Genomic DNA, 45,236 nt, shown 5'->3' on the forward strand with positions numbered 1-45,236 from the left:
GATCTACACCATGCGCCCCGGAGCAAAACCGGCGAAAGTCAACATTTCTCTCACCGCCGATGAATCCGAGACTCCTTACACGACCAAGTTCACTACAGGTACACGCGGAGCCGTACCCTCGCCAGACGGCAAACAGGTTGCATTCGTCCGCCACGGTGATGTATTCGTGACTTCCGTGGAATATCCCACCACAAAGCAGATCACCTCTACTCCGGCCGCCGAGAGTTCTGTATGCTGGGGTAAGGACAACCGCACGCTTTACTACTCATCGGACCGCGACGGACACTACAACATCTACCGTGCCACCATCGGCCGCGAAGATGACCTCAACTTCCCCAATGCGACCATCATTGATGAAGAACCGGTATTCAAGACCGGTGACAAGGTCGATCGCGCGGAGCCCCTCATCTCGCCCGACGGCAAAAAGATGGCATTCGTGATCGACCGACGTGACATTGCCGTCATGGATCTCGATTCGCATAAGGTGACACGCCTTACGAAAGGCAATATCCACAACTCGCGCAACGGCGGACTGAACTTCTCATGGTCGCCCGATAGCAAATGGCTCGCAGCCGAGGTGGATATGCACCGCCGCAGCCCCTACTATGACATTGCCATCATCAATGCATCGACAGGCGACATCACCAATATCACCAACTCATCTTACTCCAACTACGGTCCCCGCTGGGTGATGGGCGGTGACGCTATTCTCTTTATCAGTGACCGCTACGGTATGCGCAGTCAGGCTTCGTGGGGTTCGCAGTATGATGCTCTGCTTGTGTTCACGAATCAGGCCGCCTATGACCGCTTCCGCCTCTCGCCTGAGGATCTCGCGCTTCAGGACGAGCTGAAAGCGGCACGGAAGAAGAAGGAAGCCGGAAAGGACTCTGACAAAAAGGATACGAAGAAGGATGCGAAAAAGGATTCCGACGGCAAAAAGGATAAGGAGTCCAAGGACATCAACATCGAGCTGGACGGTATCAGCGACCGAATTGTCCGTCTGACCCCCTTCTCATCTGATCTGGCAGATCTGTACATCGATGACAAGGGTGAGACTCTTTGGTTCCTCTCATCGTTCGACAGCGGTTATGACCTCTGGAAAATGAACCTGCGCAAGGGTGATGTAAGCCTTGCAAACAAGCTCGACGCGACGGCTCTCACCATGACCCCCGATGCCGACGGTAAGAACCTCTTCCTCCTCGGATCGTCATCTCTGCGCAAGATGAGTCTGCCAGGAGGAAAGATTGACCGTATCAGCGTGAGCGGTTCTCAAAAGATCGATCCCGTGGCCGAACGTGAGTATCTATACGACTTTATCCTTAAAGAAGAGGACAAACGTTTCTTCGATCCCAAGATGCACGGCGTGGATTGGAAGAAAATGGGTGAGGCTTACCGCAAATTCCTCCCCCACATCAACCACAATGCCGAATTTGCTGAAATGACAAGTGAGCTGCTCGGCGAACTCAACGTATCGCATACAGGTACCCGTTACCACGGCGATCCCGCCAAAGAACCCACTGCATCGCTCGGCCTGCTCTATGACATGACCTACGCCGGACCGGGTCTTAAAGTAGCTGAAATCATCGAAGGAGGCCCCTTCGGTCATGCCGACAGCTCTATGAAGCCCGGTGCGATAATCACTGCAATCAACGGAAATAAAATCGATGCCGAAAGTGACTACACTCCGCTGTTCAACGGAATCGCACGCAAGAAGACCCTCGTGAGCTTCACCCTCCCCTCCGGAGAGAAGACAGAGGAAGTGGTGATCCCGGTGACAAACATCAATGACATGCTCTATAACCGTTGGGTGAAGCGAAACGCTCATCTCGTGGATTCACTCTCAGGCGGCCGTCTCGGCTACGTGCATCTGCGCGCCATGAACGATGAGAGCTACCGCACTATCTATGCGGATCTTCTCGGTAAGTACAACGAGCGTGACGGTATCGTAATCGATACCCGTTACAACGGTGGTGGCCGTCTGCATGAGGACATCGAAGTGCTCTTCAGCGGCAAGAAGTATCTCACTCAGGAGATCAAGGGTGAGGTGTCAGGCGAAATGCCCTCTCGCCGCTGGCTCAAGCCTACCATTATGCTTACAGGCGAGGCCAACTACTCGAATGCCCACGGCACTCCTTGGGTCTATCGCAAGGTGGGTCTCGGCAAGATCGTCGGTATGCCAGTCCCCGGTACTATGAGTTCGGTAAACTGGGTCAACATGCAAGATCCCTCGCTCACATTCGGTATTCCCGTCGTAGGATTCAAGACTGCTGAAGGCAACTATCTTGAAAATACCCAGCTCGAACCCGACGTCAAGGTGGCCAATGATCCGGCAAAGATCATCTACGGTATCGATGATCAGATCTCGACAGCTGTAACTACCCTTCTCAACGACATCGACAGTCAGAAGAAGAAATAATCCCGACACAGTCTGTTAAAATTGTGCCGAAACCAAAAATACACCGTCAAGTGCTCATGACTTGGCGGTGTATTTTATTATCACAACTCCCATCGGTTCTCTGTGAAGAGTAATCCCGATGGAGTTTTTTTATCGGTCAGGATGCTGTGTGATTATCTTACGATAACCTTACGGACAGTTCCGTCAGACATTTTCACAATATTGATACCCTTTACCGGAGTTGCTGACACGATTCCCGAAGGCTGCACGTACATCACGGGAACTGCATCGGCATTGCCTTCAATACTTTCAATAGCTGAAGTATCACCGGCTACGGGAAGGAATATAACCTCACCTTTGGTGGGATCATCGGCCGAATGGAAAATATACTTCTCAATCTCTGCCGCAGTCTGCTGCTCACAGCCCCATGTGTTACCCTGAGCATAGAGCGTCATGGCAGTGTTGTTGTACAGGTCATAAGGAATCGAAGGGTCGAATGCAGTTTCCGCACCGGCTGGTGCCGTGCCGCAGTTTCCGTTATTTTTGAACACGTTACCTCCGGGGTTGTAGTCATCGCCGGTAACATCGGTGACATGACCCATGTTCACGAGTGCTTTACCAATTATAGTGGCACCCCAGAGACAACCTTCGAAACGGTTACCCTCGATATAGACACGTGTCGGATGTTCATCAGAAGTAGAGTTGACTGTGATACCCGATCCGCCGTTCATAGCGTTTGTTTCATAGTGACAGTCGATAACCTGATTACCTTTCACGCGGATATCCATGTAGTTACCCAGAATATTGATACCGTAGCGGCTATTATCCATGTAATTGTCCTCGATGAAGATCTTGTGGTCACCGATCATCGAGAGCATATTGGACATTGAGATAGCACCCGGACGTGTACGCTTACCACCGAGGATCTTGTTACGACGGATTATCACCGGACCGTTGTCAGCCGCAGGTGTCTGGTTGATGACCGGATAGTTACCGTTACGCGTCGAACAGTCTTCCATCACGTTGTCTTCGATGGTGACACCGGCGGCCACATTCGAACCTGAGGAAATAGCGGCAGTAACAGTGCGGAGGAAGTAACAGTTACGGACAACATTGTTTATACTGTGGGCCACGAAATCAATAGCCGCATGTCCGCTTTTTTCATTATGCTCGTAGAATGTACAGTTTTCAACCGTGACACCATAACCGTCGCCGATCTTCATACCTGCTTGCTCAAAGCGCACATGCTTGATGACCACGGGTTTGTCGATCTCTGTAAAGTGGATTCCCTTGGGAGCCTGACCTTCGATTGCCTTTACTGTAGCAGAATCGGGAGTGAGTGAGCTCTTCGACCCGTAAAGCCTGATAAGCACATCCTTGCCCAGCTCAAGGGTCATACCGTCGGTCAGAGTAATGCCGTCGTTTGCCAGTACGTCGAGGTCATTGACAACAGAGAAGGTGTTTTCGTCAATTTGTGTCACACCTGTTCCTTCAATCTTGGCAAGATCAGCGAAAGTGTAAATTGTGCCTGTGTTTGGTGTAGTAAAGACATCATTTTTGGCGTAGCCAGTCATTGCAACGCCTAATGCGAGAATGGGTAGTAGTAATTTCATATAAAACTATTTTGATTTGCGCCGCAAAAGTAATAAATAATCATCAAAATCGCAATTATTATTCAACTTTCACACAATCGCATATCTTATCAATGAAAGCGAGGGATAGTTTTGATTCTCATCTTTATGCCGGCAGATCAGCAGATTGAGTTATCATTACACCGTTGGTCGCGTAAGTGTCAACATGAAAAAATCCGCTGCAGGATACACGTATAAATCGTGCGTTCCTACAGCGGATTCTTGGTTATATCCTATATCTGTGTATATGTCCTTACAGCGTAATCGTCATACCTCCGTTGTGACCGCCTCCTCCATTGTTTGAAACGGTATGCTGTGACGGATAGCCGACAAAACCTGACCGGACACTCTCTACGATCTTACGGTCGCGCTTATACGTGGGATACTTCTCAAGTATGTCACAGATAGCATCGTCATCAAGCTGATCTATTCCGAGAATGATGATCGATGAACGGTCCTTGGCCTCAGTGAGAACTTTGGCCTTTGTGCCGTATTCCTCCTCGATCCGAGTATCGGTGAACACCTCTTTGGACTTGGGTTTGGCAACAGGAGCAGCCTCCACAGGATTCTGGACAGTGGGCTGCGCAACTGCTGCGGCAGGATTCTGGTTAGAAGCAGGTGCGGCCGCAGCTCCGCCGATCTTCGCACCGGGGAAACGGAATCCGCCCTTCATTCCTCCACCTTCAGCCACGAGCTCATCTTCTTCCTCCTGAAGAGTGATGTCGAAACCTGCTGCAAGTATGGTCATCTTCACTCCGTCACCGAGAGTCTCATCGAAACCTACACCCCAGATGATATCCACCTCAGTGGTCATCGAGCTGATGAAATCAGTGATCTCATTGGTCTCGCTCATGAGGAATTCAGCATTGGGATTGATGTAGAGGTTGAATAGAAGTTTCTTAGCACCGAGGATGTCACGGTTCTTGAGGAGCGGTGAGTTAAGCGCATCCTGAATAGCCTTGGTCACACGGTTTTCACCTTCACCGAAACCGGTAGAGATGATGGCTGCGCCACCTCCGCGCAGTGTTGTATCGACGTCATTGAAGTCAAGGTTGATAAGACCGTTGCAGGTGATGAGCTCGGAGATCGAACGTGCGGCGATCGAGAGCGTATCGTCCGCCTTACCGAAGGCGTTGATGAAATTGAAATCACCGTAGATCTCACCGAGCCGCTCGTTGTTGATGACGAGAAGGGCATCCACGTTTTTAGCCATCTCGTCAGCTCCCGCGATCGCTTTCTTGATCTTTTTCTGACCCTCGAAAAGGAAGGGGATGGTCACGATACCGATTGTGAGCAGACCGCGTTCCTTGGCGATACGTGCCACGACGGGGGCAGCTCCTGTACCCGTACCGCCACCCATACCGGCAGTGATGAACACCATTTTAGTCTGATCGTCAAAGAGTGCTGCGATCTCCTCGGCACTCTCCTCGGCGAAGTCACGTGCTTTCTCCGGCTTATTTCCTGCTCCGAGACCGTCACCGATCTCAAGCGTATGGGGGACCTTTGAGTGGCAGAGGGCCTGACGGTCAGTATTGATATTCACAAAGGATACGCTCTTGATTCCCTGTGCATACATGTGGTTGACGGCATTATTACCGCCGCCACCGACACCGATCGCCATGATGTTGCATGCAAGATCGGGCGCGGTGACATTGCCCTTGAATGCCGAGGTATCTGAAAGATCCTGACTATATTGATTCTTGTTTTCTTCGTCCATTGTTAAATTTCTGCTGAGGGTTGAGAAAATGAATTATTCTAAACTGAATGCAATTGATAAAAGCAAATGTTATTTTCTGAATATGAAGTATGATTAATTGTCGTTGTCGGGATCATCATCTTCAACAGGTTCGGTCATGATTGACACGGCTCTGTCACGAAGCTTATTCCAAAAATTACCCAGACCGCCTCTCTTAGCTGAAGGTGTCTGCGAAGCTACAGGCTGTTCCGGCTGAGTCTCGTTGATCGGTGTAATGTTGCGGGCCTGCTGTCCGTAAGGATTATTGTTCGGCTGCGGGGCCTGATAAGGCTGCTGACCGGCCTGATAGGGATAGCCACCCGGCTGATAGGCCGCATGTTGCTGAGGCTGCTCCGGTTGTTGAGGCTGATAGGGATTCTGCTGCGCTGCCGGTTGCTGCTGATAGGGATTCTGCTGCGCTGCCGGTTGCTGCTGATAGGGATTCTGCTGCGCTGCCGGTTGCTGCTGATAGGGATTCTGCTGCGTTGCCGGTTGCTGCTGATAGGGACTCTGCTGTGTTGCAGGCTGCTGCTGATAGGGATTCTGTTGTGCTGCAGGCTGCTGATAGGGATTCTGCTGTGTCGCCGGTTGCTGCTGATAGGGATTCTGCTGCGCTGCATAACCGGAGTTCTGTGCAGCGTACTGCGAAGAGCCACCCTGCACATGAGCCGAATAGTTATGTTCAGGCATCTTCCGCTCCATACATTCGCGCACAGATCTGTCAGAAGCGGCTGCTGAAAGCACGGAGATCACATCCACATTGTCCGCTCCGTTAAGACGGCCGTCAAGAATCCGGATGCGGCTTACCGGAGCACCAAAACGGACGGGAAGATTGGTCACTTTCTCAAGACGCGTGTCGAATCCTCTGAGTTTTGAACCACGGCCGACGAGTATGATGCTTCCGAGCTTGCCGGAATCAAGACCGGCATACTTGATCTGCTCGTTGATATTGGCGATAATCTCTCCCGCACGGGCCGACACATAGTTGTTGATCTGGTTGAAATCCACACCCACACCTCTGTAGGCAGAGGCGGGATCAGACTGTGAGACCGCATTTCCACCCTCGATCTTCAGATCCTCCGCACGCTCCTCAAGATAATTGAGCGCGGTGATGTCGAGAGTGATATGGCGTGAGCCCATAGGAATGGTCGAGAGATAGGTCAGCACACCATTCTTGAAAATGGCGACAGTCGTTGTGTCCGCGCCGCAATCCACAAGCATACAGCCCTTGCGTTTTTCCTCCGGGAAAAGCACAAGATCGGCCTCAATGAGAGGACGGACGAAGAAGTCATTGATGGCAAGATGCATACGCTCGTCAAGCACCACCTTCAGATTGGTCATGAGGCGACTGCGGCAGCTGATAAGATTAAGACGTGCGGTAATGTACGAACCGAACATACCGACCACGCGGTTTGCAGGGAAATTATCGACACGGAATTCTTTCGGCGACACTCCGATGATGGTACGCTCCTGAAACTTGTATTCCAGAGCCTCCTTGGTCATGTCGGCGATAATCTCATTGGTTATTTCCATTTCCGAAGGAAGATGACGCTCCACCTCAATGTCCTGCGACATGAGCGAGCGTCCGCCCACCGACACATATACACTTGTAATCTTGCGCTGCGGCTCGCGCTGCTCAAGACGGTTGATCACATTGCGTATGGCATCAGTGGTCTCACGTATGTTGAGGATACAGCCGTAACGGACACTGTCGGTCAGCTTCTCTTCCTCTACAGCCTTCACACTGAGCGAACCGGAAGGATCGACTATGCCGATGGCACCTTTGATTTTCGAGCTCCCTATCTCAAGAGCCACTATATATTTTTCTTCCATGGGGGGATTATTGTTTTATTCTGATTTTTGCGTTTGCTTTTTCTGCGCCACCGCTGTCGGTGACGGTTTAGGACTATTTCCATCCGATGATGATACAGGACGCACACGCGCCGGAATCGGTTTCTCCGAATGGGCCTTCACTCCGGGCATAGTCTGACCGGGGGCCACACCTTCTCCGGCAAGCATCGTACCCATATCAACAGCCTCATCATCGTCATAGTTGACGACATTGACTTTTTGGGGACCGCGCCTACGCTTGGATGCGACGAGCTGTCCGCGCCATTTGAGGGAAAGTGTGTCATACTTCTCCCAGCCCTGCTGCGGAAGGACTTCGGTGTAGAACTTTCGCAGACGCGCGAACTTGTCATCGAAATTACTCGGAGATCCGATGTTGATGACATGCTCACGGATCACGGGAACAAGGATTATATCCGTCGGCGATTTGACCTTTATCATCGAGATGAAGGAATTCCACACCGAGTCAGAGGCGATGTAGCCGAGAAGTGGGAGGAGCGAGGCCGGAGTGAACGTACTGTCCGGATAATTGAAGCTGCCCTCTATAATGGGAACATCCTTGTGATAGCGTGCATCGGCACTAACCTGCTTTCCGGCACGGTTGATGTAGTAAGAACGTCCCGGTTCAAAGACGCGGGCCACCGGAATGATCGGAGTAGCCTTTATGCGCACTGTCCCGTCGGTGAGACGGAGCACTTCGGCATCTTCTATCTTGTCGAGCGACAGGAGATGCTTACGGATTGACTGGGTATTGATATTCGCAAGTGCCATGCCGGTAGCTTTGGCAGGAAGAGAGTCCAGCTCACGGGCAAGTTCAGCCGATGTCACGAAACTGCGCGCACCGGCAGTGCCATCGACGTCCTCGACCGTAATCTCGAACGCACGGCACTGCTGTGTATCGGCCTCCATAGCGGTCATCGTAAGGGCGACCACGAGATAGACGGCAAGCATCAGCGAGAATATGACTTTTAGATATCTGGGCATTTACGACGTTTAAAAGAGAGAGTTAAAACTGCACCCGCTGCGGGTACATGTTAAAAGCGTAGATCAGTTATTTTCGAGTGAATCAATGATGGCAGGAATAAATGTGTTGATATCTCCTGCCCCAAGAGTCAGAAGAATGTCAAAGTTACGATTTTTCAGCGTCTCCACCAATTTTTCTTTACTAATTAAGATTTTATCCGAGCATTTAACATTATCAAAGATAATCTCGGAGCTGACACCCTCGATCGGTGTTTCGCGTGCAGGATAGATGTCGAGCAGTATGAGTGAATCGGCGGCTGACAGTGCGTCGGCAAATTCAGGGGCGAAATCACGTGTGCGCGAGTAGAGATGAGGCTGGAAAGCCACAGTCAGTTTGCGTCCGGGATAGAGAGCCTTGACCGATTCGATGGATTTGCGGATTTCCTCAGGATGATGGGCATAGTCATCGATGATCACATGTCCTGAGCCGTTGTTTTCCTTGAGATGTGTCTCGAAACGGCGTTTTGTACCTCGGTAACTGTTGATCGCTTCACGGATCTGTTCCGGTTCCCACGCATTGGTCAGGCAGACGGCAGCGACAGCGGCAACGGCATTCTCGATATTGACCTCTACGGGGACACCGAGATTCACGTTGCGGATAGTACCGCGCGGAGTCACGATGTCAAAAGTGATCGTACCCGGCTCGCGGCGTATGTAGGAAGCATGGAAATCCCCCTTGTCAAGCGAGTAGGTATAGACACGGACACCCTTCTGAGTACGCGGACGCAGTTTGAGTCCCTCGTGGATCACGAGAGCACCGTCAGGGCGGATAAGCTCGGTAAAGTGGGCGAAACTTTCCAGATAAGCCTCTTCGCTTCCGTAAATGTCGAGGTGATCCGGATCAGTAGCTGTGATCACCGCCACGTAGGGCGTGAGATGATGGAACGAGCGGTCAAACTCATCCGCCTCGATCACACTGAAATCCGACGAAGGACTCAGCAGGAAGTTTGTCCCGTAGTTTATGAGCTCACCACCGAGGAAAGCATTACAGCCGACCGTACCGCATTTGAGTATATGGGCAGCCATCGAGGATGTGGTGGTCTTGCCATGTGTGCCCGCAAAGCAGAGCGAGCGAGAGTTGCGTGTGATCAGACCGAGTACGGCCGCACGCTTCATGATCTCGAAACCGTTTTCACGGAAATATTTCAATATGGGGAGATCTGCCGGAACTGCAGGCGTATAGACCACCAGAGTGACCGCCGGATCACGGAAGGAGGCAGGAATGCTCTCGGCACTGTCATCAAAAGTCATATCCACACCTTCCGCACGGAGTTCATCCGTAAGCGGAGTGGATGTGCGGTCATAGCCCGCCACATTTTTCCCTTTAGCGAGGAAATAGCGTTCGAGTGCGGCCATACCGATTCCGCCAGCACCGACGAAATATATATTCTTGATTTCAGAAAGATCCATCTTCATGATTATGATCTGTTTTTAATGATTTCCACTATCTTATCGACAATTTTCTCGTCTGCATTCCTAAGAGCCATTCCGGAGATCTCACGGCTCAGAGCCTCGCGCTTTTCAGGATGATCCATAAGATCGGCGAGAGTTGAAGGGAGCTGGCCGACGGCATCCGCATCAAGGATCATCACCGCTCCACCACGTGTTGAAAGGGCCTCGGCGTTATGCCGCTGGTGATCCTCAGCCACGTTGGGCGAAGGGATGAGGATACATGCTTTGGCAAGGTTCTGAAGTTCGGAGATAGTTCCCGCACCCGCACGTGACACGACGAGATCAGCGGCACGATAGGCGGTAGCCATGTCCGAAATAAAAGTCGTAGCCTTTACGTTGTCATACTCCTTGGCTTTCGCCTGAAATTCCGCCTCTCCATAGCGTCCGGTCTGCCACATCAGATTGACTCCCTTTTCATGCAGCATGGGAAGGGAGGCGGCGACAGCCTCATTTACAGTCCTTGCTCCGAGACTTCCGCCAACGGTAAGTACCAGAGGTCTGTCAGGATCGAAACCGAGTTTTTTCTTGGCCTCCGCCTGAGTGAGCTGACATCCCTCAAGGTCGCTGCGCACGGGATTGCCCGTCTTGACGATCACGTCGGCGGGGAAGAAACGTTCCATTCCGTCGTAAGCTACGCAGATCGCCTTGGCTTTTTTGGCAAGAAGCTTATTGGTCACGCCTGCGTAGGAGTTCTGCTCCTGAAGGAGCGTGGCGACCCCCTGTTTCTGTGCCTGCTTGAGCACCGGACCACTTGCATAACCGCCGACACCTATAGCGATGTCCGGTTTGAAATCACGGACTATCCGGCGAGCCTTACGGAGCGATTTCCAGAGTTTGATCAGCACCCCGAAATTGCGCCAAAGACGTTTGCGGTCGAAACCGGCCACCGGCAGACCCTCTATAGGATAACCTGCGGCAGGGACACGCTCCATTTCCATGCGTCCCTGCGCACCTACGAACAGTATGTCGGCGTCAGGATAGCGACGCTTGACAGCATTGGCTATCGAAAGAGCCGGGAATATATGGCCTCCCGTCCCGCCTCCTGAAATCAGGACACGGTTGACAGTCGTTCCGGCTTCGGGAGCTGTGTTATGGAGCTTTGTATTGGTCATTTCAATTGGTGTTCTAAATAGATTTTTATGTTTTAAACCTGTCGTGTGCTGAAACCATCGGCGCAGTGAGTATCAGAGTTGCATCTGGTTCTCCGCTCCGAACTGTTCGGGGAGAGCATCGATTTCATCACGTATATCCTGCTTCTTGCCACCCTGACGGGTTGCAGTGCGGCTTATCGACAGCATTATACCGAAGGCTATCGCCGTCACCACGATGGATGTTCCACCCTTGGACAGTAATGGCAGAGGTTGACCCGACACGGGGAAAACACCGCTGACGATACCCATGTGGAACAGTGCCTGAAAAGCGATCATGATAGCCATACCTATGACAACAAGCGCAGGATAGGTACGGTTGCAATGCGAGGCGATACCGGAAGCACGGCCAAGCAGCCACAGGTAGAGTGTCAACACGACTATACCACCTATCAGACCGAGTTCTTCGACTATAATGGCAAATATATAATCGGAGAACGCGAGCGGCAGGCGTGATGCCTCGCGCGAGTTACCGGGACCTACACCGTAGATGCCGCCGTTGGCCTGAGCCATATAGGAAAGTATCTCCTGACGGTTCTTGCCGACGGCAGGGATCTCCCACTTGGGGACAGAATCCTGACCGTGGCGGCCGAGACGTGCTTTCCATGTGTCGAGACGGGTCGGGTTCTTTTTCGCGGTCTCACCGGCCACCATCTCGATCTGCTGATCCTCATCGGCAGGTATATCCTTTGGCTCGCTGAGAACCAGATATACGAGAAAGAGACCTCCACAGGCAGCATAGGCAAGAGTCAGAAGCAGAAGATCCACGAAACGCACACCTCCTACGATCATCATGGAGTAACTGATAGCCAAGAGAAGGAGGGTGTTGGTCAGTCCCTGCTCGATAAGCAGACCGCTCAACAGCAGTACGATAAATCCGGAATAGATGACCGCTTTGGATGTGACACCTACCTTTTTTGTATTGGGATTCCACGTCATCACGAGTGCGATAAGCAGTACCGCCGACAGTTTGACCATCTCGGCCGGATATATGCCTATACCAAGAATGGTCAGCGATCGGCGCGCGCCGTTGACTATCTCTCCGAAAAACATCACATAGACCATCATCACCACGCTCACGCAGGCAAAGACAATTGTGAAAGGAATAAAGTCGGAGTAATGACGCTTGGAAAGGACATAGACAAGGAAAGCACCGCCACCGAGCATGACAAGGTGACGGATAATGGGCCCCATCACACCTATCGACGAACTCGCTACCTCACGCGAAGATGCGCTGTAAAGTTCGATGACAGATATGATGCAGAGGGCAATGAATATGCCCCATATATGTTTATCAGCCTTGGCGACAGCCTTGGGTTTGACGTTGGCCTGTACGTCGTCGGTCTGAATGGAGGGAGCTTGGGCAGACACTTTTTATAGGATTTTAGGATGGAGAAAGAAGTGGTGTGAATTACAGTGCTTTAACAGGATACGCCATGGAAACGGCATCAAAGGCTCATGCCTTGAGATTTCTTACACGGTCCTTGAACTGACGGCCGCGGTCCTCATAGCTGCTGAACAGGTCGAAGCTTGCGCAGCATGGTGAAATGAGTACGGTGTCACCGGGTCGGGCTATAGCAGCACAGGTATTGACAGCTTCGTCAATCGAATGGGTATCATGAAGCTCTATACCTTCCTTACCGAAGAAATCGAGTAGCTTGGCGTTGTCCTTACCCATGCAGACGATGGCCTTGACCTTTTCCTTGACAAGAGGAAGGATCTCGGTGTAATCATTTCCCTTATCCTTACCGCCAAGGATAAGGATAGTGTCGCGCGGCATGGATTCGAGAGCATACCAGCATGAGTTGACATTGGTAGCCTTGGAGTCATTGATATAACGCACGTCATTGACAGTGGCTACATACTCCAGACGGTGTTCGACACCTTCAAAATCGCTAAGAGCCTCGCGGATCTCCTTCTTGTCGATATCGAGTATGCAGGCTGAAAGCGCAGCGGCCATCGAGTTGTAGAGATTGTGGAGACCGTTGAGCGACAGCTCCGCACGGGGCATATTGAGCGATGTTTCGGGTGTATCGATTATAAGCGAAGCCTCGTCATCGACCCAAGCACGGCTACCGGGCTCGTAATGCTCCGCGAAGGGGAACATCTGTGCTTCCGTACGGATCTGTTCAAGTTGACGGGTGATCACGGGGTCATCCTGCCAGTAGATGAAGGCATCCTGCGGAGTGAGGTTATTGAGTATGCGGAACTTGGCATTTATGTAGTTCTGCATCTTGTACTCGTAGCGGTCAAGATGATCGGGAGTGATGTTAAGGATCACGGCGATATTCGCACGGAACTTATACATGTTTTCCAACTGGAAACTTGAAAGTTCGATGACATATACGTCATGATGGTCACGCGCAACCTGAAGAGCGAGACTACGACCGACATTTCCGGCAAGACCTACGTTGAGTCCGGCGTTCTTCAATATATGATAAGTCAGAAGCGTAGTGGTGGTCTTACCGTTGCTACCGGTAATACAAACCATCTTAGCGTCCGTGTAGCGTCCGGCAAATTCAATCTCTGAAATCACAGGAATACCCTTTACGGCGATCGCCTGCATGACAGGTGTCGTCGGGGCGATACCGGGACTCTTCACCACTTCATCAGCGGCGAGGATGCGGTCCATCGAGTGCTTTCCGTCCTCCCACTCGATGCCTTCCTCATCGAGCTGACGACGGTATTTCTCAGCGATCGTTCCGTAATCGCTCAGAAAGACGTTCATTCCTTTTTCTTTACCGAGGATGGCGGCACCAACACCGCTCTCACCTCCACCGAGTATGACGAGATTTTTTGTCATTTTCGTTCTATGCTGTTTTTAGGAGAAATTTGTCTGTAAAATAAAGTTGACCACTGCTGCTTATCGGATCTTCAGGGTCACGAAAGTGATCACTGCGAGGAAAATTCCGACGATCCAGAAACGGGTCACGATCTTCGACTCAGGAATGGCCCGCAACGGAGCCTGAATAAGAGCCTCGATGCCTGAATTGCCCGGTTTCTGATAGTGGTGATGGAGAGGCGTCATCTTGAAGATGCGGCGTCCGGCCCCGTATTTCTTCTTAGTATATTTGAAATAGGCCACCTGAAGCATCACCGAGAGATCCTCAACAAAGAAGATGGCGCAGAGGATGGGGATCAGGAGTTCCTTATGGATTAGGATTGCAAATACAGCGATGATACCGCCGATGGTGAGTGAGCCGGTATCGCCCATGAACACCTGTGCGGGATAGGCATTGTACCAGAGGAAACCGATGAGCGCACCGATGAAGGCCGACATGAACACAACCAGCTCCGCTGACTGAGGTATATACATTATATTAAGGTATGTCGAATATATGACATTGCCTCCGAGATAGGCCATGATGGCCAATGCCACACAGATTATGGCCGATGTGCCCGCACACAATCCGTCCAACCCGTCCGTAAGGTTAGCACCGTTACTCGTGGCGGCTACGGCAAAGATAACCACAAGCACGAATACGATCCAGCCGCCGGTCTGCGCGTATGGACCCATCCACTCCGTGAGATAGGCATAGTCAAAGTTATTGTCCTTGACAAAAGGAATGGTGGTCTGGGTAGATTTCACATCCTGACTCTGACTGAGATAGACAGTCTCGACATTATCGCTCGAATACTTGACCGGTATGACCTGACGCTGGGTGATGGCGGGGCTGATATACATGGTCAGACCGACCATCAGGCCAAGGCCCACCTGTCCGATGATCTTGAACTTGCCCTTCATACCCTCCTTGTCATGTTTAGCCACCTTGATATAATCGTCGCAGAAACCGAGAGTTCCGAGCCAGATGGTGGATATGAGCATGAGGATCATGTAGATATTGCTCAGGTCACCGACAAGCAGACATGGGACAAGGATAGAAATGATGATTATGACACCTCCCATGGTCGGCGTGCCGGTCTTCTGCATCTGGCCTTCCAGACCGAGGTCACGGATGATCTCACCAACCTGCATCAGTTGCAGGCGGTCAATGATCTTGCGTCCGAACACCAGCGCGATGAATAGCGACAACAACAATGCCGCTCCCGAACGGAAGGTGATATAGGTCATCAGGCGTGAGCCCGGAAAATTGTATTCCTGTAAGAGATCAAATAGATAGTAAAGCACTTCAAAAAAAGTTTTTAATAATTTGTCTGAGGAGCGATAGGATTCAGTGATGTTCTCTCAGTGATTCAGCGTATGTATTGAAGCCGTGTTATGGCCGAAATGAATCCGCCGATATTCAACCGGCCGTTTCTGAGGCAATGATTTCCCTCACGACCTCGCGGTCATCGAAGTGGTGTTTGACACCCTTGATTTCCTGATAATCCTCGTGGCCCTTGCCGGCGATGAGGATGACCGATCCTTTACCTGCGAGAGTGGCGGCAGTCCGTATGGCCTGACGGCGGTCAGTGATGTGAAGTGTGCGCGTGCGAGCCTCGGCATCAAGCCCCTCCTCCATATCCTTCAAGATATCTTCCGGCTCTTCAAAACGTGGATTATCCGAAGTCAGGATAAGGCGTTCGCTACGCGCAGCAGCCTCACGTGCCATTATCGGACGCTTGCCCTTGTCGCGGTTGCCACCCGCACCTACCACGGTGATGATCTCGCCGTCCTTACCGATGACCTCGCGGATAGCATTGAGCACATTGACCACGGCATCGGGAGTATGGGCGTAATCGACAATCGCTGTATAGCCCTTGGGGGAGTGGAAGGCCTGAAAACGTCCGGCTACGGGTACGAGACGCGACATCTCGCGCAATACGTCCTCCTTGTTCCATCCGAGAAGCACACATGCACCATAGACGGCAGTCAGGTTGTAGGCATTGAACTTGCCGGTGAACAGTAATTCAACTTCCTGACCGTTGAGCGACAGGAGCGTGCCGTCGAGGCGCGACTCTATGATGCGACCTCGGAAATCAGCCTCGCTCCGGAGCGAATAGGTGTAACGGTGGGCACGTGTGTTCTGAAGCATCACTTCACCAACCTTGTCATCGGCATTCGTAAGTGCGAACGCCTCGCGGGGAAGTATGTCGAAAAACTTCTTCTTGGCAGCGAGATAGGCTTCGAAGGTCTTATGGTAGTCAAGATGATCACGGGTAAGATTAGTGAATATACTACCAACAAAGTGCAGACCGGCTATACGCTGCTGATCGGCGGCATGGGAGCTGACCTCCATAGCCGCATACTCGCAGCCGGCCTCCACCATCAGATGAAGCATCTCGTTGAGGGTATAGGGATCAGGGGTCGTGTGGTCAGTCGGATAGGCGGTATCATCGACATAGTTGCACACGGTCGAGAGCAGACCGGCCTTATAGCCGAGCAGACGAGCCATTTCATATATTAAGGTGGCGGTAGTAGTCTTGCCGTTTGTTCCGGTCACTCCTACGAGTTTGAGCCTGCGCGAAGGATTGTCGAACCACTGCGATGCAAGATAGCCGAGAGCCAAGGCTGATGATGACACCACTATGTAGGTGACATGTGTCGAAAGCACTTCAGGAAGTTCCTGACATACCACAGCGACCGCGCCCTTTTCCTCGGCCATCGGTATGAACTTATGGCCATCGACGCTCACGCCGGGGACTGCGACAAACAGCGTACCGGGCGCGACTTTGCGCGAATCGGAGGTCAGCGATGTAATTTCTTTATCATCACTTCCGATAATTTTCGTGATGTCCAGCGGGGAGAGAAGCTCTTTGAGATTTTTCACCTTAAAATATAGAGTTAGAGATGTGACAGTTTTAATAATTATATTCCGTAACGGCTCAGTTGGCGAGCACAAGTTTCACCTGTGAACCTTTTGGGGGACGTGTACCGGCCGAAGGTGACATCGAACGGACATAACCCGTCCCCTTGTAATCGACATTGTAGCCTGCCGACTCAAGTGCGACGACGGCCTCACGCAGACTGTAGCCCCTGACATCCGGGAGTGTGCCCTTGGGAACAGTTCCGGGAGCTTTAAGCGAGCGATGGGAAGGGATGGAAAATTCCGTCTTGACCTTATCATACGCCTTGCGTCCGAAAGCCGATGCATAGAATGTCGGTGCAGCGTCCGAGGGAGTCAGGCTCTTATAATCCGAACTATTGTCGAGCATACCGCGCGAATAGAGTTTCAGTGCTATATTTCGCAACACCTGACCAGAAGTGGTGGCCGCGCCGAAGAAGTTCTTTGTCGGATGACAGGTGAGCACCACGCATGAGTACTTAGGATTCTCCGCAGGGAAGAATCCACAGAAAGCAAGACGCTTCTTGGACTGATTGTAGGCACCGTTCTCGATCATGTAGCATGTTCCGGTCTTTCCGGCAATCCTTACGGTGTTGTTGCGCAGGAAGCGGGCCGTACCATGTTCTCCCCAGACGACATTGGTAAGCATCTTGCGCAGTGTCTCTGCAGTCTGCGGTGAGCAGGCGCGTCCGTTGCCCATATATCCGACCGGGAGGATCGAATCGACAGCCCCCTTGACCTCCTTGACGAGACGCGGACGCACGAAAACGCCGTCGTTGGCGATGGCATTGTAGATGGCAAGCGTGTAGAGCGGCGGGATCTCGGTTGCATATCCGTAGCTCATTCGTGAGAGGGCTATACGGCCTCCACGGTCACTGGCGATGCTGTCGAAACGCGGAGGGACCTCACCCGCGATACCAGTGTTCATCGGTTCAAGAAAGCCCAGATCCTTGACGCGTGAATAGAACGCACCGGGATTATCATTGTATTTGCGGGTGATTATACGTGCCATGCCTATGTTGGATGACTGTTCGAGCACCTCGCCGACACGGATAGAGCCTGTGTAATGCGAGTCAGTGATCGGACGTCCTCCCGCGTATGCCCACCCGTTGCCCGTCGGGAGTGATTCGTCAAGATCCGGTACGAGACCATCCTCGACGGCTATCATCATCGAAAGGGTCTTGACAACCGAACCGGGTTCATAGCCCATCACGGCGCGGTTACGCGCCTCGATATAGCCTGCACCACGCGGGTTACGTTCGAGATTCGAGATGGCCTTGATATCACCGTTCTTCACGTCCATGAGGACTGCCACACCCCAGTCCGCGCCACAGGTGTCGAGGACATTGTTGAGCTCACTCTCCACTATGTCCTGCATATTGATGTCGATCGTAGTGACGATATCGCTGCCGGGGACGGCAGGAATGTCGGTCCAGTCGGTGATCTTTTTCGTAAGATTGATCATCTTGCTGTAGCCCACTTTTCCGTAGAGCAGCGAGTCGAGGGCTTTTTCGAGACCTGAAATTCCGTGGATCTCCTTGCTCTCGGTCGTCTCGCCTACGCCGCCGATGCTTCGGCGTGCCATATCGCCGTAGGGATTGAAACGGCGCATATACTTTTCAAAAGTCAGTCCGTTACGGTTGCGGTTGCGTATGCTGAAGAAAGGAAATGTGCGCATTGTCTCCATGTCGGCATGTGAGAGACCCGAAAGGAGCTTATAGGCGCGCGGACGTTTGGCACGGACCTTGTCGAGAGGTTTGAGCAGATGCTTCTTCCATTCCTCGGCATTGCGCACGGGGAAATACTCGGCCATACGGGCGGCGAGGTGATCGATGGTATCGCGGAAGAGTTTTTCGTTGAATTTCTCCGCACGGTAATCAATACGTGCCGTATAGAAATTCAGGTTGGTCGCAAGCACACTACCATCCGAGGCAAGGATGTTGCCACGGCTTGGTATGATCTCCTTGGTCTGCGACAGAAGCTCGTTTGCCTTTCTGTTCCAGTTATCGGCATCAACTACAGTCGTGTTGCAGAGCTTCACCACTATCTTTCCCGAAAGGAGCAGGATCAAGATAATGACGATACCGTAACGTATGAGAATATGACTGCGGTTATCCTGTTTCACTATTTAGGGATCTTATAGGGTGGCTGTGACTGTACTTTAAGATTGAGATGGAGCGAATCGACCATCTGCTGCATGGAGGTTTCGCGGATACGGCCCATGAAGGCACTGCGCTCGCGCGACTTTTCATTGTTGACGATCTCAAGCTTGCGCTCAAGCTCAGCAATCTTCTCCATGTTTGTCTGACAGGTGTATTTTGTGGTGATATAGACCATCGCCACCACCACTACGAGCACGACAGGAAGCCAGTGACGGGCGAAAAAATCGCTCGACAGCACCTGACCCCTGAAGAGGCGGGGGATGATGGACAGATGTCGGGAAGCTTTAGCGTTTCGTGTTGCCAATTGTCAAATTGAGTTGAGAGTTAATGATTGGGAGGGAGTTTTCATCTTTAAAGTTTCACCGCGACGCGGAGCTTTGCACTGCGCGAGCGGGGGTTGCGGTCAATCTCTTCCGGACCGGGCACAACCGGCTTGTTTCCGAGAGGCTTCATGGGAGCCGCGATCTTACCGAAGAAGTCTTTTTCAGCCTTACCGGCGAAATCGCCCGTCTTCATGAAGTTCTTCACCAGACGATCCTCCAGACTGTGGTAAGTTATGACGGCGAGACGTCCGCCCGGTTTCAGCACCTGAAGTGCACCTTGCAGCAGGTCCTTCAAAGCACCCATCTCATCGTTGACCTCGATACGGAGAGCTTGGAAAATCTGGGCAAGTTCCTTCTTTTCCTTGCGCATATCAATGTGAGGTTTCACTGCCTCTATAAGCTGCCCGATGGTCGAGAACGGTGCTGCGCTCCGCGCCTTGACGATCGAACGGGCCACAGCGCGGCTCTGCTTCAGTTCGCCGTAGATGTAGAGTATATCGGCGATCTTCTCTTCAGGAAGAGTGTTGAGCAGGTCGGCAGCCGAGCGGGACGACTGACGGTTCATGCGCATGTCCAGCGGGCCGTCGAAACGGAAAGAGAAGCCGCGCTCGGTATCATCGAAATGGTGGAACGACACACCGAGATCGGCCAGTACACCATCCACCCCATCGACATCATAGTAGCGCATGAAGTTGGTGATGAAACGGAAGTTGGAATAGACCATGGTGAACCTATCGTCGGCAGGGGCGCGCTTAACGGCGTCCTCATCCTGATCGAAAGAATAGAGATGGCCGCCGGCCGAAAGGTCAAGCCGCTCCATTATGGCACGCGAATGACCGCCTCCGCCAAAAGTGGCATCGACATAAATACCGCCGGGACGCACATCAAGTGCCTCGATTGTCTCAGGCAACAAGGCGGGAATATGGTAAACTTCTTCTGGCATATCAATAGACAGGTTGCTATACTGCATTTAGAGGGTGTAAAATTACAAAAATTTGCAAAACTAAACAGCATAAAAACGCCACTTTTTTTATTAAATTATCAAAATCTATGCAATAAGCTGATTCACAACACATCCATGTATTTACAAATGCAAACCACACTCCTGTGCCGACACCCCTGCCTGAGCGCGTCAGGAGTGTGTTATAACCGTCTGTCCGAGGTCAGGATAGCCCATCCGGACACCATAAACCCGCAAAATTATCCTGTGCAAAAGCAATATTAAATTACCGAATACGTTAATAATTAATATGCTATGACGATATGCAAGACAAGACTATAGTATTTGCCACAAACAATCAACATAAACTTGAAGAAATCCGCCGGATAGTCGGTGGAAAGTTCCGCATACTTTCATTAAAAGAGATTGGCTGTGAAGAGGATATTCCTGAGACGGCCGATACGCTTGAAGGAAACGCACTCATGAAGGCCCGCTACGTGAAGGAGCATTACGGCTATGACTGTTTCGCCGATGATACGGGCCTTATGGTCGATGCGCTCGACGGCGCACCCGGAGTGTATTCGGCGCGCTATGCCGGTCCGGGTCACGACAGTGCCGCAAACATGGCTCTGCTTCTGAAAAATCTTGAAGGAATTACCGCGCGAAGTGCCCGTTTCGTCACCGTCATCGCCCTCATCCTCAATGGCCGTGAGCTGACATTTGAAGGCAAGGTGGAAGGTGAGATCCTCAACGAAGCACACGGATCGGCAGGCTTCGGATATGACCCCGTGTTCAAACCCGTCGAAAGCACAGTAAGCTTCGCCGAAATGACCCCGGATACCAAGAATGCCATCAGTCACCGCGGACGCGCTACGGCCAAGCTAATGGACTATCTTCTTGAAGCTTAACCGCGCGAGCACGCATCCGTCCCCAAATCCATGAAGTAACTCTCCAAAACCAGTCAAAAATCCACGCAATGCTACGAAAACTGACACTTCTTATCCTCGTTTTAATCCCGTTCGCTCTCTCCGCGCAGCTTGCTACCGGTAGCTGGAAAAATTATCTGGCTTTCGGAAAAACCGACCGTATAATCGAGACACCGCAGTTCGTATATGTGGCCACTGCCGGTGCTCTCCATTCCTACGATAAGGTCAACGACGAGTCACGCGCCTACTATCCCGGCACAGACCTTAGCGGCGACTGTGTCAAGGACATATATTACAATTTCGACAAAGGCTATCTCGTCGTGGTCTATGAGGACGGAAATATGGACGTGATTCCGGACGATGGCGAGCGTATATCCCTTCCCGATATACGCGATGCTAACGTAAGCAAGACCAAAACCATAAACGATGTCAAATTTGACGACGGTCTCATATATGTAGCTACTACATTCGGACTCGTGATCTACGACGACACCAATTTCGAGGTCAAGGAGTCAGGCATGTACCCCGACGAACTCCTTGTGGTCGATCTCACCGGCGATAATATCATCATTATCGCATGGCCCGGAGAGTGGACCTACAATATTTACTGCGCACCTAAGAACGGCCGACACAACAATATCGAAAAGTTCACCCGCATAGGGGCTGTGCCGTATCAGCCGGCCGATATGGTAAGGACAGGTGTCGATGCTGAGAATAAGCAATATCACTTCACCATCCGCTCCACATCAAAACGAATATACCACCTGACAATCTCCGACGTAACCAGACGCGTGGATATCACGACTACTGATATCACCGACGCTACGAGCCTTTCGGCAGCAGATGACGGAGCGTGGTTCTTAAGGCCCAACGCCCTCTACCATGTCTCTCCACCCTCAGGCATGACCGTTGCGGCCTCACTGCCTGAACCACTGCAGGGCAATGCCATAGCGACTCTTTCCGGAACGGAATCGCTGTGGGCTGCCGATGAGAAAGGGCTCGGCCATTACAGCCTGAGCCCGGAGGGCACGCTCACGGTGTTGCGCGACAAGTACCGTCCAGCTGATGCCACGACATTCTCCGATGTGGCCATGCTCTCGCCCCTTTCCGATAATCGCGGCTTCCTCCTGTCGAACCGCGGACTCCGCAAAAACAAGGCCGGCGGTGCCGACGAAGGCTATACAACCATCTTTACTGGAAACCGTTATGAAAACGGCAGTATCACTGATATTCCGGCCAACAAAGGCTTTACTATTGATTCATGGGCTTCTAATGACCTTTGCAAGAACCTTGGTGATCATGCCTTTTCTCCGACCTTCTTCATCGAAGATCCCGATGACCACTCTTTGTTTTACGTTGGATCCGGAGGTGAAGGGATATATGTAATAAAAGATGGTCAACAAATTTGTAAATTCAATAGTGAAAATTCGCCTATTACCTACATGTCTAACTGGTCCTACAGCGTATGTTCCGGTACCATTGATTCAAAAGGCAATCTGCTTGCGGGAGTCTATACTAACGATGCATCAAAATCGCCCCTTGTAGTCCTACCCGCTGACAAACGCCGTAAAGATCCAACGACAGTGACACGTGAGGACTGGGTGACTCTTGATTTCGGAAACAATATAAAGGAGAGGGATCTGACTTTTCATCTCTGTCGCAAGCTCCCGATAATCTTCCTTTTTGATTCCCAGTACCGTCACGGTCTTACAGTTCTGCACTATGGAAGCTCCATAACCGACCCTTCGGACGACAGTCATGTGCAACTATCCGTCCTCTATGATCAGGACGGTAAAACCTTCACACCTGACTATCTTACTTGTTTCGCAGAGGACAGCCGTGGCCGGGTGTGGGTCGGAACGACAAGCGGCATAATGGAAATCACGTCGCCAGCAAATGTCTTTTCCTCCGACTTCCGCATAAATCGCCTGAAAGTCCCACGCAACGATGGCACTAACCTTGCCGACTATCTGCTCGAAACAGAGACGATCTACGCGATAGCTGTCGATGCGGCCGACCGTAAATGGATCGGAACGGCCGAATCCGGTCTCTATCTCGTAAGTCCCAACGGTGATGAGATTCTTGCCAACTTCAACACGTCCAACTCTCCTCTCGCCACCAATTGTATCTCTGACATATTCGTTGATCCAAACTCCAATTCGGTGTTCATCGCCACGCTCAGCGGACTATATGAATACTCATCGTCAGCCTCTCCCGCGAAACCGGATTATTCCGATGTGATAGCTTATCCCAATCCCGTCACCCCGGACTATACCGGCCTCATCACCATACGCGGCCTCATGGAATCCTCCCTCATCAAGATCATGGATGCCGGTATGCACCTTGTATATCAGACCAAATCCGATGCAGGCATGGCCACATGGGATGGATGTGACCTCAACGGCTCACGTGTAAGGAGTGGCATCTATTATGTCCTCGCCTCGACGTCGGACGACACCTCATCGCAAGGAGATGTAGTGGCTAAGATCCTCGTGGTGAACTAAACCAGCCGGAGTATGGTTGAATCTAAAGTATGTCTTGAAAAGCTCATCAGATCTAATAAGTGCTGTCCCCGCTTCCTGACTCTGGAATGCCGGGGAGAGCAACATTCTAAAAATACAGACGTTTTTTACTAAAATATGAAAACTCTTAAATACACAGACGAAACTGACCGCAGTTATGGTGCTACCGGCATGGCTATCGGCCTGATGGTATTTGACGGCGAGGATATGCTCGCATCCATAACTCTCGACGGTGACCCGAACGATATGGTTGCAATGTCACCCGACTTCTACTTCGCAGGTAATCCAGGCGTATCTGCAAAAACCGCATGGAATCAGATCCTCAAGAACTATAATATCGGTCTCGGCATGCTCATGGGCAATCTTCTTTGCCGCCATATCGTCAACCGTCAGCAGGCTTTACCGCAGGAATTCCACGATTTCCTCCACGATCTTGCCGTTGAAGAGGGACATGAATCATGCTCCCTTGAAGATGACGAGATTGACCGTCTGTTCAATAAGAACATTTCATATCTCAACCGTGTCTTCAGCCATCGCGGAGTGCAGTCCGTGGCTCACGACTTCGCTACTACTCTCCAGCAACGCCGCACCCTTTCCCGCCTCGATGTCCTCGAACTCCTCGATGCATTACGGATGTTGTGATGACCGGGGGAGGTTATAGCCTCAAACCGTCATATTCAATATCCACGTTTCTGTAATTTTACCAATCATTTGCTATGCTGACTCAAGTACTACATTTCGCTCCTTACCTCAAATCAGTGGTGTGGGGAGGGGAACGTATTGCTCTTTTCAAAGGTATTGATACCGACATAACCTCCATCGGCGAAAGCTGGGAAATCTCCGCTATTCCCGGGCACATCTCCGTGGTTGATCGAGGACCTTATAAAGGAAAAACCATAACAGAATTAATCCGTGAGTTCGGTCCGGAACTTGTCGGGCAGGATATTTATGAGCGTTTCGGCGAAAACTTTCCACTCCTCATAAAAATCATTGATGCCCGTGACGATCTGTCCGTTCAGGTGCATCCGGACGATATTCTTGCGATGAAGCGTCATAGCTGCTACGGTAAGACGGAAATGTGGTATATAATTGATACCAAACCGAATACAAAGATACATATAGGCCTAAAAAAACCTATCACTCCAGATGAGTACGAACGTCGTGTGGCTGATCACAGCATAATGGATGTCATCAATTCATATAACTCTATTGCAGGTGATACCTACTTTCTACCGGCCGGTTGCATCCACACAATCGGCGCAGGTAATCTTCTCGCTGAAATTCAGCAGACAAGCGACATCACATACCGCATATACGACTACGGCCGTCTTGATAAGGATGGAAACACGCGCCAGCTCCACACTGAAGAGGCGCGTGACGCCATCGATTACACCGTTAATCAGATCCATAAATTACAACCTAAAGGCTCCTTGCTTGCTGATTGTCCATATTTCGTCGTCACTCAACACAATGTCGGGAAAGAAGTGATACGGCTTCCCCGTACGCGGGAGTCATTCACCATTGTAATGTGCCTTGACGGACAGGCACTGCTCACTTGCTCTACAAAAGAGAATAATCCCGACGACTCACAGAGCATACACATCGTCCGCGGTGAAACCCTCCTATTCCCTGCCACCCTGCGACATATAACAGCAACCGGTGAAGCGAATATCCTTTCGGTCCAAGCATAAACAGTTATAGAAGACACTGCTGATACTCTAATTATACCGCTGGGATTTCCTCCGAAGGAAAGGTAGGCATATTGTAAAATGACAGATAACCGACAGAATAATCGTGGACATAACCACTACCGCAAATGAAATATATGTTGGTAATCCGTTTATCCCTGTAAAAATCAATAGTTGAATAAGCGGGAAATGAAAGAGATACATCTCATAGGATACATTATGTCTATGCCGCAATATGTCTGGCGTGCTTTTTATCAGCGACACGGCCAATACTAAGATACTTACCGCAACCGGTGATATAAAAATATTTCCATACGGGATATAACCTACAGAAACAAACAAGAGTAAGCCTATCAAGAACATTTTAACAAGATGTGCTTGAAATTCATATTTGTAGAAATAAATAAGTACTCCTGTATAAAAATACGCTAATTGTCCGCAAAATTGTCTCGAAAGAATTTCAAGTAACCCGATGCCTGTATGGTCATATAGCGAAATCAATATCCAACGATATAATACAGAAGAGACTATAATAACCATTACTGTTTTCTGCCTATTCAATCCGAACCGATTGATTACCCATATTACAATTGGAACCGATAGATACAGACTCCACTCAACCTTCATTGTCCACAATGATCCATTCACAGCTGGCAACACGTATTCATCCCCGACAAATACCCCCGGCAAATCAGGATGCAACCAATTAAGGAAACTGATATTAGCTCCTAAATATTGCCAAAAGCCAAGTACGCTGAAATATTTACTCAGGGGTAAGGTACTCGCAAACGCCAACCCTAAAGCACACAGAATTACAATAAAAAAATATGGTGGTAAAATTCGTCGTGCCCTATCCGCACAGTATTTTCTAAAGCTTTTACTTTTCTCATAAGAGCCATAGACAAGGAAACCACTAAGTGCGAAAAAAGCCCCCACGCAATCAAACGATGAAATAAAATACCAAACAGAGTGTCCCGCAAGTTCATTATAATGTGCTATAAAAACACCAAATGCTAACACATAGCGCATCAGATCCATGTTTGGGTAATACCCTCCTCTTATAATCTTTTGGGACGTCAACATATTATGAAACCTCGTGTGTTATCAGCAAATTTAATTAATCTAATCTTAATAGAATGTAAGTATAAAAAGTAACAGCCTTCAATAAGCTTGAGGGCTGTTACTTTTTTGCACGTTGACTTAGTGTTTGTCAAATAGTTACGATTACCAGATCACGATGCGCTCTGATTCGGGGCGGAACATGGGCTGACCTTCGGTGATGTTGAATGCCTCAAAGAAGGGAGCGATGTTACGGAGAGTGACATTCACACGGTTGCGGCCGAGCGAGTGGACGTCGCCGGTAGTGAGTGAGCGGATCTCCTCGTCACGGATATTGTTTGCCCAGAGATTAGCGTAGTTCATGTAGAACACCTGTTCGGGGGTAAAACCGTCGATCATGGCTTCGGGTGACTTCACATCAACACCCTTCTTCTGCTGAGCGTCAAGGAATGCAGTCATAGCCACGCGCAGACCACCTTGGTCAGCGATATTCTCGCCGAGAGTGTATTGGCCGTTAGCATGAACGCCGGGGAGCACCTCGACCTCGTCGAACTGTGCGATCAGACCCTTTGTCTTTTCCTCGAAAGCTTTGGCGTCAGCATCGGTCCACCAGTTGGTCATGTTACCGTTGGCGTCGAAGTTACGGCCCTGATCGTCAAATCCGTGAGTCATTTCATGACCGATCACGACACCGATACCACCGTAGTTCTCTGCGTCGGAAGCATTCGGATCAAAGAAGGGAGCCTGAAGGATAGCTGCAGGGAACACGATCTCGTTTGCCAGAGGATTGTAGTAAGCATTGACAGTCTGAGGAGTCATACCCCATTCGGTACGATCCACGGGCTTGCCCCACTTAGAATAAGTATCCTTCTGATGCCACATGTTCACGTTGTGCATATTCTCGTAATAGCTGAGCTTGGGATCGATCTCCATTGAAGAGTAGTCCTTCCACTTGTCGGGATAGCCGATCTTTACAGTGAAGGCGGCAAGTTTCTCCTGTGCGCGCATCTTGGTAGAGTCGCTCATCCAGTCGAGGTTTTCGATATGCTTGCCGAGAGCGGTGCGGAGATTCTCCACGAGACCGAGCATGTACTCCTTCGAGCTTGCAGGGAAATATTTCTCGACATAGAGCTCGCCGACAGCCTCACCGAGAGCACCTTCGGTTGCGTCAAGCGCACGCTTCCAGAGCGGACGGAGTTCCTGAACACCGCTCATCACCTTGGAGAACTCGAAGTTGGCGTTGGTGAAGTTATCGCTGAGCTTCGATGAAGCCTGACTCACGTATTTCCAGAGATAGTAGTCCTTGATCTCGCGATCCGAAAGCGAAGCCATGAGCTTGTCGGCCTGTGCTACGCTCTTGAGCTCGGTCACGATGACGGTGTCGGGCGACTCGATACCCATAGTCTCGATGAAGAAGCGATCCCAGTTGACGGCGGGATACATCTCCTTGAGCTGGGCGAATGTGCGGGGATTGTACATGCGGGGGATGTCGCGGCTCTCCTCACGAGTAAAGGCTGAATCAGCGAGAGCTGTCTCGATCTTCATGACATTGCTCACGATGCGCTGTGCGTCGGACTCCGAATAGCCGGCATTCTTCATCTGATCAGCAATCAGCTTCTTGTAGGCGTTGCGGACGGTGGTGTTGCGCTCGTCGTTGAGCAGATAGTAGTCACGGTCACCGAGACCCATGCCGCCGCCTGACACGTACATCGCATAAACGGTAGAGTTGGAGAGATCCTCCATAGGACCTGCACCGAAGAAGGGGCTTGCATAATTGCCGTGCATCCAGAGGAAGAGATCCTCCATACCTTCGTGGGGAGTCTCCTCGATTTTCTTCAGGTCAGCGAGGATAGGCTGCGCACCTTCGGCGTTACGGCGTGCGGTATCCATTGCCTGCGAATAGACGGTCCATACCTTGTGAGCCACCGTGCCCTCTTTAGGATCGGAAGCACCGAGATTCTGGATAAGACTGCGGACACGCTCCTCGGATGAATCGTTGAGGATGTTAAACTGTCCGTAGCGGGCATGTTCGGCAGTGAGGGGGTGAGCCTCCATCCAGCCCTTGTTCACATGGGTGTAGAAATCAGAACCCGGAGCGACGGTAGTGTCCATGTAAGCCACGTTAAGACTGGCGAGATGCTCGGTCTTGTTCTGCTTACATCCGGTAACGGCAACTGTCAGTGTCATGGCAACTGCTGCGATTGGAAGTAATTTCATGTTAAAAGTGATATGATTTGTAAAGTTTGTGTCTATTATTCACCTGCATATAAAGCGAGTGCAAAGTTACGCAAAAGTGTCGGGACTTCCGGCATGAACACCCGCTAAAAACACGCCTACCCCTCGCCCTTACTTACATTTTGAAATAGTATTTCGCCATCACCCGCACCTTATAGTCATTCATATTCTCCTTTCCGCCTTTGAAAACGGGTATAAGGCCGAAGAAACCTACGATATCGACCTCAAGTTCATCATAGATGATCCCGGCTCCGATTCCCAAGGAAACATTGAAGCGGCGGGGCGAACTGAACCTGTCGCCGGAATAGCTCTTATGATCAATATGATTGCTGAAACAACATGAAAACTCAGCCCCGCCTACAGGAGTCAGGCCCATATTGTCGGTGAGATCAAAACGATATCCTGCAAGTAACGGCATCGACACCGACATATGCCAAATGGACATATCATCCCCATCATCACCCGTCGCAATCCGCTTGTCGTCATAACTGAACAGGACAGAAGGCTCAAGCACCCAGCCCTGATGCAGATTGATGCGTACGGCAGCTCCGATACCTCCACCGTAGTCCAGTTTCAGATCATTGCCATATTTGGCAACTCCCATAGGCATATTTATGTCAAACGCACCCATGACAGCCCAATCTACTGTCGGAACAGTACTTGTCTGAGGTGTCTCTGCCTGTGCAAAGAAAGCCAATGGCAATAGGAATAAAATATACTTTAGCCTGTTCATTGCACTCTGGTCTTCTCCGCCCAATAGGCAGTGCTATATGCTGCTGTGCTCAATCCGGAATATATTATCAATTTTTGATTATCCGACAAAGAAGCATCTTCTTCAATAAAACCAATCTCAGGCATTACCTCCTGATTCAGCAGTGAGGGTAGCGAGAATGTCGCGCAGTTCCTCCTCGGTGGTGGTGAGGCGCGAACGGCATGCCTTGAGAAGCTCCGTGGCACGACGGGTATAGGCCGTGAGATGGTCGATGTCGCAGTTGTCGCTCTGCATCATCCTCAGAATATTTTCAAGCTCACTCACGCTTTGCGCGTAAGTGAGCTCATTGATAGGTTTGAATTCAGTCATGGAGAGTATGTTACGGAATTAAATTACTTAACAGTCCAACCCCCGCATCAGGCTTTGAGAGCCGGGTGGCTTTCGATAGCGTTGACTATGTTGGTGAAGATCTCATCCACATGACCTGATCCGTGGATGGGGGTATATTTTCCTTCGTTTGAATAGTATTCACGCAAAGGCGAGGTGGTGTCGTGATACACTTTCAGGCGGCGTCCGATAGTTTCTGGGTTATCGTCCGAACGTCCGCTATCGACACCGCGCTTCACGAGGCGTTCCATAAGCTCCTCATCGGCCACTTCAAGACCGATCACTGAGTGAACCTCCTCACCGCGCTGTTCGAGCATCTTCTTCAGAGCCTCGGCCTGAGGAATTGTGCGGGGAAAACCGTCGAAGATGAAACCGTTGGACTGCGGACGCAGACGATCCACTTCCTGTGCGAGGATATCGACCATCAGGTCATCAGGGATGAGCTGGCCTTTGGATATGTAGCTGTCAGCTATTTTGCCGAGTTCTGTTCCTGCGGCGATCTGCGAGCGGAGCACATCTCCTGTCGAGATATGCGTGAAACCATAACGGTCGATAAGTTTTTGGCTTTGGGTGCCCTTACCGCTTCCGGGAGCACCGAAAATTACAAGATTAAACATTCTTTTCCTTAATTAATACCTTTTGTTTGATTGACCATGCAGATGTCGGGCCTGTAATCCTACATCCCGCCACTCATGATTCTGACGTCACTGTGTTTGATTCTTATACCGTAATTTATGATTGTTCCTCATCGAGGATATATATATCGTTCAGGTTGCGGGCCAGACCGTCGATGTCGAGTCCATAACCGATGATAAATTTTTTCGGGATCTCAAAACCGACGTAATCAGGCTTCAGTTCAGGATGCTGCAGCGCATCAGGCTTGAAAAGAAGAGTGGCTATGCGTATCGAAGCCGGTTTCTTCGCCTCAAGATCCGCGAGAAGCTTCACCATAGTGTTTCCGGTATCTATGATGTCCTCTACAAGTATGATGTCACGTCCTTCCAGATTCTCACCCAGACCCATCACCTCTTTCACGACACCGGTGGAACCGGTCCCTTCGTAACTCTTCAGCCGTATGAATGTAAGCTCGGCATCGATATCCTCACATGCACGGAACAGATCGACCGCAAAGGGAGCAGCACCGTTGAGCACACACACAAACAACGGATTACGGCCGGCATATTCCGACGTAATCGAGTCTGCAATACCGGATATCCGTTCCGAGATCTGTGTATTCGAAATGAAGGGGCGGAAATTCATCCCCTGATAGCATTTACGTTTCATGGTTACGAACAAAAAAATTTCGCGCAAAGTTACGCAAAATTCCCGATAATCCCACGATTTTTAATCCTTACGTTCAAAATGAACATAATTTTCAGCTTCCGTCTCAACTTTTCAGCCACTGACGTTGTTAATAATTACAAAATCAGATTTCAACGTCAATCATCAAAACAACTATTATTATGAGAGATAGAAAAAGCAAATCAGGCACTTCACTTTGGGTTGCCATCGGAGCGGTAGTCCTTATCATACTCCTCATCGTGTGGCTCACCATCGCGGATTTCTTCGGTGACACAGACGTAGCAGCGTTAATCACACCTTTCTGCTGATCAGCCGTAGCTATACCCCCCTTTCCTTTTTAGAGAATTTCTTACAGCCATACATAAATAAAAAAACACACTCCGGAGACCCATCCGTCAGGATGAGACATTTCTCCGAAAAAAATTAAAAGAGCCATCCGAGCTTACTCACCTCACGGTGATAGGGCTGATGGCTCTTTTTGTGTCCGGGCGATGGAGTTGGGGGACGCCCGGACGGGCGGGTATTCAATATCTTTACGCCTTCTTCACTACGCGACGCTCCTTGATACGGGCCTTCTTGCCTGTAAGACCGCGGAGGTAGTAAAGTTTTGCGCGACGTACCTTACCATACTTGTTGATGGTGATTGAGTCGATGAAGGGTGACTCAATGGGGAAGATACGCTCTACGCCGATGTTGTCAGAAATTTTGCGTACAGTGAAACGACGCTTGTCGCCGTCACCTGAGATGCGGATTACCACACCACGATACTGCTGGATACGCTCTTTGTTACCTTCCTTGATACGGTAAGCAACTGTGATAGTGTCACCGGGCTGGAAGTCGGGATGCTGCTTGCCTGTTGCAAAAGCTTCCTCAGCAACTTTAATTAAGTCCATTTTTCTATTCGAATATTAAAAATGTTAACACTAATCGCAATATTCGCAGGCTGCATGTCCTGCCAGAGATTACGAAATCGGCTGCAAAGGTACGCAAAATCAAGTGAAATCCAAAACTTTGACAAAATTTTTTCGCATGGGAAATTTGGTTGACCGCAGATCAATATTTCCGGGGAGCACAGCCCCTGCAATCGGGCATATATTTATTTTTCTCCAATCCCCTTTTCAATCCCTAAATATTTCGGTTCACACATCATGAATTTCGATATTTTTAATTAACTTTGCAAAAAATCAATAAAATTAGTTGCAAGAATGCTATAAGTTAATACTCAACCATGAAATTTTACTTTACAATCATAGCATTAGTCTTAAGTCTGTCTATCCGTGGAGCGATACATCTTAATCTGAATGGAGGACACCGCATTGTCGTCGAGTCTTCAGATTCTCTCGATGTGACCGGCACGATCCTCTCATTTTCCGTCTCCGACGGTTCGTTGCCACCTGAAACCGCTACGTCAATCGGCAGCGAAATACTCCTTAACTCCGAATTAAAGGGATATATCGAAAATCCACGTTATTATTTTGATAATCCTGACGCACAGACTGACAGCGATCTCGATCTCCTCATGATGACGCAGGGCTGGCGCAGATATGAGAGTGCCGACATTACATCCGGGGCTTTGCCGAAGTTCGAATTTCCGATCGAGCAGTTCCAGAACATCAGCGGTCATGTCGAGCACTCATTCAACAAGCACCCCAAAGGGATGAAAGTAGCCTTGTTCCTGCCCACTACACTCGAAATGGCCGAAATCGAACTCGGCGACAGCAGCCGCTTCAACATTTCCCTTGACTTCGTCGATGGGACACCGTTCACCCTCGAAGCGCAGACCAAGAGCGGAGGAGTGAGGACAACATCGATTCATATTGACGATCCACGGCTACCGAGAGTGTCAGCCCTGAAAGACTTTGAGGGTCACAGCGATCAGGATAGCAGCCGGGTGCAGACATTCGCCGATTTCACCCGCAAGCAACCGCGTGCTGTGTCACTACTTGATACCCAGACGCTTGACGAAGTAAGCGTCACCGCCCGCAAAAACGGGAAGTGGACCAACCGTAGTAAAGCTGAACCCTTCCGGGGCTATCAGGAGGGCGATGAGAAGATCAGCCGGTTTCCGACCATGGAATCCATGCTGCGCAGCCTCACCGTACCTCTCCGCCACTCCCAGAGTTACGGCGGAGCTCTCCCCGAACCGCGATTCGGCGAATATGTGATGAACACGTTCATTCCAACCCCCGTCTTTATCGACGGCTTCCGCTGTGAGCAGAGCGAGGTGTTCACCCTGAACCCCCAAAATATAAATTCAATCGAATATTTCAAACGCGGCGACTCCAGTGTTGCCTCCTACGCTATGGAAGTGCTTCATAGCGGTCTCCTGCTCATCACGACAAAATATGGCAACGAGGGCGGAAGGACTCCCCAACCGTCATGGACCAACATCACCCCTCTCGGCTACCGTCCCCCAGTCCAATTCTACGTTCCTAAATATCCCGCTCCCGACGATCAATCCCCCGCGACACCCGATTACCGCGCCACCCTCTACTGGAATCCGGCCCTGCGCCTCGACTCTGAAAGCCCCACTCAGATCGACATCTATAATCCGACCTCGCTCAAGAGCCTCAATCTCACTGTCCAAGGTATTACACCCGACGGTAAAATCATCGACATCACCAAAAACGTTCAGCTCCCATGATCCGACCAGCAATGATTGCCATGATGAAGGCCATACTGCTGAGTCTGGCAGTAGCAGCCCTTTCCGCGGCTACTGCCTCAGCAAGCGAGCCACTGTCGGCCGACAGCCTGACGGCCGCTTTCTTGGACTACTATGCCAAAGTACCTCAGGAAAAGATCTATGTCCACACGGACAGAGGCGACTATGCCGCCGGCGACAGCATCTGGTTCCGCATCTTCGTTGTCGATGCAGCCTCCAATAAATTAAGCGACAGATCCAAGTTCGCCTATCTCGAACTGATCGACAATACCGCCGACACACTGGTGACCCGCATAAAGATCAAAGCCGACAGCGCAGGAATATTCGCCAACGCGATGCCGCTCTCCCCACGCATGAAAAGCGGCTCATACACCTTGGCAGCCTATACGCGCTGGATGCAGAACTTTGAGCAGGACCTATTCTTCAAAAAATCGGTGAACGTCGTGAATCCGGACGAGGGCATAGCGCAACCCGTCGTTAGATCACGCGTAGTCAACTCGATCGCTCTTGATGTGATGCCCGAAGGGGGTAACCTCCTCGCCGGACTCCCGCAGCGCATCGCCTACAAGGCCATAGCCGACGATGGCCGAGGGATAGACGTAAGGGTATGGCTGCTAAATGCCGCAGGCGACGTGATAAGCGAATCCGCGTCACAGCACCTCGGCATGGGTTATCTGTGGGTTACTGCCGACGCGAGTGAGGAGCTTTGGCTGGAAGCCTCGACAGCCGATGGTCTTTCATGCCGCACGAAACTTCCAGAACCACAGACACATGGGGCCACCCTATCAGTGAACCAGCGCATGGGGACTGTGCTCATACAGCCATGCGTCACCCCCTCCATCGACATTAACCGACTGGCACTGGTAGTCGCCGGTTCAGGAAACCTGCTGGCCAAGGAGCTGACAGACCTCTCCCCGATAAGGATATCATCGCACAGCCTTAAACCGGGAGTGATAAATATCGCACTTATCGACCGCTCGTCCAATCAGCCTCTCGCCGAACGCCTTATATTCGTCAGGGATACAGATCTCGTTGACATGAAAGCTACCGTAGCCAAAAGTAAATAATTGAATTTTGATGTGATTTCATACCCCTTTTCACACATATAAGCGTTATACTTATGTTAACGAAAATTCACATAAGGTATTAATTATACAATAATATTCTTGAAGCCCTTTCTATAACTTATCATTTTTTTCATATTAATTTTCTTCCAAAATGAGCTCAAAATCTTATTGTGGCATTCGGAGAATTATTCTAATTCTTTTGGTAATGGTATGCGTACCCACAATTAATGCCGGATATTTTTCAAAATCCTTCATGAAAGCGTTTTCCGCTAAAATGTATCTTAACGCTCAAAAGAAGTGTATGAATTTTTCAATAACACATCATCAACTTGAAAAAGAATATAACCTACTTATTTTACAAGAGAATCCGGATAAGCAAAAAATCTTGGATATTTCATACAAACTTTGGGCATATAAAGATAGTGTTGAATCAGGTAAGAATAACGTTGAATTTTGGGAGAGGGTCTATCAGTCTTATAACGATGAAAATACTACTGCTGATACCCCACCTCTCACTAACACACGTAAAAGCATAGAATCTACAACCAAGAATGATAACATAATATTCAATGAGAAAACGATCAGATGTTTTAAATGTGCAGGAACAGGAAAATGCTTTATGTGTCATGGTAAAGGTTTTATCCCCTTTTCTAATGGAGAGATTTGTTATTGTTTGGGACTAGGAACATGCAGCTCTTGTAATGGTAAAGGATCTATAACAATTATACAAACTTTGGATAAGACTACTGGATATTATACCTCGGTAACATCAGACGGATTTGCAACAAATGGATTTGCCAATGGTTCTAATTCCACCACTTCCAAATACGATTCTCCATCCTATGATTCATCCAGTTATATGGAAATGTATCGTTCATTTGAACGAAATGCTGAATCAATTTATAACTCTATTACCATAAAAATTAATAATCGAGGTGATCGTATTAGTGACGTTTCAAACTGGAATCATTCTTCATCATATTCTACAATGGCACAAGAATATGTCCGTATTCAATTCGATATGAAACGGCTCAGAGCCGAGGCTTTAAAAGAGGGTATTAGAATTAGCCCATCCATCTGGGAAACAAAAACTATACGTTATTAGCTCATCTTACTACTAAATAACGCATAATAAGGTAATTAGAGATTATGGATTTCATTCTTTCAATCTTAATTTAACATTTTATAAAAATATTAAATTCACTTCCCTTTTTGCCGTCACGATAAAAACGCTTAATTTTGTGGAAAACCTCCCCAATCACGCATCTTCAATGGGTACTTTTCATAAATTTAAAATTTCGGGACTCGTGACAGCCCTATGTGTGCTTGCCGTATCGTGTTCCGATAATCGTGGCTTGCGTGTCGCCCCTGACAATCCCGATATCCTCTACATGGGGCGCATCCTGTTTTCCGACTCACTGCCCCCGACCTTCACCTATCCCGGTACGACGGCCATGCTTAACTTCGAGGGATCATCAATCGAAATGTGTGCCTCGCCCGGAAGCGGACAGTTCATGGTCGAGATAGACTCACTCGCACCGTTCAAAATCAATTTCACCCCTTCCGATTCGGTGATCCTGCTGGCCGATTCGCTGTCGGAAGGCCCTCACTCCCTGCGCGTGGCTTACGCCATCGAGGGCTGGGAGAAGCATCCCGAATTTCACGGATTCATAATCGGTGGTGACAACGCCGCCCTCCTCCCCGCTCCCGAACGTCCTGAACTCCGGATCGAGTTCATCGGCAACTCCATCACCTGCGGTTACGGGACGGAGGCCGACAACGGAAGTGTCCGCTACAGCTACGACAATCAGAACCACACCCTGAGCTATGCCTATCTGACGGCCCGTGCGCTTGATGCCGACTTCAACGTCGTGGCGCGCTCCGGTATCGGAATGTACCGCAGCTACAACGGCCCTCGTGAGGGAACTCCCGATGAGCGCATGCCGGGTGAATATGACCGTACTCTCATCTACAATCCCGCACATTACTGGAATCATCTGTCGTTCCGTCCCGATATCATCTGCATAAATCTCGGCACTAACGACACGTCGCTCGGCAACTACGACATAGAAGCCTTCGAGCTTGCATATAAGAAATTCCTTGTCCATCTCCGCACCCTCCAGCCGCAGGCCAAGATCGTAATGCTCACCGGTCCGATGCTCCACGGAGAGGCCCTCAAAGATGTGACAGAAGTGCTCGACCGTCTGGCCGAAACCGATGACCACTATTACCGTTTCGACCTCTCGGAGCAGACAGGCGAACTCGGTTACGGTGCGGATCATCACCCATCGGCGGCACAGGCTGCCAGAAACGGTGAAGAGCTGACGGCCTATCTGCGCACGATAATTGATTGAATCAATATTACATACAGTACTCATACTCAGTGGACAACAACGATTTTAATAAACTGCTCACCGAACGCATCCTTATCCTCGACGGTGCGACAGGCACAATGATACAGTCCTATGGACTTACCGAAGCTGACTTCCGTGGCAAGCGTTTCGCCGACTGGAAGTGTGACCTTCGCGGTAACAACGATCTGCTTGTCCTGACGCGTCCCGATGTGATCATAGAAATAGCATCGCGCTACATAGATGCCGGAGCTGACATAATCTCGACAGACACGTTCAATGCCAACGCCATTTCAATGGCTGACTACGCAATGGAGAGCCTCGTCCCGGAAATCAACTGCGAGGCTGCACGTCTGCTCCGCGATCTGGCAGACCTGCGCACAGCCGAACTCGGTCGGCCCATATTAGTAGCCGGATCAATCGGCCCGACCAACAAGACTGCTTCGATGAGTCCCGATGTCAGCGATCCCGCACTCCGCGCCGTTACTTACGATGATCTCTATGCCGCCTACCACGAACAGGTGGCCGCATTGATCGATGGTGGAGTGGATCTGCTGCTTTTCGAAACAGTTTTCGATACCCTGAACCTCAAAGCCGGACTTGATGCCGCACGTCACGCCATCAGAGAGGCCGGACGCGACTGTCCGATTATGGTGTCTGTGACCATATCAGGGCCTGACGGACGGACATTCTCAGGTCAGACACTCAAAGCATTCCTCGCCTCAATCGGTCATGCGGACATAGCGACCGTAGGCATCAACTGCTCGTTTGGAGCGGCCGACATGCTCCCTCATGTCGCGGAGCTCTCACGTATGGCCCCCTATCCCGTCAGCTGTCATCCGAATGCGGGTCTCCCCAACGCAATGGGCGAATATGATGAGACTCCGGAGACAATGGCCATACATCTGCGCGAGTATTTCTCACAAGGACTTCTCAATATCGCAGGCGGCTGCTGCGGCACGACTCCCGAACATATAGCCGCGCTCTCGGCTGAAGCACGCAGGTTCAAACCGCGTGCTGTCCCTGCCGTCACTCCCGCCCTCCGTCTTTCCGGACTCGAACCGCTGGAGATACTGCCCGAATCGCTTTTCGTGAACGTGGGCGAACGCTGCAACGTGGCCGGTTCACGTAAATTCCTCCGTCTAATTAAAGAGGGAAATATGGACGAGGCTCTCACCATAGCCCGGCGGCAAGTTGAGGATGGCGCGCAGATCATCGACATAAACATGGATGACGGAATGATGGATGCACGCAAAGAGATCTGTGGCTTCCTCAACCTCATTTCTTCCGAGCCTGACATAGCGCGTGTCCCCGTGATGATCGACTCATCGAAATGGGATGTCATCGAAGCCGCCCTCAAATGTGTCCAAGGCAAACCGATAGTCAATTCCATATCCCTGAAGGAGGGTGAGGAGATGTTCCTCTCCCGTGCCCGGCGCATTATGGAGCTTGGGGCAGCCGTGGTGGTGATGGCCTTCGATGAAGATGGTCAGGCCGATACATTCGAGCGTAAGATTGAAGTCTGCACGCGCGCTTACCGACTGTTGACCGACCGACTCGGATTCAATCCTGAAGATATTATATTCGACCCCAATATCCTCGCTATAGCCACCGGAATGAAGGAACATGACCGCTATGGGCTTGATTTCATCCGTGCTGTCCGTTGGATCAAGGAAAATCTACCCGGCGCGAAGGTAAGCGGCGGTGTCAGCAATCTCTCCTTCTCATTTCGCGGAAACAATTATCTGCGCGAAGCCATGCATGCCGTGTTCCTCTACCATGCCATAGAAGCAGGAATGGATATGGCGATCGTCAATCCATCCTCATCCGTGACATACGAGGATATCGACCCTGCCCTGCGGTCGCTGCTGGAAGACGTGGTGCTCTGCCGCCGTGAAGAGGCTGCGGAAGAACTCATCGAACATGCTCAGCAGATGCTGCGCGAAAAAGAGGCGGCCACCGTCAACCACGGAGCAGTCACAACACGCGAGGAAGAATGGCGTCATCTCCCGGTGGAGGAACGTCTTACCTACGCACTTGTGCGCGGTATCCATGATCATCTTGAGGCTGACCTGACGGAAGCTCTTGAGAAATATTCTGATCCGGTCGGTATAATCGATGGTCCTCTGATGGAGGGAATGAACCGTGTGGGACAGCTCTTCGGCGAAGGCAAGATGTTCCTGCCGCAGGTGGTGAAAACCGCACGCACGATGAAACGAGCCGTGGGTTTCCTCACTCCTGCTATTGAAGCCCGACGCAACTCGCGGGAAACGACAAAAGCGGGAAAGGTGATCTTCGCAACCGTCAAAGGAGATGTGCACGACATCGGTAAGAACATTGTCTCAATAGTACTTGCCTGTAACAACTACGAGGTGATAGACCTCGGTGTAATGGTACCGGCCGAAAAGATCGTGAGCACGGCAATCGCCGAAAAGCCCGATTTCGTATGTCTTTCGGGCCTCATAACCCCCTCGCTTGAAGAAATGGGTCATGTGGTGGAGCTTATGGGTAAGAACGATCTCGACATACCGGTAATGATCGGGGGTGCGACAACCTCGCGCATACATACCGCCGTGAAGATATCTCCCCGCTATTCCTCACCCGTCATCCATGTTCCGGATGCTTCGCAAAATCCACTGATTGCAGCCCGACTGCTCAACCCGGCGACACGCGACAGCTATATAGCAGCCTTGAAAGAGGAATATGCCGCTCTGCGTGAACGCGAACACAGCCGTTCGCTTCCCAAAATACCACTCGCAGAAGCACGGAAACGTTCAATCCGGTCTTCCCTATCACCACATACGCCTGTCCGACCTGCCGTCGAGGGGCGCAGTGTGCTCGAAATTCCTGTCAGAGAACTGCTGCCTTACATCAACTGGCGTTTCTTCTTCAACGCATGGAAGATTCCGGGCAACTTCTCATCCGTGACCATTCTTGGTGATTGCCCGGCCTGCCGTCAGGAATGGATCGAACGCCATACACCCGCCGATCCGGCTAAAGGACGCGAAGTGCTTCGTCTCTATGACGATGCCAAGGCTCTTCTGAGCGAACTCTGTAAGGAAAACTACTCCTGTAAAGCAGCCGTGAGTCTTAACGAGGCTCATGCCGATGGTGATGACATAGTGATAACTCTTCCCGGAAATAAGGATGGGGAAGTGCGCATACCGACCCTGCGCTCGCAGACACCGGCCCCCGATGCTCCGACCCGCGCTTTGGCCGACTATCTGGCCACCGACAACGACTATATCGGAGCGTTCACCGTGACGATCGACCTATCGGCGTTGCGCGGACGCTTTGAGGCCGAGGGGGATTCCTACCGGTCGCTTCTCGTCCAAAGTCTGGCACATCGTCTGGCAGAAGCCGGCTCGGAATATCTTCATGCCAAAGTACGGCGCGAACTGTGGGGCTATGCTACTGGTGAGGATCTCACGCCACACGAAATGTTTGCCGGACATTTCAGTGGTATCAGACCTGCCATCGGCTATCCATCACTGCCAGATCAGAAACTCACCCATACCATTGCCCCGCTCCTGAAATTCGAGGAAATAGGCATCGGTCTCACCGAAAACGGAGCTATGGAGCCGTCAGCGACAGTCTGCGGTCTTTACATAGCCCATCCGGAAGCCACATACTTCATGGTCGGATCTGTTGGTGATGATCAAGTAGCCGACTACGCCTCACGCCGCGGACTTACGGACGAGGAGGTGCGTAAACTATTAGCCCACAACTGATACAATACTCCATATCCTCCCTCTCTATACCATATACCTCATACCATATACTCAAAACTATGTTGATCAAAACCTACGGAGCTGCCGTTCAAGGCATCGATGCACTGATCATCACCATCGAGACGGTGGCGGAGAACGGCGTGCAGTTCTCACTCGTCGGGATGGCCGATACAGCCGTCAAAGAGAGTTATCAACGCGTCATATCCGCTATAAGCCAGTCTGGCTACAAATGGCCGCGCCGCAGGATTGTGGTCAATCTCTCACCCGCCGATGTCCGCAAGGAAGGAGCAGCCTACGACCTGCCGATAGCCTTGGGCATACTCGCCGCATGTGAGCAGATCACCCCCTCAATCCCGCTTGACTCCTTCATGATAATGGGTGAACTGTCACTTGACGGCTCTATCCTCCCCATAAAGGGTGCGTTGCCGATGGCCATAAAGGCGCGCGAGATGGGATTCAAAGGGATGATTGTCCCAGTGGCCAATGCTACGGAGGCTGCCGTCGTGAACAATCTTGAGGTGTATGGCATGGCCACTCTCCGCGAGGTCATTGATTTCGTGAGCGGACGCATAGCCCCAAGCCCTGTGATAGTCAATACACGCGAGGAATTTGCACGTGCATCCGCAGTGTTTGATTGCGATTTTTCAGAGGTGAAGGGTCAGGAACTTGTGAAGCGGGCTTTTGAGGTAGCATGTGCCGGCGGTCACAACATACTGCTTGTCGGTCCTCCCGGCGCAGGCAAATCAATGATGGCCAAGCGTCTGCCTACCATCCTCCCGCCGCTTACCCTTGCAGAAGCACTTGAAACTACTAAGATCCATTCCGTAGCCGGAAAACTACGCAGCGGTTCGCGCCTGATGACTACACGTCCATATCGCGCACCGCATCACACCATCTCACCCGTAGCCCTCGTCGGTGGCGGTGCCAATCCTGCGCCGGGCGAGATCTCACTCGCCCACAACGGAGTGCTGTTTCTCGATGAATTTCCGGAATTTTCACGTCAGGTGCTCGAAGTGATGCGCCAGCCTCTTGAGGACCGCCGTATCACCATAGCCCGTGCGAAATATACCATTGATTATCCCGCCGGCTTCATGCTCGTGGCTTCGATGAATCCTTGTCCCTGCGGTTACTACAATCATCCGACCAAGGAATGTATGTGTACGCAGGCGGCTGTGCAGAAGTATCTCAACCGTATCAGCGGCCCTCTGCTTGACCGCATAGACCTTCAGGTTGAAATCTATCCGGTGGCTTTCGATGAACTGTCATCTGCCCGCGAAGGGGAGAAGAGCGAGGTGATGAAGGCACGTGTGGTCCGCGCACGCGAGATCCAAGCATTACGCTTCGCGGCTGAAAGGGGTATTCACTGCAATGCCCAGATGAACTCACGCTTGCTACGAAGCCACGCAACCATTGACCGCGAGGGACTTGAAACATTGCGCGAAGCCATGACGCGTCTCGACATGAGCGCACGTGCATACGACCGCATACTTAAAGTCGCACGCACTATCGCGGATCTCGAACAGGCCACAATGCTTTTACAAAATTATCCTTCCTCTGCCGACGGTAAATCATCCACTCCCGCAGTGCCTCTCTCTGCAATGCAGGAGGCCGTCAACTCTCCTATACTCCCCCACCATCTCCACGAGGCTCTCTCATATCGCAACCTCGACCGTGGAAACTGGGGACGCACAGTCGATAAAATGCCGTTCTGACCCCCTCCCGCGTGCATCTACCGAATTTCCAACCGCAACTTAATATCCCACTACCCGTCAGAAAAATGTCGTATAAATCTCCAATCGATACCGAACAGCGTATTCCTTCTGGACAGGGATGGCTCGCGCTGTCGCCCATAATCGTGTTCCTGCTGCTCTATGTAGCGGTCTCGATCATCCTTGATGATTTCTATAAGATGCCTATTGCCGTCGCTCTTGTTGTCGCCTCCATGTGGGCGGTCGCTATCTACCGAAGCCGGCCGCTAATGGATCGCATAGAGACCTTCTCACGTGCCGCAGGACACTTCAATATCCTCTATATGATATGGGTGTTCATTCTTGCAGGAGCTTTTGCAAGCGTGGCCAAAGAAATCGGTGCGATCGACGCGACTGTCAATCTGACGCTACGCTTCTTTCCGCCTCAATTCGTAGTGCCTACCCTCTTTTTCGCTGCCTGTTTCATATCCTTGTCCGTAGGCACATCTGTCGGTACGGTTGTGGCTCTCACACCGCTTGCCATCGAGATTGCGCAAATGGTCGATGCCAACATAGCATTCTATGTTGCGGTGGTGCTCGGAGGAGCTTTTTTCGGAGACAATCTCTCGTTTATCTCCGACACCACAATCGCTGCCACGCGTTCGCAGGGGTGCAATATGGCTGACAAATTCAAAGCAAACCTATGGATAGCTCTTCCGGCTGCCATTATCACCCTCGGTGCTTATATTTTCATGGGTCAGGATACTCCTGCGATATCGCTGGCCAAGGAGAGTGACTATTTTCTCATTATCCCTTACATAGTCGTGCTTGCCACAGCCATTGCCGGCATCAATGTCACCATCGTACTTTCATTAGGCATATTCAGCGCGCTTGTGATGGGTATGATCAACGGTGTAAGTCTTATGGATATGGCCTCGTTCGCGGGGGTTGGTATCGACGGCATGGGCGACCTCATTATCATAACACTCCTTGCAGCCGGTATGCTGGGACTGATCAAGGCCGCCGGTGGCATACAGTTTCTGCTCCAAGGACTCACAGCCCGTATATCCGGACGACGTGGTGCACAAGCGATACTGGCCCTGCTCGTAGGGATAGTCAATCTCTGCACGGCCAACAACACGGTAGCCATCATAACCGTCGGGGGAATATCACGTGACATATCGGAGCGTTACGGTATCGATCCTCGCAAGAGTGCATCAATCCTCGATTCGGCTTCTTGTGTGGTGCAGTGTCTCATTCCCTACGGAGCCCAGACTTTGCTGGCTACATCGCTCGCCGGTATTTCACCGGCTGCGCCATTTCCCTATCTGTACTATCCTTGGGCTCTCGCAGGGATGATAATTCTTTCGATCGTTTTTCTTTTCCCGCGAAGGTTGAATTGAGAGGAAAACACGAAAATGTCATAACTGGACGCTGACGTATTGAAACGCGACCCCACTTTTAAACTCCTTTTTACACCCGTTTATAATGTCCCGTAATCTTCTTGCACGATATATCTGGCTAATTGATACCATACGCCGGTATGGCGCGATCACACGTGAAAAACTCAATGAGCTGTGGATGCAATCACCGTATTCAGATGGTGATCCCCTCCCGCGACGTACGTTCTACAACTACCGCACGGCCATCGAGGAGCTTTTCAATATCAACATCGAGTGTAATCCAACCACCTACGAGTATTACATCGATTCCGGGGACTCTCATCAGGCAAGCGTCACCGACTGGCTTCTCAACTCAGCAGCCATGAGCAATGTGCTCTCATCGGTAAAGGATGTGTCGGATGCGATTTTCCTTGAGGATGTACCGTCGGCACGCCTGTATCTCTCGCAGGTCATATCTGCCCTGCGCGAACACCATCCGCTACATTTTACTTACCGGCCATACACGCGTGTAAATCCAACGCGGGATGTAGTCATCGAACCTTACTTCCTGAAGATATTCCGTCAACGTTGGTATGTGACCGGACGCAATACGCGCGACAATGCTATCAAAACATACGCTCTCGACCGCATGGAGGACGTTTCGATAGGGAGTGATACATTTGTACCCGATCCGACTTTTGATGCCGAGAAATTCGTGCGTGATTCATTCGGAATCATCTTCACTCAAGCCGAACCTCATTCAGTGGTCATACGTGCAACTGCCCGACAGGCAAAATATCTCCGCGCGCTTCCGCTCCACCACTCGCAACGCGAGGAGATCCACGACGCTTTTTCAGATTTCCATTATCATCTGCGTCTTACTCAGGACTTCGTTCAGGAGCTTCTGTCGCTCGGTGCTGACGTTAAGGTCATCTCCCCTCCAGAACTCCGCGCAATGGTCACAGAAGGTCTGCGCAAAGCTCTTGAGCAGTATGAACAAGGATGAATCTGTATTTCTACAGACATATTTGAATTGGATAAATGTCCAATTCATTTTTTTGTACAATAAAAAAAGCCGGAGCTGATATGCATTTCGCATTTCAGCTCCGGCTCGTAGAGGGGGCGGTTATCTACTTTCCCA

Annotated in this window: 32 protein-coding genes and 2 pseudogenes; 14 read left to right on the forward strand and 20 right to left on the reverse strand. The window is 50.7% G+C overall.

Annotated elements, in window-relative coordinates; all coding sequences use genetic code 11:
* On the forward strand, nt 1-2,416 hold a 2,416-nt coding region (locus K2G41_RS12185; protein WP_300118667.1), incomplete at its 5' end, for a S41 family peptidase.
* Between the two features lie 152 nt (nt 2,417-2,568).
* On the opposite strand, the gene K2G41_RS12190 is transcribed toward K2G41_RS12185, so the two are convergent.
* The 13 genes and pseudogenes from K2G41_RS12190 to rsmH form a co-directional block, all read right to left on the reverse strand.
* Nucleotides 2,569-4,008: a right-handed parallel beta-helix repeat-containing protein gene (locus K2G41_RS12190; RefSeq protein WP_300118670.1), complete on the reverse strand. Its 1,440-nt coding sequence runs from the start codon at nt 4,006-4,008 to the stop codon at nt 2,569-2,571.
* A gap of 727 nt (nt 4,009-4,735) precedes the next feature.
* Nucleotides 4,736-5,743 (reverse strand): annotated as a pseudogene (gene ftsZ, locus K2G41_RS12195) (cell division protein FtsZ); the annotation flags it as partial.
* A gap of 93 nt (nt 5,744-5,836) precedes the next feature.
* Entirely contained in the window at nt 5,837-7,594 is a 1,758-nt protein-coding gene (locus K2G41_RS12200; RefSeq protein ID WP_300118673.1) for a cell division FtsA domain-containing protein, read from the reverse strand.
* A 15-nt stretch (nt 7,595-7,609) separates the two neighbouring features.
* Entirely contained in the window at nt 7,610-8,593 is a 984-nt protein-coding gene (locus K2G41_RS12205; RefSeq protein ID WP_300118676.1) for a hypothetical protein, read from the reverse strand.
* A 63-nt stretch (nt 8,594-8,656) separates the two neighbouring features.
* Nucleotides 8,657-10,042: a UDP-N-acetylmuramate--L-alanine ligase gene (gene murC, locus K2G41_RS12210; protein WP_300118738.1), complete on the reverse strand. Its 1,386-nt coding sequence runs from the start codon at nt 10,040-10,042 to the stop codon at nt 8,657-8,659.
* 8 nt (nt 10,043-10,050) lie between these two features.
* The gene (murG, locus tag K2G41_RS12215) at nt 10,051-11,196 is read right to left on the reverse strand and encodes an undecaprenyldiphospho-muramoylpentapeptide beta-N-acetylglucosaminyltransferase (protein WP_300118679.1); all 1,146 of its coding nucleotides are present in this window, start codon (nt 11,194-11,196) and stop codon (nt 10,051-10,053) included.
* 72 nt (nt 11,197-11,268) lie between these two features.
* Nucleotides 11,269-12,603, reverse strand: a complete 1,335-nt coding sequence (locus K2G41_RS12220; RefSeq protein ID WP_300118682.1) for an FtsW/RodA/SpoVE family cell cycle protein — start codon at nt 12,601-12,603, stop codon at nt 11,269-11,271.
* A gap of 85 nt (nt 12,604-12,688) precedes the next feature.
* Nucleotides 12,689-14,035, reverse strand: coding sequence for a UDP-N-acetylmuramoyl-L-alanine--D-glutamate ligase (gene murD, locus K2G41_RS12225; protein ID WP_300118684.1), 1,347 nt, complete (start codon nt 14,033-14,035; stop codon nt 12,689-12,691).
* A gap of 60 nt (nt 14,036-14,095) precedes the next feature.
* A complete protein-coding gene (mraY, locus tag K2G41_RS12230; protein ID WP_300118686.1) occupies nt 14,096-15,361 on the reverse strand; it encodes a phospho-N-acetylmuramoyl-pentapeptide-transferase in 1,266 nt (421 codons plus the stop codon).
* Nucleotides 15,362-15,476: 115 nt separating this feature from the next.
* Nucleotides 15,477-16,943 carry a UDP-N-acetylmuramoyl-L-alanyl-D-glutamate--2,6-diaminopimelate ligase gene (locus tag K2G41_RS12235; protein WP_300118688.1) on the reverse strand — a complete coding sequence of 489 codons (1,467 nt, stop codon included), beginning with the start codon at nt 16,941-16,943 and terminating at the stop codon, nt 15,477-15,479.
* 55 nt (nt 16,944-16,998) lie between these two features.
* Nucleotides 16,999-19,083 carry a penicillin-binding protein gene (locus K2G41_RS12240; RefSeq protein WP_300118692.1) on the reverse strand — a complete coding sequence of 695 codons (2,085 nt, stop codon included), beginning with the start codon at nt 19,081-19,083 and terminating at the stop codon, nt 16,999-17,001.
* Nucleotides 19,083-19,424 carry an FtsL-like putative cell division protein gene (locus K2G41_RS12245; protein WP_300118695.1) on the reverse strand — a complete coding sequence of 114 codons (342 nt, stop codon included), beginning with the start codon at nt 19,422-19,424 and terminating at the stop codon, nt 19,083-19,085. The genes K2G41_RS12240 and K2G41_RS12245 overlap by 1 nt, the downstream gene beginning before the upstream one ends.
* Before the next feature lie 47 nt (nt 19,425-19,471).
* Nucleotides 19,472-20,392, reverse strand: coding sequence for a 16S rRNA (cytosine(1402)-N(4))-methyltransferase RsmH (rsmH, locus tag K2G41_RS12250; protein WP_300118740.1), 921 nt, complete (start codon nt 20,390-20,392; stop codon nt 19,472-19,474).
* Nucleotides 20,393-20,706: 314 nt separating this feature from the next.
* Here rsmH and K2G41_RS12255 point away from each other — a divergent pair, with 314 nt between their 5' ends.
* The 4 genes from K2G41_RS12255 to K2G41_RS12270 all read left to right on the forward strand — a co-directional run bounded on the left by K2G41_RS12255 (nt 20,707) and on the right by K2G41_RS12270 (nt 25,522).
* Nucleotides 20,707-21,291: a non-canonical purine NTP diphosphatase gene (locus K2G41_RS12255; RefSeq protein WP_300118697.1), complete on the forward strand. Its 585-nt coding sequence runs from the start codon at nt 20,707-20,709 to the stop codon at nt 21,289-21,291.
* 68 nt (nt 21,292-21,359) lie between these two features.
* The gene (locus K2G41_RS12260) at nt 21,360-23,813 is read left to right on the forward strand and encodes a two-component regulator propeller domain-containing protein (protein ID WP_300118700.1); all 2,454 of its coding nucleotides are present in this window, start codon (nt 21,360-21,362) and stop codon (nt 23,811-23,813) included.
* A 135-nt stretch (nt 23,814-23,948) separates the two neighbouring features.
* Complete coding sequence (locus tag K2G41_RS12265; protein ID WP_300118703.1) at nt 23,949-24,473, forward strand: hypothetical protein; 525 nt, start codon at nt 23,949-23,951, stop codon at nt 24,471-24,473.
* A 74-nt stretch (nt 24,474-24,547) separates the two neighbouring features.
* Nucleotides 24,548-25,522: a type I phosphomannose isomerase catalytic subunit gene (locus K2G41_RS12270; protein ID WP_300118705.1), complete on the forward strand. Its 975-nt coding sequence runs from the start codon at nt 24,548-24,550 to the stop codon at nt 25,520-25,522.
* A gap of 27 nt (nt 25,523-25,549) precedes the next feature.
* On the opposite strand, the gene K2G41_RS12275 is transcribed toward K2G41_RS12270, so the two are convergent.
* The 6 genes from K2G41_RS12275 to hpt form a co-directional block, all read right to left on the reverse strand.
* On the reverse strand, nt 25,550-26,557 hold the full coding sequence (locus K2G41_RS12275; protein ID WP_300118707.1) for an acyltransferase: 1,008 nt from the start codon (nt 26,555-26,557) through the stop codon (nt 25,550-25,552).
* A gap of 186 nt (nt 26,558-26,743) precedes the next feature.
* Entirely contained in the window at nt 26,744-28,795 is a 2,052-nt protein-coding gene (locus K2G41_RS12280) for a M13 family metallopeptidase (RefSeq protein WP_300118709.1), read from the reverse strand.
* Between the two features lie 133 nt (nt 28,796-28,928).
* The gene (locus K2G41_RS12285) at nt 28,929-29,510 is read right to left on the reverse strand and encodes an outer membrane beta-barrel protein (protein WP_300118712.1); all 582 of its coding nucleotides are present in this window, start codon (nt 29,508-29,510) and stop codon (nt 28,929-28,931) included.
* Nucleotides 29,511-29,663: 153 nt separating this feature from the next.
* On the reverse strand, nt 29,664-29,894 hold the full coding sequence (gene xseB / locus K2G41_RS12290) for an exodeoxyribonuclease VII small subunit (RefSeq protein ID WP_300118714.1): 231 nt from the start codon (nt 29,892-29,894) through the stop codon (nt 29,664-29,666).
* A 47-nt stretch (nt 29,895-29,941) separates the two neighbouring features.
* The gene (locus tag K2G41_RS12295) at nt 29,942-30,529 is read right to left on the reverse strand and encodes an adenylate kinase (RefSeq protein ID WP_300118716.1); all 588 of its coding nucleotides are present in this window, start codon (nt 30,527-30,529) and stop codon (nt 29,942-29,944) included.
* A 115-nt stretch (nt 30,530-30,644) separates the two neighbouring features.
* On the reverse strand, nt 30,645-31,196 hold the full coding sequence (hpt, locus tag K2G41_RS12300; protein ID WP_300118718.1) for a hypoxanthine phosphoribosyltransferase: 552 nt from the start codon (nt 31,194-31,196) through the stop codon (nt 30,645-30,647).
* 179 nt (nt 31,197-31,375) lie between these two features.
* On the opposite strand from hpt, the gene K2G41_RS12305 reads away from it, so the two are divergent.
* On the forward strand, nt 31,376-31,522 hold the full coding sequence (locus K2G41_RS12305) for a hypothetical protein (RefSeq protein ID WP_300118720.1): 147 nt from the start codon (nt 31,376-31,378) through the stop codon (nt 31,520-31,522).
* Between the two features lie 225 nt (nt 31,523-31,747).
* Here K2G41_RS12305 and rplS read toward each other — a convergent pair whose 3' ends face one another.
* On the reverse strand, nt 31,748-32,107 hold the full coding sequence (gene rplS, locus K2G41_RS12310; RefSeq protein ID WP_123613700.1) for a 50S ribosomal protein L19: 360 nt from the start codon (nt 32,105-32,107) through the stop codon (nt 31,748-31,750).
* A 335-nt stretch (nt 32,108-32,442) separates the two neighbouring features.
* Between rplS and K2G41_RS12315 the strand changes: the two genes are divergently transcribed.
* The 8 genes and pseudogenes from K2G41_RS12315 (at nt 32,443) to K2G41_RS12350 (ending at nt 45,101) form a co-directional block, all read left to right on the forward strand.
* On the forward strand, nt 32,443-33,858 hold the full coding sequence (locus K2G41_RS12315) for a hypothetical protein (RefSeq protein WP_300118722.1): 1,416 nt from the start codon (nt 32,443-32,445) through the stop codon (nt 33,856-33,858).
* Nucleotides 33,855-34,943, forward strand: a complete 1,089-nt coding sequence (locus tag K2G41_RS12320) for an MG2 domain-containing protein (RefSeq protein ID WP_300118724.1) — start codon at nt 33,855-33,857, stop codon at nt 34,941-34,943. Before K2G41_RS12315 ends, K2G41_RS12320 begins: the two co-directional genes overlap by 4 nt.
* A gap of 253 nt (nt 34,944-35,196) precedes the next feature.
* The gene (locus K2G41_RS12325) at nt 35,197-36,048 is read left to right on the forward strand and encodes a hypothetical protein (protein WP_300118726.1); all 852 of its coding nucleotides are present in this window, start codon (nt 35,197-35,199) and stop codon (nt 36,046-36,048) included.
* Between the two features lie 166 nt (nt 36,049-36,214).
* A complete protein-coding gene (locus K2G41_RS12330; protein WP_300118728.1) occupies nt 36,215-37,297 on the forward strand; it encodes an SGNH/GDSL hydrolase family protein in 1,083 nt (360 codons plus the stop codon).
* Nucleotides 37,298-37,326: 29 nt separating this feature from the next.
* A complete protein-coding gene (gene metH, locus K2G41_RS12335) occupies nt 37,327-41,025 on the forward strand; it encodes a methionine synthase (protein ID WP_300118730.1) in 3,699 nt (1,232 codons plus the stop codon).
* 59 nt (nt 41,026-41,084) lie between these two features.
* Nucleotides 41,085-42,557, forward strand: a pseudogene (locus K2G41_RS12340) (YifB family Mg chelatase-like AAA ATPase); the annotation flags it as partial.
* 245 nt (nt 42,558-42,802) lie between these two features.
* Entirely contained in the window at nt 42,803-44,116 is a 1,314-nt protein-coding gene (locus tag K2G41_RS12345) for a Na+/H+ antiporter NhaC family protein (protein WP_300118734.1), read from the forward strand.
* An 85-nt stretch (nt 44,117-44,201) separates the two neighbouring features.
* Nucleotides 44,202-45,101, forward strand: coding sequence for a WYL domain-containing protein (locus tag K2G41_RS12350; RefSeq protein ID WP_300118736.1), 900 nt, complete (start codon nt 44,202-44,204; stop codon nt 45,099-45,101).
* Nucleotides 45,102-45,236 lie beyond the last annotated feature (135 nt).

It is taken from the genome of Duncaniella sp., assembly GCF_029056165.1.
Lineage (GTDB): Bacteria > Bacteroidota > Bacteroidia > Bacteroidales > Muribaculaceae > Duncaniella.

Excerpts from the sequence above, each read along its gene's own strand:
- K2G41_RS12295 (WP_300118716.1), bottom strand. The coding sequence starts at position 30,529 with ATGTTTAATCTTGTAATTTTCGGTGCTCCCGGAAGCGGTAAGGGCACC.
- K2G41_RS12265 (WP_300118703.1), top strand. The coding sequence starts at position 23,949 with ATGAAAACTCTTAAATACACAGACGAAACTGACCGCAGTTATGGTGCT.
- rplS (WP_123613700.1), bottom strand. The coding sequence starts at position 32,107 with ATGGACTTAATTAAAGTTGCTGAGGAAGCTTTTGCAACAGGCAAGCAG.
- K2G41_RS12315 (WP_300118722.1), top strand. The coding sequence starts at position 32,443 with ATGAAATTTTACTTTACAATCATAGCATTAGTCTTAAGTCTGTCTATC.
- murG (WP_300118679.1), bottom strand. The coding sequence starts at position 11,196 with ATGACCAATACAAAGCTCCATAACACAGCTCCCGAAGCCGGAACGACT.
- K2G41_RS12190 (WP_300118670.1), bottom strand. The coding sequence starts at position 4,008 with ATGAAATTACTACTACCCATTCTCGCATTAGGCGTTGCAATGACTGGC.
- K2G41_RS12200 (WP_300118673.1), bottom strand. The coding sequence starts at position 7,594 with ATGGAAGAAAAATATATAGTGGCTCTTGAGATAGGGAGCTCGAAAATC.
- hpt (WP_300118718.1), bottom strand. The coding sequence starts at position 31,196 with ATGAAACGTAAATGCTATCAGGGGATGAATTTCCGCCCCTTCATTTCG.
- K2G41_RS12350 (WP_300118736.1), top strand. The coding sequence starts at position 44,202 with ATGTCCCGTAATCTTCTTGCACGATATATCTGGCTAATTGATACCATA.
- K2G41_RS12255 (WP_300118697.1), top strand. The coding sequence starts at position 20,707 with ATGCAAGACAAGACTATAGTATTTGCCACAAACAATCAACATAAACTT.
- K2G41_RS12330 (WP_300118728.1), top strand. The coding sequence starts at position 36,215 with ATGGGTACTTTTCATAAATTTAAAATTTCGGGACTCGTGACAGCCCTA.
- murD (WP_300118684.1), bottom strand. The coding sequence starts at position 14,035 with ATGACAAAAAATCTCGTCATACTCGGTGGAGGTGAGAGCGGTGTTGGT.
- K2G41_RS12325 (WP_300118726.1), top strand. The coding sequence starts at position 35,197 with ATGAAAGCGTTTTCCGCTAAAATGTATCTTAACGCTCAAAAGAAGTGT.
- K2G41_RS12305 (WP_300118720.1), top strand. The coding sequence starts at position 31,376 with ATGAGAGATAGAAAAAGCAAATCAGGCACTTCACTTTGGGTTGCCATC.
- K2G41_RS12205 (WP_300118676.1), bottom strand. The coding sequence starts at position 8,593 with ATGCCCAGATATCTAAAAGTCATATTCTCGCTGATGCTTGCCGTCTAT.
- K2G41_RS12260 (WP_300118700.1), top strand. The coding sequence starts at position 21,360 with ATGCTACGAAAACTGACACTTCTTATCCTCGTTTTAATCCCGTTCGCT.
- K2G41_RS12320 (WP_300118724.1), top strand. The coding sequence starts at position 33,855 with ATGATCCGACCAGCAATGATTGCCATGATGAAGGCCATACTGCTGAGT.
- K2G41_RS12280 (WP_300118709.1), bottom strand. The coding sequence starts at position 28,795 with ATGAAATTACTTCCAATCGCAGCAGTTGCCATGACACTGACAGTTGCC.
- K2G41_RS12275 (WP_300118707.1), bottom strand. The coding sequence starts at position 26,557 with ATGGATCTGATGCGCTATGTGTTAGCATTTGGTGTTTTTATAGCACAT.
- K2G41_RS12270 (WP_300118705.1), top strand. The coding sequence starts at position 24,548 with ATGCTGACTCAAGTACTACATTTCGCTCCTTACCTCAAATCAGTGGTG.
- xseB (WP_300118714.1), bottom strand. The coding sequence starts at position 29,894 with ATGACTGAATTCAAACCTATCAATGAGCTCACTTACGCGCAAAGCGTG.
- murC (WP_300118738.1), bottom strand. The coding sequence starts at position 10,042 with ATGGATCTTTCTGAAATCAAGAATATATATTTCGTCGGTGCTGGCGGA.
- K2G41_RS12345 (WP_300118734.1), top strand. The coding sequence starts at position 42,803 with ATGTCGTATAAATCTCCAATCGATACCGAACAGCGTATTCCTTCTGGA.